At 62.3% G+C, this 57,090-nt stretch carries 50 protein-coding genes (1 of these 50 cut by a window edge); 37 read left to right on the plus strand and 13 right to left on the minus strand.

The window, feature by feature from the left end:
- The first annotated feature begins 63 nt into the window (after positions 1–63).
- The 4 genes from SGN16_RS11895 (at position 64) to SGN16_RS11910 (ending at position 5,959) form a co-directional block, all read left to right on the plus strand.
- On the plus strand, positions 64–1,485 hold the full coding sequence (locus SGN16_RS11895) for an aldehyde dehydrogenase family protein (protein ID WP_335944127.1): 1,422 nt from the start codon (positions 64–66) through the stop codon (positions 1,483–1,485).
- Between the two features lie 11 nt (positions 1,486–1,496).
- On the plus strand, positions 1,497–2,846 hold the full coding sequence (locus SGN16_RS11900; RefSeq protein ID WP_335944128.1) for an aminotransferase class III-fold pyridoxal phosphate-dependent enzyme: 1,350 nt from the start codon (positions 1,497–1,499) through the stop codon (positions 2,844–2,846).
- An 81-nt stretch (positions 2,847–2,927) separates the two neighbouring features.
- Positions 2,928–4,253 carry a hypothetical protein gene (locus SGN16_RS11905; protein ID WP_335944129.1) on the plus strand — a complete coding sequence of 442 codons (1,326 nt, stop codon included), beginning with the start codon at positions 2,928–2,930 and terminating at the stop codon, positions 4,251–4,253.
- Positions 4,254–4,390: 137 nt separating this feature from the next.
- Positions 4,391–5,959 carry a serine protease gene (locus SGN16_RS11910; RefSeq protein ID WP_335944130.1) on the plus strand — a complete coding sequence of 523 codons (1,569 nt, stop codon included), beginning with the start codon at positions 4,391–4,393 and terminating at the stop codon, positions 5,957–5,959.
- Positions 5,960–6,169: 210 nt separating this feature from the next.
- Here SGN16_RS11910 and SGN16_RS11915 read toward each other — a convergent pair whose 3' ends face one another.
- Positions 6,170–6,922, minus strand: coding sequence for an IclR family transcriptional regulator (locus SGN16_RS11915; RefSeq protein WP_210644228.1), 753 nt, complete (start codon positions 6,920–6,922; stop codon positions 6,170–6,172).
- Between the two features lie 274 nt (positions 6,923–7,196).
- Here SGN16_RS11915 and SGN16_RS11920 point away from each other — a divergent pair, with 274 nt between their 5' ends.
- The 10 genes from SGN16_RS11920 to SGN16_RS11965 all read left to right on the plus strand — a co-directional run bounded on the left by SGN16_RS11920 (position 7,197) and on the right by SGN16_RS11965 (position 17,467).
- On the plus strand, positions 7,197–8,738 hold the full coding sequence (locus SGN16_RS11920) for an acetolactate synthase large subunit (protein WP_210644231.1): 1,542 nt from the start codon (positions 7,197–7,199) through the stop codon (positions 8,736–8,738).
- Positions 8,739–8,748: 10 nt separating this feature from the next.
- A complete protein-coding gene (locus tag SGN16_RS11925) occupies positions 8,749–10,239 on the plus strand; it encodes an aldehyde dehydrogenase family protein (RefSeq protein ID WP_335944131.1) in 1,491 nt (496 codons plus the stop codon).
- A 26-nt stretch (positions 10,240–10,265) separates the two neighbouring features.
- The gene (locus SGN16_RS11930; RefSeq protein ID WP_210644235.1) at positions 10,266–11,060 is read left to right on the plus strand and encodes an SDR family oxidoreductase; all 795 of its coding nucleotides are present in this window, start codon (positions 10,266–10,268) and stop codon (positions 11,058–11,060) included.
- Between the two features lie 12 nt (positions 11,061–11,072).
- Positions 11,073–12,113: a YCF48-related protein gene (locus SGN16_RS11935; protein WP_135845952.1), complete on the plus strand. Its 1,041-nt coding sequence runs from the start codon at positions 11,073–11,075 to the stop codon at positions 12,111–12,113.
- An 11-nt stretch (positions 12,114–12,124) separates the two neighbouring features.
- Positions 12,125–12,574, plus strand: a complete 450-nt coding sequence (locus SGN16_RS11940) for a VOC family protein (RefSeq protein WP_135845951.1) — start codon at positions 12,125–12,127, stop codon at positions 12,572–12,574.
- Positions 12,575–12,587: 13 nt separating this feature from the next.
- The gene (locus tag SGN16_RS11945) at positions 12,588–13,190 is read left to right on the plus strand and encodes an amino acid synthesis family protein (protein WP_335944132.1); all 603 of its coding nucleotides are present in this window, start codon (positions 12,588–12,590) and stop codon (positions 13,188–13,190) included.
- A 27-nt stretch (positions 13,191–13,217) separates the two neighbouring features.
- Positions 13,218–14,081: an alpha/beta hydrolase gene (locus SGN16_RS11950; protein WP_335944133.1), complete on the plus strand. Its 864-nt coding sequence runs from the start codon at positions 13,218–13,220 to the stop codon at positions 14,079–14,081.
- Between the two features lie 2 nt (positions 14,082–14,083).
- A complete protein-coding gene (locus tag SGN16_RS11955) occupies positions 14,084–15,691 on the plus strand; it encodes a bifunctional 3-(3-hydroxy-phenyl)propionate/3-hydroxycinnamic acid hydroxylase (protein ID WP_210644237.1) in 1,608 nt (535 codons plus the stop codon).
- Positions 15,688–16,452 (plus strand): 2-keto-4-pentenoate hydratase, encoded by a 765-nt coding sequence (locus tag SGN16_RS11960; protein ID WP_335944134.1) that lies wholly within the window; start codon positions 15,688–15,690, stop codon positions 16,450–16,452. The genes SGN16_RS11955 and SGN16_RS11960 overlap by 4 nt, the downstream gene beginning before the upstream one ends.
- 76 nt (positions 16,453–16,528) lie before the next feature.
- Positions 16,529–17,467 (plus strand): helix-turn-helix domain-containing protein, encoded by a 939-nt coding sequence (locus SGN16_RS11965; protein ID WP_335944135.1) that lies wholly within the window; start codon positions 16,529–16,531, stop codon positions 17,465–17,467.
- Positions 17,468–17,482: 15 nt separating this feature from the next.
- Here SGN16_RS11965 and SGN16_RS11970 read toward each other — a convergent pair whose 3' ends face one another.
- Complete coding sequence (locus tag SGN16_RS11970) at positions 17,483–17,683, minus strand: hypothetical protein (RefSeq protein ID WP_335944136.1); 201 nt, start codon at positions 17,681–17,683, stop codon at positions 17,483–17,485.
- On the opposite strand from SGN16_RS11970, the gene SGN16_RS11975 reads away from it, so the two are divergent.
- The 15 genes from SGN16_RS11975 (at position 17,682) to SGN16_RS12045 (ending at position 33,354) form a co-directional block, all read left to right on the plus strand.
- Entirely contained in the window at positions 17,682–18,350 is a 669-nt protein-coding gene (locus SGN16_RS11975) for a GntR family transcriptional regulator (RefSeq protein ID WP_210644244.1), read from the plus strand. The two genes, SGN16_RS11970 and SGN16_RS11975, sit on opposite strands and share 2 nt — an antisense overlap.
- Before the next feature lie 77 nt (positions 18,351–18,427).
- The gene (locus tag SGN16_RS11980; protein WP_335944137.1) at positions 18,428–19,234 is read left to right on the plus strand and encodes an ABC transporter substrate-binding protein; all 807 of its coding nucleotides are present in this window, start codon (positions 18,428–18,430) and stop codon (positions 19,232–19,234) included.
- A gap of 12 nt (positions 19,235–19,246) precedes the next feature.
- Positions 19,247–20,023 (plus strand): amino acid ABC transporter permease, encoded by a 777-nt coding sequence (locus SGN16_RS11985; protein ID WP_335944138.1) that lies wholly within the window; start codon positions 19,247–19,249, stop codon positions 20,021–20,023.
- Between the two features lie 2 nt (positions 20,024–20,025).
- Positions 20,026–20,805, plus strand: coding sequence for an amino acid ABC transporter ATP-binding protein (locus SGN16_RS11990; protein WP_210644250.1), 780 nt, complete (start codon positions 20,026–20,028; stop codon positions 20,803–20,805).
- A gap of 63 nt (positions 20,806–20,868) precedes the next feature.
- Entirely contained in the window at positions 20,869–22,479 is a 1,611-nt protein-coding gene (locus SGN16_RS11995) for a gamma-glutamyltransferase family protein (protein WP_335944139.1), read from the plus strand.
- 302 nt (positions 22,480–22,781) lie between these two features.
- Positions 22,782–24,209, plus strand: a complete 1,428-nt coding sequence (locus SGN16_RS12000) for an LLM class flavin-dependent oxidoreductase (protein ID WP_210644254.1) — start codon at positions 22,782–22,784, stop codon at positions 24,207–24,209.
- The gene (locus SGN16_RS12005) at positions 24,206–25,177 is read left to right on the plus strand and encodes an AMP-binding protein (protein WP_335944140.1); all 972 of its coding nucleotides are present in this window, start codon (positions 24,206–24,208) and stop codon (positions 25,175–25,177) included. The genes SGN16_RS12000 and SGN16_RS12005 overlap by 4 nt, the downstream gene beginning before the upstream one ends.
- Positions 25,174–25,944, plus strand: a complete 771-nt coding sequence (locus SGN16_RS12010; protein WP_210644257.1) for an ABC transporter ATP-binding protein — start codon at positions 25,174–25,176, stop codon at positions 25,942–25,944. The genes SGN16_RS12005 and SGN16_RS12010 overlap by 4 nt, the downstream gene beginning before the upstream one ends.
- The gene (locus SGN16_RS12015; RefSeq protein ID WP_210644259.1) at positions 25,941–26,822 is read left to right on the plus strand and encodes a branched-chain amino acid ABC transporter permease; all 882 of its coding nucleotides are present in this window, start codon (positions 25,941–25,943) and stop codon (positions 26,820–26,822) included. The genes SGN16_RS12010 and SGN16_RS12015 overlap by 4 nt, the downstream gene beginning before the upstream one ends.
- A gap of 4 nt (positions 26,823–26,826) precedes the next feature.
- The gene (locus SGN16_RS12020; RefSeq protein WP_335944141.1) at positions 26,827–27,891 is read left to right on the plus strand and encodes a branched-chain amino acid ABC transporter permease; all 1,065 of its coding nucleotides are present in this window, start codon (positions 26,827–26,829) and stop codon (positions 27,889–27,891) included.
- 78 nt (positions 27,892–27,969) lie between these two features.
- Positions 27,970–29,310: an ABC transporter substrate-binding protein gene (locus SGN16_RS12025; RefSeq protein WP_335944142.1), complete on the plus strand. Its 1,341-nt coding sequence runs from the start codon at positions 27,970–27,972 to the stop codon at positions 29,308–29,310.
- 64 nt (positions 29,311–29,374) lie between these two features.
- On the plus strand, positions 29,375–30,709 hold the full coding sequence (locus SGN16_RS12030; protein ID WP_335944143.1) for an ABC transporter substrate-binding protein: 1,335 nt from the start codon (positions 29,375–29,377) through the stop codon (positions 30,707–30,709).
- 62 nt (positions 30,710–30,771) lie between these two features.
- Positions 30,772–31,548 (plus strand): ABC transporter ATP-binding protein, encoded by a 777-nt coding sequence (locus tag SGN16_RS12035; RefSeq protein WP_335944144.1) that lies wholly within the window; start codon positions 30,772–30,774, stop codon positions 31,546–31,548.
- 170 nt (positions 31,549–31,718) lie between these two features.
- On the plus strand, positions 31,719–32,951 hold the full coding sequence (locus SGN16_RS12040; protein ID WP_210644270.1) for an SfnB family sulfur acquisition oxidoreductase: 1,233 nt from the start codon (positions 31,719–31,721) through the stop codon (positions 32,949–32,951).
- A gap of 10 nt (positions 32,952–32,961) precedes the next feature.
- Positions 32,962–33,354 carry a hypothetical protein gene (locus SGN16_RS12045; RefSeq protein ID WP_335944145.1) on the plus strand — a complete coding sequence of 131 codons (393 nt, stop codon included), beginning with the start codon at positions 32,962–32,964 and terminating at the stop codon, positions 33,352–33,354.
- A 117-nt stretch (positions 33,355–33,471) separates the two neighbouring features.
- Here the strand turns inward: SGN16_RS12045 and SGN16_RS12050 are convergent, their stop codons facing one another.
- The 5 genes from SGN16_RS12050 to msuE form a co-directional block, all read right to left on the minus strand.
- Positions 33,472–34,320 carry an amidohydrolase family protein gene (locus SGN16_RS12050; RefSeq protein ID WP_335944146.1) on the minus strand — a complete coding sequence of 283 codons (849 nt, stop codon included), beginning with the start codon at positions 34,318–34,320 and terminating at the stop codon, positions 33,472–33,474.
- Positions 34,317–35,447, minus strand: coding sequence for an FMNH2-dependent alkanesulfonate monooxygenase (ssuD, locus tag SGN16_RS12055; RefSeq protein WP_210644275.1), 1,131 nt, complete (start codon positions 35,445–35,447; stop codon positions 34,317–34,319). The genes SGN16_RS12050 and ssuD overlap by 4 nt, the downstream gene beginning before the upstream one ends.
- A 117-nt stretch (positions 35,448–35,564) precedes the next feature.
- Positions 35,565–36,665, minus strand: coding sequence for a sigma-54 dependent transcriptional regulator (locus tag SGN16_RS12060; RefSeq protein ID WP_210644277.1), 1,101 nt, complete (start codon positions 36,663–36,665; stop codon positions 35,565–35,567).
- 8 nt (positions 36,666–36,673) lie between these two features.
- On the minus strand, positions 36,674–37,825 hold the full coding sequence (locus SGN16_RS12065; RefSeq protein ID WP_335944147.1) for an acyl-CoA dehydrogenase family protein: 1,152 nt from the start codon (positions 37,823–37,825) through the stop codon (positions 36,674–36,676).
- A gap of 95 nt (positions 37,826–37,920) precedes the next feature.
- Positions 37,921–38,484, minus strand: coding sequence for an FMN reductase (msuE, locus tag SGN16_RS12070; protein WP_210644281.1), 564 nt, complete (start codon positions 38,482–38,484; stop codon positions 37,921–37,923).
- Positions 38,485–38,897: 413 nt separating this feature from the next.
- Here msuE and SGN16_RS12075 point away from each other — a divergent pair, with 413 nt between their 5' ends.
- A complete protein-coding gene (locus SGN16_RS12075) occupies positions 38,898–40,640 on the plus strand; it encodes an OPT family oligopeptide transporter (RefSeq protein ID WP_335944148.1) in 1,743 nt (580 codons plus the stop codon).
- 136 nt (positions 40,641–40,776) lie between these two features.
- The gene (locus SGN16_RS12080; RefSeq protein WP_335944149.1) at positions 40,777–43,713 is read left to right on the plus strand and encodes an EAL domain-containing protein; all 2,937 of its coding nucleotides are present in this window, start codon (positions 40,777–40,779) and stop codon (positions 43,711–43,713) included.
- An 8-nt stretch (positions 43,714–43,721) separates the two neighbouring features.
- Here SGN16_RS12080 and SGN16_RS12085 read toward each other — a convergent pair whose 3' ends face one another.
- The 4 genes from SGN16_RS12085 to SGN16_RS12100 form a co-directional block, all read right to left on the minus strand.
- Positions 43,722–44,834 (minus strand): alkene reductase, encoded by a 1,113-nt coding sequence (locus tag SGN16_RS12085; RefSeq protein WP_210644287.1) that lies wholly within the window; start codon positions 44,832–44,834, stop codon positions 43,722–43,724.
- A 137-nt stretch (positions 44,835–44,971) separates the two neighbouring features.
- A complete protein-coding gene (locus SGN16_RS12090) occupies positions 44,972–47,209 on the minus strand; it encodes a molybdopterin cofactor-binding domain-containing protein (RefSeq protein WP_335944150.1) in 2,238 nt (745 codons plus the stop codon).
- On the minus strand, positions 47,206–47,679 hold the full coding sequence (locus SGN16_RS12095) for a (2Fe-2S)-binding protein (protein ID WP_335944151.1): 474 nt from the start codon (positions 47,677–47,679) through the stop codon (positions 47,206–47,208). Before SGN16_RS12095 ends, SGN16_RS12090 begins: the two co-directional genes overlap by 4 nt.
- Entirely contained in the window at positions 47,676–48,941 is a 1,266-nt protein-coding gene (locus SGN16_RS12100; protein WP_335944152.1) for a c-type cytochrome, read from the minus strand. The genes SGN16_RS12095 and SGN16_RS12100 overlap by 4 nt, the downstream gene beginning before the upstream one ends.
- A gap of 222 nt (positions 48,942–49,163) precedes the next feature.
- On the opposite strand from SGN16_RS12100, the gene SGN16_RS12105 reads away from it, so the two are divergent.
- Positions 49,164–50,378 (plus strand): MFS transporter, encoded by a 1,215-nt coding sequence (locus SGN16_RS12105; RefSeq protein ID WP_335944153.1) that lies wholly within the window; start codon positions 49,164–49,166, stop codon positions 50,376–50,378.
- A 75-nt stretch (positions 50,379–50,453) separates the two neighbouring features.
- Positions 50,454–51,353 (plus strand): LysR family transcriptional regulator, encoded by a 900-nt coding sequence (locus SGN16_RS12110; protein ID WP_335944154.1) that lies wholly within the window; start codon positions 50,454–50,456, stop codon positions 51,351–51,353.
- A gap of 76 nt (positions 51,354–51,429) precedes the next feature.
- Here the strand turns inward: SGN16_RS12110 and SGN16_RS12115 are convergent, their stop codons facing one another.
- Both SGN16_RS12115 and SGN16_RS12120 read right to left on the minus strand, forming a co-directional pair.
- On the minus strand, positions 51,430–52,056 hold the full coding sequence (locus tag SGN16_RS12115) for a LysE family translocator (protein WP_246883107.1): 627 nt from the start codon (positions 52,054–52,056) through the stop codon (positions 51,430–51,432).
- 30 nt (positions 52,057–52,086) lie between these two features.
- Positions 52,087–52,800 carry an autoinducer binding domain-containing protein gene (locus SGN16_RS12120; protein ID WP_210644297.1) on the minus strand — a complete coding sequence of 238 codons (714 nt, stop codon included), beginning with the start codon at positions 52,798–52,800 and terminating at the stop codon, positions 52,087–52,089.
- A gap of 265 nt (positions 52,801–53,065) precedes the next feature.
- Between SGN16_RS12120 and SGN16_RS12125 the strand changes: the two genes are divergently transcribed.
- The 4 genes in view from SGN16_RS12125 to SGN16_RS12140 are tightly spaced (each overlapping or abutting the next) and all read left to right on the plus strand, a layout consistent with a single transcriptional unit that may run on beyond the window.
- On the plus strand, positions 53,066–53,854 hold the full coding sequence (locus SGN16_RS12125) for an indole-3-glycerol phosphate synthase TrpC (protein WP_335944155.1): 789 nt from the start codon (positions 53,066–53,068) through the stop codon (positions 53,852–53,854).
- Positions 53,851–54,906 (plus strand): Gfo/Idh/MocA family oxidoreductase, encoded by a 1,056-nt coding sequence (locus SGN16_RS12130; RefSeq protein ID WP_335944156.1) that lies wholly within the window; start codon positions 53,851–53,853, stop codon positions 54,904–54,906. Before SGN16_RS12125 ends, SGN16_RS12130 begins: the two co-directional genes overlap by 4 nt.
- The gene (locus SGN16_RS12135) at positions 54,903–56,036 is read left to right on the plus strand and encodes a DegT/DnrJ/EryC1/StrS family aminotransferase (protein WP_210644304.1); all 1,134 of its coding nucleotides are present in this window, start codon (positions 54,903–54,905) and stop codon (positions 56,034–56,036) included. The genes SGN16_RS12130 and SGN16_RS12135 overlap by 4 nt, the downstream gene beginning before the upstream one ends.
- Positions 56,033–57,090, plus strand: the 5' portion of a protein-coding gene (locus SGN16_RS12140) for a DegT/DnrJ/EryC1/StrS family aminotransferase (RefSeq protein WP_335944157.1). It continues 58 nt past the right edge of the window; the window shows 1,058 of its 1,116 coding nt (coding positions 1–1,058); it begins with the start codon at positions 56,033–56,035; its stop codon lies off the right edge, out of view. The genes SGN16_RS12135 and SGN16_RS12140 overlap by 4 nt, the downstream gene beginning before the upstream one ends.

Here is a 57,090-nt window from a genome sequence, read left to right on the forward strand (position 1 = left end):
TCTCACGAAATACCGATCCACGCTGTTCGGGACGGCCCGTCAGCGCGCGAAAGGGAGGCTCTTATGCACGATTATCAAATGCTCATCAATGGGGTTCAGGTCAGGGGTGAAAACGGCCACTTTGATGTGCTCAACCCGGCGAACGGTAGCGCATTCGCTCAATGCCCCGCCGGCTCTCTGGCTCAGTTGGACCTTGCCGTCGCAGCGGCGCAGGCAGCCTTTGGCGAGTGGCGACACAGCACTCACGAGGATCGTCGCGAACGCCTGCTGAACATCGCTGCGGATATCGAGCAGCATGCCCAGGCGTTGGCCCGGCTCATCGTCCTGGAACAGGGCAAGCCATTGGCGCTGGCTGTCTTCGAGGTCATGGGCGCGGCGGCGTGGACGCGTTATGCCGCCGAGCAACAGATTCCCGTGGAACTGGTGGAGGACACCCCCACCCAACGCATCGAGTTGCATCGCAAACCTTTGGGCGTCGTGGCCTCGATCACGCCCTGGAATTGGCCGTTCATGATCGCCGTCTGGCACATCATGCCCGCGCTGCGTGCCGGTAACTGCGTGATCAGCAAACCGTCGAGCCTGACCCCCTTGAGTACCTTGCGCCTGGTGGAAATCATCGCCCGTCATGTTCCCCGGGGCGTGATCAATGTCGTGACCGGCGAGCAAGGTTTTGGCCGTGCGATCACTGCACACACCGGCATTCAGAAGATCGTCTTCACTGGCTCGACCGCCACGGGCCAAAGCGTGATGCGTGGCGCCGCTGGCAATCTCAAGCGCTTGACGCTGGAGCTGGGTGGCAATGATGCCGCCATCGTGCTGCCAGGCACGCCGATCGAGGCGGTGGTCGAAGACATTTTTCAGGCGGCCTTCCTGAACATGGGGCAGACCTGCGCCGCCCTCAAGCGCTTGTACATTCACCAATCCCAATATGAAGCCTTTGCCCAGGCACTGACGCGCATTGCTGCGCGTCAGGTCGTGGGCGACGGTTTGGAGCCCGAAGTCACTTTCGGTCCGGTGCAGAACCTTGAACAGCTGGAGCTGGTGGAGGCGCTGGTGGCTGACGCCCGGGCCCAGGGGGCTCGCGTTCTATGCGGTGGTGCGCGCCTGGACCGACCGGGCTTTTTCTATCCGCCGACCCTGGTCGCCGATGTGACGGACGGGCAGCGCCTGGTGGATGAGGAACAGTTCGGGCCGGTGCTGCCGCTGATTGCTTACCAGAATGTCGAGGATGTCCTGCGCCGCGCCAATGCCGGCGAGATGGGCTTGGGCGGGTCGGTCTGGGGCGCTGATGTCGAGCAGGCACAGGCCTTGGCCAGCCGTCTTGAAAGCGGCGTGGCCTGGGTCAACTGCCACGCACAAATCCAGCCGAATACGCCATTTGGCGGCAGCAAGATGTCCGGGTTCGGTGTCGAGTTCGGCCTTGAAGGGTTGCTGGAATTTACTGGCCAGCAACTGCTGTTTGTACGCAAGCGTGAAACTGAGTGAGGACTTGAACCATGTATGAGCAATACAAGACAGCGCAGAAGAAGTTCTGGCACCCGATGAGTTCTTCGGCGCCAGCGCAGCGCGCCAAGACGTTGGTCATCGCCCGGGGTGACGGTAATTACATCACCGATATCGAAGGTCATCGGATGCTCGATGGCGTCGGCGGTTTGTGGAACGTGAACGTGGGCCATAACCGTGCTTCGGTGAAGGCCGCCATCGCCGCGCAGCTGGATGAACTGGCCTATTACCAGACGTTCGACGGCATCGCCCATCCCCGGGTGTTCGACCTGGCTGAGCGTCTGACCTCAATGTTTGCCCAAGAAAACATGACCCGGGTGCTGTTCAGTTCCGGCGGTTCCGATGCGGTGGAGACCGCGCTGAAAATGGCGCGCCAGTACTGGGTTGCCAGTGGTGAGCCGGGGCGCATCCGCTTTTTGTCGTTGCGCAACGGTTATCACGGCGTGCACATGGGCGGTACCTCCGTGGGGGGCAACGGTGTCTACCACTACAACCACGGGCCACTGTTGGCGGGCTGTCATTTGCTCGATACGCCCTGGTTGTACCGCAATCCCTGGGATTGTCGGGATCCGGAAGAGCTGACCGCGCACTGCATTCGCCAGTTGGAAGAGCAGATCGCGCTACTGGGTGCCCAGACCATCGCTGCCCTGATCGCCGAGCCGGTGCAGGGCGCGGGTGGGGTGATCGTGCCGCCGAAGTATTACTGGAAGAGGTTGCGCGAAGTGTGCGATCGCCACGGCATTCTGCTGATTGCCGATGAAGTCGTGACCGGCTTCGGTCGTACGGGTTGCATGCTGGGCAGCCGTGGCTGGGGTGTCGCGCCAGACGTGCTGTGCCTGGCCAAGGGCATTACTGCCGGGTATATCCCGATGGGCGCCACCGTCTTCAACCAGCGCATCGTCGATGCGATCGAAAATGGCCCGGGCTTCAGCAGTGTGATCATGCACGGCTACACCTACAGCGGGCATCCGACCGCTTGTGCGGCGGCCCTGGCGGTGCTGGACATTGTCGAGGCCGAGGATCTGCCGGGTAACGCGGGGACAGTCGGAGCCCAGTTGCTGGAGCAACTGCAGCCGCTGACCGAGCGCTATGCGGTGGTGGGCGAGGTACGCGGCAAGGGCTTGATGATCGCCGTGGACCTGGTGGCGGACAAGGTCACGCGCGAGCCGCTTGACCCGGCCAACGGCCTGGCCTCGCGCATCGCCGAGCAAGCGCGCCGGGCCGGTGTATTGGTGCGCCCGATCGGCAACAAAATCGTGATGTCGCCACCACTGACCCTCACCAGCGACGAGGCCGCCCTGATGGTCGGCGCGTTGGACAGCGCGCTCGCCGATTGCCGCTAGCCTGTTAGCCGGCGCAGTGTCCTGCGCCGGCTCCTGAATATAAAGACAGCCTTCAAAAGTGCACCACAAGGAGCTCCAGCCATGCGGTCTCTATCGCGTATGGATTTTTTCGGCAGTGGCCTTGCCTGTACGCTGGCGCTTTGTGCCACGAGTCAGGTTCAGGCCTATGAGTTGTATGCCGACGAAGATACTCACTTCAACGCCGACATGCTGGCGGTGTTCGGCCATTTCAACAGCCGCAAGAACTACGACGGCACGCCCGGCGGTTCAACCTGGCGCGAAGGTTTCATCAAGTATGGTGTCAGCGGCGACCAGGGCCTGATCGGCCATGGCACTGCCTATGGTGCGTTCAACCTGATCAGTTCCGCCACTTGGGGCGATGGCGATCCGGCCGGTAATTCCCTTGGGTCCGAGCGTACCACCAAGATCGAAGACGCTTACCTGGGTTGGCGCTCCGCCGATCTGTTCCCTGTGCTGGGGCAGGACGGTGTCGACATCTCCGGTGGCCGCCAGGTGGTCAAGCTGGGCCGGGGATTCTTGATCAACGATGACGGGCCGAACCTGGGCAAAGGGCCGGCCGATGGCCGCTTGAATCGTGGAGGCGCCTATTACCTGGCGGCTCGACACGCGTTCGATCAAACCGCCGTACTGCGTCTGGGTGGGCAGGACGGCCTGCATGGCAGCGTGGCGTGGCTCAAGTCCGACAACCGCGCCCAGGCCGAAACCGAACTCGCCGCCGGGACGCTGGATTACACCGCCAAGGCCGGTACGTTGGGCCTGACGTGGGTGCATGGCCTCGACGTGAATGAGCGGTGGGCCAGCGATTTCCAGAAGCAGCGCGAGGGCATGGACGTCTACAGCATTCGCGGTGAAGGCGATGCGGGTATCGAGAATGCCAGCCTGGCATTCGAATACGCCTGGCAGGACAAGAACGCCGGCCCACAGAACGCCTGGTACACCGAGGCCGGCTACACCTTTGCCGATATCGCCTGGGCGCCCAAGCTGACGTACCGCTACACCCGCTATTCCCAGAAGTGGGACTCGCTGTTCACCGGGCAGAGCACGGGTTATGGCACCTGGTTCCAGGGTGAAGTCGCGGGCAACTACGCCGGGCCATTCAACAGCAATACGGGGATCCACCATGTGGGCTTGAAGGCCACGCCATTGGAAAACCTGACCCTTGGTGCGTTGTACTTCGATTACAACACCGTGCGTAAAGACAACGCCCTGAACCTGGATGCCCGTGAGCTGGATGTGTATGCCGAGTGGGCTGTCAACGAGCATTTGATCATCACCCCGCTGATAGGCCTCTACAAGCCGGATCGGGATGCAACGACGGGGGGGAATCAAGTGACGGGCAATGGCACCAACGTGTACAGCCAGGTGACGATGGCCGTTCCGTTCTGAAGCGGGGGGCTGGTTCTCTGGCCAGCCCCGACCATCCGTCTGCAACCTGCTCAAACCTGTCAGCTCTGACAGTAGGCAGCGAGTACGTTTCATCTCATAAATCGCTCCATCGTCCCTTACGCGATTGGAGTACCCGCATGCCGACCCAACCGGAAAAAACGCCCGTGTCGCTGGCCATGCGCTCGGCTGTATGTGGATTGATGCTGGCCTCTGTTGGGTTGGTATTGGGTGCTGGGGCGGCGGTCGCTAGCATGCAGCCACTGCCTCCCACCCCGATTACACCGGGTCAAATCATCGGGGAGAGTCAGCTCGAGAAGGCTCGGTGCGTACAGGCGTCGGATCCGGCAAAGTACCAGCGCTCGCGCGCGGTGGGCAGGATCTATACAGGGCACAGCTATGGGACTGCGTGGCGGGTAGGCCCCGGAAACCTTGTGCTCACCAACCTGCATGTTGTCGGTGAGAACCCGGATCTGACTCGGATGGTCGTGGCGTTCGATTACGAGGAGTCCAGCTGTGACTCGGATGCCATGCGGCCTGCTATTCGGGTACCGGTCGAGCGAGTCGTGGCCTCCCATGCATGGGAGGATTTTGCGCTACTTGCTTTGGATCAGGATGTGGTCGACAGCGGCGCTCTGGATTCCTTCGGCTATCTGGGCTTGGATACGCGTATCTCGAAGGTTGGCGACCCGGTTTACGTTGTGGGGCATCCCAAGGCTGGGCCGAAGCGGATCTCGCGCCTTCACGATGACGGGCGTCCCTGCTGGGTGACTGAAGTGCAAAACAACGACCTCAGCGATTTCGCAAAATACAATTGCGATACTGAGTCGGGTTCTTCCGGATCGCCAGTGATCGACGCGGGGACCAATACGGTAATTGCCCTGAATTTTGGCTTCAGTTCAGGATATAACGCTGGCGCGCAGATGAGTAGCATTTGGCCCCGTATCGCGCGGTATTTCGATGGCAGGTTGCCCGAGGGCAGTACCCCAGTGGAACAGCCGACGGTGCCGGTGGCCAAGCCTGGTGCAGTTGCAGTACAGGTGCCGGTACGAGTGACGCAGGTGGACGGGCAGGCTCCGGTGGAAGGGGCGGCCGGTGAACAGCTGTATTACCAGCCCCCCACACATACCACGGTCACCGACGTCTCCTGCCAGAGTGGAACCACCAAGTGGATTGCCGAGGACGGTAATGCCGCGTCATGCACCCTGCCAAGCGCAGCAGACTGGACCACGGCACAGTCGGTGACGCTCCGCGTGGATGACACCGCCCCCGACGGCCAAATCACCGACGGCCGGGTACGGTTACTGTCCGATACAGGGCAAGCCCGCGGAGGAAACAATATCTCCTTGAACGTGATGTCGCGGGGCCCAGGCGAGGTTCAGTCGCTACAGGTGCAGGCGGGGAACCTTCAGGTAGCTCCGGTGGGCAGCCGGTTCCCGAATCCATTGACCGCGCGGGCGAAAGACCCGCTGGACGCGGCTGTTGTGGGCGCGGATGTCACCTTCGCGGTCGCTGATGATGGTGGGACAGGGACGCGGTTCGACGGGGACGATCAGACTCCGATCGTGCAGACGAACGCCGAGGGTGATGCAACGTCGCCGACGCTGGTGGCCGGTTCCAGAACGGGTGTATTGCAGGTCACTGCCATGTCTAGCGATAGGACGGCCACGTTCTTTTTGAAGGTGGGTGTCGCAAGAGAGCGACAGTGATGGCCAACAGTGGTGACACAGTGTCTGAACCAGACGACTGGCAACAAACATAGTTTGGTGGAGGTCACCGTGACCTCCATCGGCAAGGCGACGACGTTCATCTTGATTATGGGCAAGATGTGAGCGCATTTTGGGGGCTGCGCAACCCAGCGGGGATAAATCCCCTTGCCACGGTGTTAGCGTTTCTCTTGAGTGAGCAGCCTCGGGTTTCTAGCCGGCAGCGGGCGGATTGTGCATTCGTTCAGCGATTCGCCGGGTGGTGTCCATCACCATTTCAATCACGGTTTCCTGGCGCAGCAGCTTGAAGTTGTGGGTGCTGCCGACGGCCGAAAGGCTGCCCACCACTTCGTCGAGCTCTGGGTTGACGATCGGCGCCGCAATACCGGTGAGCCCCAGGTTGAGTTCGTCGTGGGTCAGGCAATAACCATCCTTGCGGATCTTTTTCGCTGCCTTGGAAAAGCTTGCCCAGTCGTAGGCATTGTCCGGGTCGTTGGCCATGTGCTCTTCGAACAGGCGTTGCAGGCGCCGTCCCTTTTGAAAGGCGATCAGTACCTTGGATTGCGCGCCGCGAAAAAACGGCAGCGGCTGGCCGCGCCCAAATGCGAACTGGTAGGTGTCATTGGGTTCGGCGATGTAGGTGTTGATGATGTGCCCGTCATAGAAAACGCTGGCGAACACTGCCAGGCCAGTGGCTTCGGACAGTTCGTGCATCAACTCGCGGCCCGCCACGAGGATCGGATCGTACTGGCGCATCATCCAGTCGAGTTCGATGATGCGCGGTCCCAGGCCATAGCTGCCGGCATCCACCCGCACCAGCAGGCCGGCATCACACAAGTCCTTGACATAGCGGTACACGGTCGCCCGTGACAGGCCCATGCGCTCGGCGATGGTATCGGGGTCGATCTTCAGCGTTGCCGGGCCGAAGAGGTCCAGCACACTCAGCATTTTGCTCAGACTGCTCATTTCGCTCCTAAAGGGGGGAATGGCGCGTAGGTGGTCGTTGGGTGAGCACTATAGGTAGCCGCGGCGGTGAAGAAAAGCCCGCGGGCTCGCTCAGGAGCGCGTTGTCACGGTAACCCAATGCCTGAGAAATACAAGCTGAATTGGAGCGAATTGATCGCTTAAAAAATGCATTAATCTCAAAATATGATTTTAATGCAAGAAAACAGCTTGTTTTGTCCGTTCTTCTGTGTGATAAATCTCAGCCACTGCAAACGCTCGATCAAGAGGGCTGGAAATGAATGGTGCGCAACTGATAGTGAAGGCGGCGGTGGCAAGCGGTATCGAATACTGCTTCGCCAATCCCGGAACGACTGAAATTCCCCTGGTGGCAGCCATGGCCAGTGCGCCAGCCCTCAAGCCGGTGTTGTCCTTGTTCGAGGGGGTATGCACCGGTGCTGCGGACGGCTATGGCCGGATTGCCGGCAAGCCGGCCATGACCCTGACCCACCTGGGGCCGGGCTTTGCCAACGGCATTGCCAACCTGCACAACGCGCGGCGCGCCAACACCCCGATCGTCAACGTCATCGGCGATCACGCGTCATGGCACGTCAATTACGATCCGCCGCTGGCCAGTGATATCCAGGCGCTGGCCGGGAGTGTTTCCGGTTGGGTGCGCACGTCGCGCACCGCGTCAGGCGTAGGGGAAGATTTCCAGGAAGCCGTGCGCGCGGCCTGGCAAGCCAAGGGGCAGATTTCCAGCCTGATCCTGCCAATGGACCTGCAAGCCCATGAAGTACAGCGTGAGCGCGCCTTCACCACGTTGCAGGCTCCGGTTCGGCGTTTTGCCGGTGACCGGATCGAGGCGGTCGCCCAGGCACTGCGTGATGGCCGGCGCCTGGTTTTTATCGTTGGCGACCAAGGTTTGTCCGTGGCCGGGCTCGAAGCGGCGGGGCGCCTGGCCCAGTTGCCGGGTGTGCGCCTGTTCGCCGAAACCTTTCCGCGCCTGAGCTATCGCGGCGGTGGCCTGCCTGACCTGGATCGCCTGCCTTACTTCCCCGAAGTGGCCATTGAGATCCTTGATCAATACGACGCGGTGGTTTGTGCCGGCGTGCCGGAACCGATCAGTTATTTCGGCTATGAAGGCATCGCTTCTCGCCTGGCGGAACGTGAACGCCTGCTCTGCCTGGCGGAAGTCGGCGACGACGTTGCCGGAGCGCTCACTGCGCTTGCCGATGCGCTTGAGGCGCCGGCTTATGTGTCAACGCCAATCGGTATCGAGCTGCCATCAGGCGATGCCACGTTGACGCCCCAGTCCGTGGGACAAGTGCTGGCCGCATCGCTGCCGGACGACTGCATCGTTTCGGTGGAAGGCGGGACATGCGGCTATCCATTCTTCACCGCCTCGGCCCACGCCGCGCGGCATCGGGTCTTGACCAATACCGGCGGGGCCATCGGCCAGGGGATTCCGGTGGGCTTTGGCGCTGCCCTGGCCGAGCGTGGCAACGCGGTGTTCTGCCTGCAATCGGACGGCAGTGCCCAGTACACCATCCAGACCCTGTGGAGCATCGCCCGCGAGCAACTGCCGGTGGTGATCCTGATTGCGGCCAACCATCGCTACGCGATTTTGCAGAACGAGCTGCGCCGCTTTGGCATGACCGAGCTGGGCCCCGAGGCCTTGAGCCTGACGGTACTGGACCGTCCACGCATTGATTGGAAAGCCTTGGCCAAGGGCTATGGCTTGCCGGCCAGCACCGTGCACACCAATGGTGAGCTGCACCGCGCCCTGGCCAACGCCAGGGCCGACGGCGGTCCTTGTCTGATCGAAATGGCGCTGTGAAGGAGCGGATATGAACCAGATTCAATTGTTACCTGCTGTCGAGAAGTTCCTGTCGCAACCGGGCCGCCTGTTTATCGGCGGCACCTGGCAGGACGCCGCCAATGGTCGCCGGTTTGCCGTGGAAAACCCAGCCACTGAACAGACCCTGGCTGAAGTCGCCGAAGGCGGCGAACGCGACGTGGATGCCGCCGTCGCTGCCGCCCGCGCGGCCTTCACGGGGCCCTGGGCGCAGCAGTCACCGGCCCAGCGTGGGTTGTTGCTGTTTCGCCTGGCGGAACTGCTCGACCAGCATCGCGAAGAGCTGGCGCAACTGATCACCCTGGAAAACGGCAAGCCGATCGCCAACGCCCGCGGGGAAGCGGCCAGTGCGGCCAATATCATTCGCTACTTTGCCGGCTGGCCGACCAAGATCGAAGGCAGCACGCTGCCGGTGTCGCCCTCCAGTGGCGCACCGATGCTCAACTACACCTTGCGTGAGCCGGTGGGCGTTTGCGCGTTGATCGTGCCGTGGAACTTCCCGCTGACCATGTGCGTGTGGAAGCTCGGCCCGGTGTTGGCGACCGGCTGTGTCGCGGTGCTCAAGCCCGCTGAACAGACCCCCCTGGTTGCCATTCGCCTGGTGCAATTGATCGAGGCCGCCGGTTTCCCGGCCGGGGTGGTCAACCTGCTCACCGGCCTTGGCGTGCATACCGGCGCACCGCTGGCCCAGCACCCGGACGTGGACAAGATCGCCTTCACCGGCTCGACCCAGGTGGGCCGACTGATCGCCCAGGCCGCCACCGGCAACATGAAGAAGGTTTCGCTGGAGCTGGGTGGCAAGTCCCCCAACATCATCCTGCCGGACGCCGATATCGTCCGGGCCGCCAAAGGCGCCGCCGACGGCATTTTCTACAACCAGGGGCAAGTCTGCACCGCTGGATCGCGTCTGTACGTGCACGCCAGCGTCCTCGACCAGGTGCTGGAAGAGCTCCAGCGCCACGCGGCCGCCCATGTATTGGGGCCTGGCCTGGATCCGGCCAGCAGCATGGGCCCGCTGGTCTCGGCGCGGCAATTGGGCACGGTCCGTGGCTACCTGCAACGGGGCCAGGAAGAAGGCGCGCAACTGATCTGCGGCGGTGACCGCCCGGCCCACCTGGAGCGTGGCCACTTCATCCGGCCTAGCGTGTTTCTCGACCGCGCCGAGCGTGCCTGTGTCGCCCGGGAAGAAATCTTCGGGCCGGTGCTGACCGTGATGAGTTGGACCGAGATCGATGAGTTGGTGCTGCGTGCCAACGACTCACCCTATGGCCTGGCCGCCGGCCTCTGGACCCGTGACTTGCGTTCCGCCCATCGCGTGGCTGCGCAGTTGAAGGCCGGTTCGGTGTGGATCAACTGCTGGAACGTCGTCGACCCAGCCTCGCCATTTGGCGGCTACAAGCAATCCGGCTGGGGCCGGGAAATGGGCAAGAACGTGATCGATGCCTACACCGAAACCAAAAGTGTCTTCGTCGATCTCGCCTGAGCCGAACAATCACAAGAGGAACTGCTATGGATCTGGAATTGCAAGGCCGCGTGGCGATCGTCACCGGCGGTGGTATGGGTATCGGCAAGGAAGTCGCGCGTTTCCTGTCCCAGGAAGGTTGCAAGGTGGTGATCTGTGCGCGGCGCATGGAGTTTCTCCAGCAGGCCGCCGAGGAAATCACCGCACAGACCGGCAACGAAGTGCTGCCGTTGTTCTGTGACACCAACCAGATGTCGGCGGTGTCCGACATGGTCGAGGCGGCCCACAAGCACTTTGGCCGCATCGACATCCTGGTCAACGGCGCCGCGGCACCGTCCGGTGTGGTGCGCAACGACATCGAACACGCCGGTGACGACGAATTGCTCTCGGACCTGAACACCAAGGTGATCGGCTATTTCCGTTGCGCCAAGGCGGTGACCCCGCACATGAAGGCCGGCGGTTTCGGTCGCATCATCAACATCGGTGGCCTGACCGGGCGTGGCAGCAAGGTGCTCTCGGGCATGCGCAACCTGGCCATCGCCCACATGACCAAGACCCTCTCCGATCAATTGGGCCCATCGGGCATCACCGTCAATCTGATTCACCCCGGTGTAGTGGACACCCCGCACATCCAGGAGCTGTACGAGCGCGAAGGCGTCAAGCAGGGCAAGACACCTGAGCAGGTAGAGCAGGGCTACATCGACGCGACGCCGATCCGGCGCACGTTGGCGCCCATCGAAATGGGCTGGCTGATCGGTTTCCTGGCTTCCCCCAAGGCGGGCGCCGTGACTGGGGAATCCATTGGCATCGATGGCGGCTTGACCCGTGGCATCTTCATTTGAGGAGCAGCAGTGATGAGTAACGGAACCCTTTTGGTCGCCACTGTGGGACAGGCGGTGATCCGTAGCGCCGACGATGGCCATACCTGGCATCGCCTGGGGCTGGGACAAGATCTTGAGTTTGATGCAATCACCCGATCCCTGAGCGTTCATCCCGGCGCGCCTGAAGTGATCTATGCCGGTACCGACGTCGGCCTGTGCGTCAGTCATGACACCGGCGGCCATTGGCAGCGGGTGGATTCGCCGTTCAACGGCCAGACCGTATGGAAGGTTGCCGTCGATCCACAGGATGCGCGGCGTATTTTCGTCGGCACCGGCGCGCCTTCACGTGCCGTGCTGTGGCGTACCCTCGACGCCGGCCTGAGCTGGGAGCGCGCGCCGGTGGATATCCCCGAATTCTGTGAAGGGGTCAGTCGTCCGCGCTTGCTGGCCTTCGCCTACGACCCGACGGATCGCAACCAGCTCTGGTTCGGCCTGGAAGAGGGCGGGTTGTTTCACAGCCGTGATGGTGGTGATTCCTGGACCCGCGTCGACGATCGGCTGCTGTGGGACTTCAACTCGGATGTCCACAACATCCTGGTCCTGCCCAACCATGGTCAGAAGGTCATCGTGGTGGTGTGCGTCAACGCCGTTTACCGCAGCCTGGACGAAGGGCAAACCTGGACGGGCATCATCGCCCGGGAAACGTTCGGCCTGTACTACGTGCGCGCCATGAACGCACCGCTGGGCAGTGAAAGCACCCTCTACCTGAGTATTTCCGACGGGACTCCTGGCACGACCAGCAAGGTGCTCATCTCTCGGGATGCCGCCCTCAGTTGGGAAGTGTTGCCACTGCCGCAACAACCCAATTCCTGCATCTGGGCGATTGCCTTCAACCCTGCCGACCCTCGCCAGATCGTCGCCGGGACCAAGTACGGACATCTGTTCACCTCCGAAAACGGCGGTGACGGCTGGCAGAAACAGTGGCGTGAGTTCAGTGAAATCGCCGATGTGCTCTGGACGCCCGCCGTGGCACAGATCAAGTCCGGGCATCAATCCATCGTCAAGAAAAACTGAGGTATCGCACGATGAAAGTCGAGGTCGTTCGAACTCACCTGTCGCTGTTCGTGAGCGATCCTGAAGCGTCGGCACGTTGGTACGCCGATGTTCTGGGCATGCACGAAAGCGCCAGGGGTGATAGCTGGGTCATGATGGCGTTTGGTGCCAAGCATCACGACATTGCCTTGATCCGCGCAGAACCGGGGGCCCATCAGGGCGGCTTGGGCCTGCAGCACTACGGGCTGGAAATCGCGGGTGACATGACCACGCTGCGCCAGCTCTACGGCATGTTGCTCGCCAAGGGAATCGAGGTGGTGAAGATCACCGATCACGAAATCGGCAACGGCGTGTACTTCAACGACCCCGACGGCAATCGCATGGAATTCTTTCTCGAGACCGAACACGACGATGAGCGAGGCAAGGCCCGTTTCAAGGCCGCCGGAGCACCCAGCCGCAATTTTGATCTCGACCCACTTTAAAGAGACCTGTCTTATGAAAACCGCAAATTTCGCCAGTTACCACATCCGCAAATGGTATAGCTTCGTCGAGGAAACCCTGGCCAACGAAAGTGGCCAGTTGGCCGATGGCGAACCATTGTTCAAATACGCCATTGCCGCAGTGATCGCCAATCCCTATGCCGGGCGCTACAGCGAAAGTCTGGCCGAACTGATCGAGCCATCCCCTTTGTTGGGCCAGGAATTTGGCCGTCGCATACAGGAACTGGCGGGGCAGCGTGAGGTTGTCAGTTATGGCAAGGCGTGCCTGGTGGGCAGCCTGGGCGAGTACGAGCATGGCAACGCATTGCTGACCAATCCGGCGGCGGATCCGATCCGCGTCGCATTGGGCGGTGGCAAGTCCTGGGTCCCTTCCACGGGCAAGCGTGGCGGGCCTGGCGCGACCATCGATGTGCCGCTGGCTCACAAGGACGCGCTGTATGTCCGCTCGCACTACGACAGCATCTCGCTGTCGTTCGGTGATGGACCCTCGGCGGACGAGTTGATCATCATCTGGGCCTTCGCCACGCGCGGGCGTTTGCATGCACGCCTGGGCGGTCTCCAGGCCGCAGACATCAAGGGCAATGATGGCCTGCATTGAGGTGGGTTGATCGTGGAGAGCAAACGAATGTCTGCAAACAGCCACTTCTTCACTAATCGCTCGCAGATGCGCCTGCACTATCTGTCGTGGGGCAACCCGTCGGGCATCGCGGTGGTGTTGCTGCACGGGCTGCGCTCCTACGCCCAGACCTGGGATGGCCTGGCCAATGCGCTGGGCGAGCGCTACTGCTGCTATGCCCTTGACCAGCGCGGTCGTGGCTACAGCGACTGGGCGGATCCCTCCAGTTACCGGACCGAGGTCTATGTCAGCGACCTTGAAGACCTGGTGGCGCATTTGGGACTGCAGCGTTTTGTCCTGGTGGGGCATTCCCTCGGCGGCACCAATGCCTTGGAGTATGCGCGGCTCAATCCGGGGCGACTGCAAGCCTTGGTGATCGAGGACATCGGTCCCGGCTCTTCGGTCAGTGGTGATGGCGCCGAACGCATTCGGCGCGAGATGAGCCAGACGCCGCTGGTGTTTCCTGACTGGGAGAGTGCCGCTCAATTCTGGCGCCAGGCCCGACCAGGCCTGTCGCTGGAGGGGTTGGCTTCCAGATTGATGCACTCCATGAAAGAAACGCTGTCCGGAATCGAATGGCGTCACGATCAGCAAGGCATTGCCCAGGCGCGCCTGAGTATTACCCCGACTGACCTTTGGCCTGCGGTACGGGCACTGGATTGTCCGACGCTGTTCATCCGTGGCGCGCGTTCCGATTTCCTGCCCTTGGCGACCCTTGAGGCGATCAAGCAAGCCAATCCATGGGTACGGGCAGAGGAAATCGCCGACGCCAGTCATTACGTCCATGATGACCAGAGCGAGATGTTCAACCTTGTCGTCATGGATTATTTGCACGACCAACGCCTACAACCACAACAACAAAGCGGTGAATAGCGATGAAGCAGGAGAAAACCCAGGTTGTTATCGTGGGTGGCGGCCCGAACGGGATCACGGCTGCTCATTACATGGGGCTGTACGGAATCGACTGCGTCGTCCTTGAGCTGGCTGACGGCGTCCTGCCGTATCCCCGCGCGGTGGGCATGGATGACGAGGCGCTGCGGGTGTTGCAAGGCATCGGCATCGCCGAGTTGGCCGCGCGCGACATGATCTGCAATGTGCCGTTGCGTTACTACAATGCGCGCGGCGTCTGTTTTGCCGAGGTCAAGCCGAGCACGGCTAACTATGGCTGGCCGATGCGCAACATCTTCATGCAACAGTTGCTTGAAACGACGTTGCGCGAGCAACTGGGCAAACACACCAGCGTCCAGTTGCGCCAGGGCCATGAAATGCTCGACCTAGAGCAGGATGCCGAGGGCGTGACCTTGCAGGTGCGCGATGCCGGGGGCGAGCTCTATCAATTGCAGGCGCAGTACGTGATCGGTGCCGATGGCGGACGTTCCAGCGTGCGCAAGAAACTCGGTATCGAACTGCTGGGGCTGACCCATCCGCGCAAATGGGTGGTGATCGACACGGCCAACGACACCCTGGATGCACCTTATACGGCCCTGCATGCCGACCCTCAGCGCCCCTTCGTCTGCATCTACCTGCCGTATCAGCAACGGCGCTGGGAGTTCATGCTCCTGGAGGGCGAAGACGAGACCAGGATGTGCGAGGAGGCGACGATCCGGGACTTGATCCGTGGGCATATCGGCGATGCGGTCGATCAACTGGAAATCATCCGGATCCGCGCCTACACCCATAACTCCCGGGTCGCGGCGCGCTTTGTCCAGGGCCGGGTGGCACTGGTGGGGGATGCGGCGCATATTTCCCCGCCCTGGGCCGGGCAGGGGCTCAATTCGGGCCTGCGGGATGTCGCCAACGTCGCCTGGAAGCTTGCCGCGATTCTCCAAGGGCGCGCGTCGCCGGCAATTCTTGCCAGCTACGATCAGGAGCGCCGTGGGCATGCGACCGATCTCATCGCGTTGGCCGACAACATGGGCGCCGTCCTGGGGCTGACCAATCCGTTGATGGCCGGTGTCCGGGACTGGTTGTTCCAGGCCGTCAACAGCGTCGACAACCTGCGTTCGCACTTGTTGGAATTCAAGTTCAAACCCAAGGCGACCATTACCAAAGGCCTGGTTTATCACGAGCGCGCCGAGCTGCATGAGGATGATCTGGTCGGGCAGTTGTTCATCCAGCCGTCTATCGAAGATGCCCAGGGCCAGCGCCGGCGCCTGGACGAGGTGTTGGGGCATTCCTATGCGGTGCTGGGGTATCGGGTCAATCCGAGCGAACAGCTCAGCGAGCAGACCGCCGCCTGGTGGGCGCGCTGGGACACGCGCTTCATCCAGATCAATCGTTCGCGCAGTGGCGTGGGGCGTAACCAGCCCTTGTCTGCCGGTGGCGCCATTTGCGTCGAGGACGTCGATAACCGTCTGGGCGAGTGGTTTGCCAAGGTGCGAGATTGCATCGTGGTGGTACGGCCGGATCGGTTTGTCGCGGCGATCACCACACCCGAGCGGCTCGAAGGCGTATTGCGCAAACTGGCGGAGCAACTCTCATGAGGCGCGAAGATGATCTGCTGATCCGGCTTCACGATGCCGCGCAGGCCGTACACGCCCTGCCTTCGTTGGAGCCTCATGCCTTCGACCTATCGGCGGGCTACACCTTGCAGCGCGAGGCATTGCGCCGACGCCAGGTCGCGGGTGAGCAGTTGACCGGATGGAAGGTGGCTTTCGCTGGCCGCGCTGCCCAGGACCGTTTTGGTATTGATGAACCGGTATTGGGCGGGCTGACCGATGCCATGACTGTGGAGCCCGGCAGTACGCTGGCGCTTGCCCGGCTGATCCAGCCCAAGCTGGAAATCGAGTTGGCGTTTGTCCTGGGGCGTACGCTGGTGCCTGGTTTTTACAGCGACGAAGATATTCTGGCCGCCGTGTCAGAGGTCACGCCGGCGTTCGAAATTGCCGATTGTCGCTGGGACGGTTGGCGTTTCGGCGTCGGGGCGTTTCTGGCCGACAATGCCGCCGCGGGGCTTTATTGCCTTGGCTCGCGAATCAGGTTTCATCCTGAGCAATTGGCCCACGTGACCTATCGCCTGGAATGCGACGGGGTGCCCTGCGGCGAAGGCAATGCCCAGGCGCGCGAGGACACACCCCAGGCAAACCTGTGCTGGCTGGTGCGACGCTTGCTGGCCGACGGGCAGTGCGTTGAGGCGGGCCACGTCGTGCTGTCCGGAGCGTTGTTGCCACCCATGGCTATCCAGGCGGGCGAGTACCGGTTGCACATGCTTGGCATGGAACTGGCTTTGGTTTTCCAGGCGTGAACCACGGCCATCGTCAGGGAGGATCGAGCAAATCATGAGCCGACAATAAGAACCGGACCACCGAGGAACGATGACCATGCTCGCCGAAGTCCGTACCTTCAATGATCCCCAGCAACACGCCGGCTCCATCCTGGGCTGGCAACAAGTCTATGACCAACTCGGTCGCGGATGCCTTTCCAGCGAGCTGCGACAGATTTGCGCTGATCGCTTCCAGATTTTCCAGGAAGTGCTGGATAAACGTGTAGTGCAACGCGGCTGCGCACCAAAAGGGCGCTTGTGCATTGCCATGTCGCTGGGCAGTGCGCCGGTGGTCCAAGGGCATCAGGTCGGCGCCCACAGCGTGGTGTTGCTGCGCGATGGCGAGGACTTTGTCTTGCATGCCCCGGAAGGTACGCACTTTTTCGCGGTCAACGTTGACACTGTTCGTTTCGCTAAACTGGCGGCCTACGAACTGTCGAACGAACAGCTCAAGCGTTTGAAAAGCGAGTCCCAGATCAGCGTGGATGAAGCGGTGCTGCTCAGGGTCCAGCAAAGGATTCATCCGTTGTTCCGTCACCTTTTGGAACAAGCGGATGCCATCACGCCAGCCTCGGAAAAAATGTTGGAAGAGGTGCTGCTCAACGCCTTCCTCGATCTGTTCAGTCACGCCTCGGACGAGGTTCGTGGCCGTCGCGGTAACGTCGCCGTCAGTGCCTACCTGGTCAAGCGCTGCCAGGAATTGGTCGTCGACAGTGGTGATACATCGCTGAGCATTCTTGATCTGTGCGAGCAATTACGGGTGAGCCGCAGGACCCTGCAAAACAGTTTCCAGGCGGTCACCGGAATGCGTCCGGTCGAGTACCTGCGTAACCTGAGGCTCAATGCCGTACGACGGCGCTTGATCACGACCTGTGCAAGCACGCTGAATGTCGGTGAGATCGCCGTCGCCATGGGGTTCTTCCACCTAAGCCACTTCGCGACGCATTACCGAGCACTGTTTGGTGAGTCACCTTCGGACACGCCCAGGGCTGGATGATTGAGTGTTACCTGGCTACCGCTGTGCACAGTAATGGCCGCAGCCTGAGCCATTTGGTAGCACGTCTACCCAAGTAACGCCGGGGCCTTGCATGCCCCACAGCAAGACCCTTTCCCTAAAATCAATCACTTGCACACCAATCCATGCAGTTGGCACGCAACCTGCTTTTTTGAATTTATGGATAATTGGATACAAAAATTCAAAAGGTGCAGCCATGCAGTTCGCTCCGAGTTACGTTGAACGCCCGCCGATGACGGCCGAGGAGGAGGCATACAACTTCCTGCTGGATGCCATTTGCGGCGGTCGATTCCGCAAGGGTGACCGGTTGATCGCCGAAGACATCGCCAGCGAAATCGGCATGAGTCGCATGCCCGTGCGCGAGGCGTTTCGTCGATTGGATGCCCAGGGTTTGGTGACCCTTCGGCCCAATCGCGGGGCCATTGTCAGTGGCCTGGATATCGAAGAGCTGCATGAAGTCTTCGAGATGCGTAGCGTCCTTGAAGGCTTGGCGATCCGTGTCGCGGTAGCCAGGATCGGCGAGCGTCAATTGGCTGCCTTGGAGCGGCTGCTGGACGAGATGGACGATTACCGCGAGGAAAGTGCCGAGTGGGTCAGCCGGCATCGCGCCTTTCATGAATACCTGTGCAGCCTCAGCGGTCGACCCCGCTTGCTGAAACAGATCAGTGCCCTCTATTCACTGATCGAGGCGCCCATGCGCCTGTGGCTGCAACACGTGGACAAACCCCTCAGTGCACGCCAGGAGCACATGCTGATCCTCGACGCGATTCGTGCTGGCGACGCCGAGAAGGCCGAGGCGGTGGTGCGTGCGCACATCGAAGGCACCGTTCCTGAATTGATCGAGTTCCTGCAATCGAAAAAATAACCAGAGCAGGACACTAGATCCTGCCGTGTTTTGACTTTGAGTACTGCCCGTTACTAACTGAACTGGAGTGTCTGGTCATGCATAAGCCTCGCGTGTTGGTTGCCGCCTTATCCTTGGGATTCTGTGCTCAGTGGGCGGTTGCCGCGCCTGTTGTTCCGGAGCGCTTGCTCAAGGTCGATAAACTTGTCTACTGCTCGGGCATGGATTCGCCACCCTTGGTGTCTTTCGATGAAGCGCAGAAACCCCGTGGCCTGACCGTCGACCTGGGCTTGGAAATCGCCAAGCGCCTGGGTGGCAAGAAGGTCGAGTGGCGGGTCATTCCCTTTTCCGGACTGCTCCCGGCCTTGCTGGCCAAGCAGTGCGACATGATCGTCGACCAGTTGTTTGACAAGCCCGAGCGCCGCGAGGTGATCGACATCGTCAACTACATGTATTCCAGCCAGGCGGTGGTGGTGCCCAAGGGCAATCCAAAGGGCCTCAAGACGCTGTCGGACCTGTCCGGGCACAAGGTCGCGGTGCTCAACGGTTCCACCATCAAGACCCTGCTCGACGCCGAGAACGAAACCCTGGCCAAGACCGGCAAGCCTGCAATGAAACTGGTGGTCTACAACACCGACACCGATGCTTTCCAAGCCTTGCGCATCAGTCAGGTGGACGCCTACGGCACCACCGTGGAAACCGCCGGGTATTACGCTGCCATGGCCCCCGACCTGTTTGAAGAAGGGGTCCCAGCCTTCAGCCGGATTCTCACTGGCCTGGGCATTCGCAAGGATGATCCGCAACTGACCACTGCGGTCCAGCAAGTGATCAGCGACATGCGCAGTGATGGCAGCTACAGCCAACTGCTCGGTAAATGGCATGTCGCCAGTGACACACTCGATTGAGGTGAACCATCGATGAATTTCAATTGGGATGTGTTCTGGCTGTACCTGCTACAACCCAGTGGGGTCTACCTCACCGGGCTCTGGCTAACCTGCCTGATCAGCGTGCTGGCGATGCTGCTGGGCTGTGTGCTGGGGCTGGCCGCGGCGTTGCTGCGATTGTCGCGTAACCCGTTGCTGAACCTGCCGGTGCGCTTTTACGTATGGCTGATGCGGGGCACGCCGCTACTGGTGCAAATCGTTTTTCTCTACACCGCACTGGCTGCCGGCGGGATTTTCCGCTTCGAAGACATTGACCTGTTCGGCCTGGTGATCCCCGGCAATATCCAGGCGGCGATCATTGCTTTGGGCCTCAACGAGGGCGCTTATATGGCCGAGATCATTCGGGCCGGCATCGGCGCGGTCGACAAGGGCCAATACGAAGCCGGGCGTTCCCTGGGCATGACCTTCGCCAAGCTGATGCGCCGTGTCGTCCTGCCCCAGGCGTTCCGGGTCATCGTCCCGCCGCTGGGCAACGAATTCAACGTGATGCTCAAGAACACCACGTTGGTCAGCGTGATCGGCGTACAGGAGCTGCTGCTCAGCACCCAAATGGTCACGTCGGCAACGTTCCGGGTGTTCGAGCTGTACCTGGTGGTGGCGATCTACTTCCTGTTGCTGACCACGTTGTGGGGCTTTTTCCAGCGCTGGCTGGAGGCCCGTTTCGGTCAATCGGACCGGCCCTCGTCACCACCGCCAGCGTCGACGCGGATGTTCGGTCGCAGCACCCTGAACCTGCTGAGGGCTCGTTAACCATGGCGCACAAAAGCGAAGAGCTGATCATCGAGGCCCTGGATGTGCACAAGTCTTTTGGCGAGCTGCAGATCCTTAAGGGTATATCCCTGCAAGTACGGCGTGGCGAAGTGGTGGTGCTGATTGGCGCTTCCGGCTCGGGCAAGACCACCTTTATCCGCTGCATCAATCTGCTGGAAGACATCCAGGGCGGGCGCATCCGCGTCAATGGCCGGGCCATGGGGTATCGCGAGCGGGCTGACGGTAGCCTGGTGCGCGATTCGGAGCGCAACATCGCCCGCCAGCGCCGGGACATCGGCATGGTGTTTCAGCGCTTCAACCTGTTCCCCCACATGACGGCCCTGGAAAACATCATCGAGGCGCCGATCCAGGTGCTCGGCATACCTCGCGCCGCAGCGCTGGAACAGGCTCGCAAGCTGTTGGAGCGGGTCGGCCTGGCGGACAAGGCCAATCACTACCCCTCGATGCTCTCCGGCGGGCAACAACAGCGGGTGGCGATTGCCCGCGCCCTGGCGATGAAACCCCAGGCCATGCTGTTCGACGAGCCCACCAGCGCTCTCGATCCGGAAACCGTTGGCGAGGTGCTGCAAGTGATGAAAGCGTTGGCAGAGGAGGGCATGACCATGGTCGTGGTCACCCATGAAATGGGTTTTGCCCGCGAAGTGGCAGACCGTGTGGTGGTGCTGGACCAGGGTGAGCTCATCGAGCAAGGCCCGCCGGAGCAGATCTTCAGCCACCCCACGCACCCTCGAACCCGGGCTTTTCTCAGCCGCGTGTTATGACCTTTGCCAGGGTGTTCGCCCTAAGTCCTGCCAATGAATCCTTGTGTTGAAGAGCCTTTTGCCATGCTGAAATTTTCTGCTCACGAGTACCCTTATCCGTCACAACGCCAAAGCGTTTTTGCCCGCCGGGGCATGGTCGCCGCTTCCCAGCCCCTGGCGGCCCAGGCAGGCATCGAGATCATGCAAAAGGGCGGCAACGCCATTGATGCCGCCATCGCCACGGCGGCGGCGCTGACGGTGGTCGAACCCACTGGCTGCGGTATCGGTGGCGATGCTTTTGCCTTGGTCTGGTGCAAAGGCCAACTGCACGGCCTCAACGGCAATGGCCATGCACCGGCTGCCTTGAGTATCGAGGCGGTCAAGACGGCCGGCCATGAGCAGATGCCGCTCTATGGCTGGACGCCGGTGACGGTCCCGGGTTGTCCATCGGCCTGGGCCGAGTTGTCGCAGCGTTTCGGCAAGCTGCCCTTTGCCGTGTTGCTGCAGCCGGCGATCAGCCTGGCGCGGGACGGTTTCGCGCTGTCGCCGGTGGTTGCCCATCAATGGCAGATCGCGCTGAACGAGTTCACGCCCCATCGTGATCAGGTCCTGAATGCCTGGTTCGAGACCTTTCTGATTGACGGGCGCGCGCCACGGGCTGGGGAGATTTTTCGCAACCCGGCCCAGGCCCGCACCCTGGAAGAACTGGCCGCCACCCGCTGCGAAAGCCTGTATCGCGGCGCCCTGGCCGAGCGCCTGGATGCCCACTCCCGGGCCAGCGGTGGCTACCTTCGCGCCACGGACCTGCAGGATTACCGCGCCCAATGGGTGGCGCCGATCCACATCAACTACCGAGGCGTCGATGTCTGGGAAATCCCACCGAGCGGGCAGGGCCTGGTGGCCTTGATGGCGCTGAAAATACTGGAAGGCTTCAACTTCGATCATCGCGACAGCCAGCAAACCTGGCATCGCCAACTGGAGGCCATGAAGTTGGCCTACAGCGACGGCCTGCACTACATCACCGACCCCTCGCACATGCGCGTGGCGGTGGCTGACCTGTTGAGCGACGAGTACAGTGCCCGCCGTCGCGCCCAGATCAGCGAACAAGCGCGGGCGCCCAAGCCCGGTGATCCCCACGCCAGCGGCACGGTGTACCTGGCGACGGCGGACGGGGAAGGCAACATGGTCTCGTTCATCCAGAGCAACTACCATGGCTTTGGCTCCGGCGTGGTGCTGCCCGACAGCGGTATTGCCCTGCAGAATCGCGGGCAGGAGTTCAGCCTCGATTCGAGTCACGCCAATTGCCTGGCCCCGGGCAAGAAGACCTTCCATACCATCATCCCTGGCTTCCTCACCCAGAATGGCCAGGCCCTCGGCCCTTTCGGCGTGATGGGCGGCTATATGCAGCCTCAAGGCCATGTGCAGATGGTGATGAACCTGGTGGACTTCGGCCTGAACCCGCAAGCGGCCCTGGATGCTCCGCGCTGGCAATGGCTGGGCGAAATGAAAGTCGGCATCGAGCATGGCGCCTCCCGCGACCTGGCCAATGCCCTGGCGCGGCGAGGTCATGAGGTGCAGATCGCCAGCGACCTGACCGATTACGGGCGGGGTCAAATCATTCTGCGCGACCCGGTCAGCGGCGTGCTGTGTGGCGGTACCGAGCCCAGGGCGGATTCGCATATTGCAGTGTGGTAGGCGCCTCTGGGTTGCGATTCCAGTGCCCGGAGAACCGATGACCGGGCCTTCGAGCCGGGTGTGATTGGCCTGACAGACTTGGTCGGCGAGAAAAATCGAATGAGCGGCCGTGGTTCCGCTCGACGCACACTGTCTGACGCTGGACAGTTGATCAACAGGGGTGTCTCTGTACAGGCATGGTCACTGCCTGGATGATTATCTAACTAGCTGTAAATAAACGAATTATTTCTTGGCACGAATCGTGTGATAGAGCAGTGAGAGGCACCGGGAAGTGGTGCTGAATCTATCGAGCGGGAGTTACCATGCCACGGGAAATTCGTTTGAATGCCTTCGAGATGAACTGCGTCGGTCATCAGTCGCCTGGTCTCTGGAGGCATCCCAAAGATCGCGCCTGGCAGTACAAGGACCTGGACTACTGGACCGACCTGGCCAAGCTGCTGGAGCGCGGCAAGTTCGACGGCATCTTCATTGCCGATGTGATCGGTATCTACGACGTGCTCGGCGGCAACGGCGATGCCGCCATCCGTCAGGCCACCCAGGTGCCAGTCAACGACCCATTGGCGTTGATCACGCCGATGGCGCTGGTGACCGAACACCTGGGCTTCGGCCTCACCGCTTCGCTGACCTTTGAACATCCATATCCTTTCGCCCGTCGCCTGTCGACCTTGGACCACCTGACCAAGGGGCGCATCGGCTGGAACATCGTCACTTCCTACCTCGACAGCGGAGCACGCAATCTCGGGCAAAAAGCCCTGAGTGACCACGATGCGCGCTACGACTACGCCGATGAATACCTGGAGGTGCTCTACAAGTTGTTCGAAGGCAGCTGGGAGGAGGGCGCGGTGGTGCGCGACCGTGAGCGCGGGATTTTCAGCGACCCGAGCAAGGTCCATGAGATCCGTCATCAGGGCAAGCACTTCCAGGTACCGGGCATCCACCTCTGCGAACCCTCGCCGCAACGCACGCCGGTGCTCTATCAAGCGGGGGCATCGAGTCGTGGCAAGGATTTCGCCGCCGGGCATGCCGAATGCGTGTTTGTCGCTGCACCGTCCAAGGTGATTCTGAAGAAGACCGTGGCTGATATCCGCCGCCGCGCCGCCGAGGCGGGGCGTGATCCGCGCAAGGTGCTGATTTTCAATCTGCAGACGGTGATCGTCGACGAGACCGACGCCAAGGCGCAGGCCAAGTGGCGAGAGCTGAAATCCTACAGCAGCTATGAGGGCGCGCTGGCGCTGATTTCCGGCTGGACCGGCATCGACTTCGGCCAGTACCGGCCCGACCAGGTGCTCAAGCACATCCATACCAACGCCATTCAGTCGGCCGTGGAGACCTTCTCCACCGCCGACCCGGACAAGCAGTGGACGGTACAGGAACTGGCCGACTGGGTCGGCATCGGCGGCTTCGGCCCGTTGATTGTCGGCAGTGCGCAAACCGTGGCCGATGAATTGCAGGGCTGGGTGGAGGAAACCGACGTGGACGGTTTCAACCTGGCCTATGCCCTGGCCCATGAAACCTTTCGCGATGTGGTCGAACTGCTGGTGCCCGAGTTGCAGAAGCGCGGTGCGTACAAGACCGAGTATCGCCCAGGCACCCTGCGCGACAAGTTGTTCGGCGACGGCCCACGGCTACCCGCCAACCATCCCGGCGCGGGCTATAGGGACCTGAGCCGCCAGGCCGAGCGTGCCAACCTTGCCGAGCCGGCCTTGGCTGGCGGGGGAGTAGCCGTATGAGCGTCTACGAACTCAATGCTTCACCGCCCGAGCTGGTGGCCGACGACGCCCTGGGGGCATTGCAGCGCTGGGCCAGGGAGCGCCCGACGCAGATCGCCCTGCGCCATCGGCGCCTCGGCCTCTGGAAGGCCTGGCGTTGGATCGATGTGCAGCGCGAGGTCGAGCGTGTTTGCGATGGTTTGCGCCAGCAGGGCTTTGTCCCTGGCACGCGACTGGCGCTCAGTGGTGCCTTCGAGCCGAGCCTGCTGATTCTGGCGCTGGCCGCCCGCCAGCTTGGCGGACACAGCGTGGTGATCGGCCGCGACAGCCGTGGCGAGGACCTGCAGCGCCAGTTGCGCCTGGCCCGCCCGGCGTTCGCCTTCGTCCAGCGTCGCGAAAGTGTCTCGCACTGGCTGCACAGCGGCCTCGACGAGCAGTGGCCGCTGCGCCTGTACTCGGCCCAGGCCAATGCCACGAGCAGCGGCCTGTGGCAGGTGCAGTCGCTGTCGGAACTGTTTGTCGGTGGGGCACCGACGACGCAGCGTCAGGGTTGGACGCAGGTCGCCGGAGATGAGGTGGTGTGGGTCGATGAAGGCACCGAATGGCGCGACGGCCTGGCCCACTTGTTCAGTCGCTGGCTGCAGCGTGGCGAAGCCCTGGCGTTTCCGGAAACCCGCGAGTCGGCCAGCCGTGATCGGCGCGAGATCGCCCCGACCGCCTTGCTGCTGTCGGCTGCGCGAGTCGAATCGCTGGCGGCGGAAATCGAAGCTCGCCTGCCACTTCCAGGCAGTTGGCGACGCCGCCTGTGCGAGTGGACCCTGGATGATCCGCGGCGTGGCCTGCGACGCTGGCTCAAGGCGCGGGTGCGGCACCTGCTGGGCTTTGAGCGGCTGCGCCGGATCGAGGTGCCGAGCGTTCCCGCAGACGCGGTGCTGCATGGCCCGGCGCGTCAATCGTGGTTGCAAGAGTACCTGGAGCGAGCGGCATGAGTGCGCTGCTGGAGGTGCGCAACGTGTCGCTGTCGTTCAGGGGCGTGAAAGCGATTTCCGATCTCTCGTTCAGCGTAAAGCTTGGCGAGATCTGCGCGCTGATCGGGCCGAACGGCGCGGGCAAGAGTTCGCTGCTGAACATCCTCAACGGCGTCTACCGGGCCGATGCCGGCCAGTTGTTCTTCGCCGCCGAGCCGTTGCGCCGCCCGCATCCGCTGAAGGCGGCGCGGCTCGGTATCGGCCGGACATTCCAGAACAACGCGCTGTTCAAGAAAATGAGCGTGGTGGACAACCTGCTCACCGGCCTGTCGCGCTTCCAGCGGACGTTTTTTCTCGAACAGGCTTTAGGCCTGCCGCGCGCGCGGCGTGAGGCACGCGCTTTCGCCGAGCGTGCCGAGCGGGTGCTGGAATTCCTCGAATTGCAAGCCTGGCGCGACGTCGCTGTGGGCAGCCTGGCCTACGGCTTGCAGAAGCGCGTGGAGCTGGGCCGGGCGTTGATCGCGCAGCCGACCCTGCTGTTGCTCGACGAACCGATGGCCGGCATGAACGCCGAGGAGAAACAGGAGATGAGCCGTTTCATCGCCGATATCAATCGCGACCTCGGCACCACAGTGATTCTCATCGAACACGACATCCAGGTGGTCATGGGCCTGTCCAGCCATGTGGTGGTGCTGGACTATGGACGCAAGGTCGGCGATGGCACGCCGGCCGAAGTCCAGGCCAATCCCGAGGTGATCGCCGCTTACCTGGGGACGCCGCACTCATGAACTTCTTCCTGGAAACCCTGATCGGCGGGCTGTTGGCTGGCACCATGTATTCATTGGTGGCCATCGGCTTCGTGCTGATCTACAAGGCCAGCGGCGTGTTCAACTTCGCTCAGGGCGCCATGTTGCTGTTCGCCGCGCTGACCTTCGTCAGCCTGCACGAACAGGGCGTCCCCTTCGCCCTGGCATTGGCCCTGACAGTGCTGGTGATGATCGTTGGCGCACTGCTGATCGAGCGCCTGGTGCTGCGGCCGTTGGTCAATCGCTCGCAGATTACTCTGTTCATGGCCACCCTCGGCCTGTCATTCGTCATCGAAGGCTTGGCCCAAGGACTGATGGGCGCTCAGGTGCGTGCGTTGGACCTGGGTATCGAGGACGTCCCGTTGTTCATCGGTGAGATCATGATCAGTCAGTTCGACCTGATCGCTGCCGGGGTGTCTGCGCTGCTGGTGGCGGTGCTGGCCTTGCTGTTCAACAAGACCCGTATCGGTGTTGCCCTGCGCGCGGTGGCCGACGATACCCGTGCGGCGCTGTCACTGGGTATCAACCTTAACCGTATCTGGCAGATCGTCTGGGCTGTGGCCGGGGTGGTCGGGCTGGTTGCCGGGCTGCTCTGGGGCGCGCGCCAGGGCGTGCAGTTCTCGCTTTCGCTGGTTGTGCTCAAGGCGTTGCCGGTGTTGATCATCGGCGGTTTCACCTCGATTGGCGGGGCCATCGTTGGCGGGCTGATCGTCGGTGCTGCGGAGAATCTCGCCGAGGCCTATATCGGTCCGCTGATCGGCGGTGGCATTACGCCCTGGTTCGCTTATTTCCTCGCCCTGATTTTCCTCTACATCCGTCCGGCCGGCCTGTTCGGCGACCGGACCATCGAACGGGTATGACGCCATGACCGCTATTGTTCCGCGCCTGAGTGCCAGCTTCGACGAAGCGCCGCTGACCCTGGTGCGTCGGCGCTGGTCGCCGGGCCTGCTGTTGCTATTGCTGGTGGCCTTCGTCGGGCTGCCCTGGTTGGGCAACGACTATTGGCTCAACGCCATCCTGATTCCTTTCCTGGTGCTGTCGCTCGCCGGCCTCGGTCTGAACCTGCTGACCGGCTACGCCGGGCAGACATCGGTAGGCGCCGCCGGCTTCATGGCGGTGGGCGCCTTTGCCACCTACGGCCTGCTGCTGCGCGTGCCGGGATTGTCGTTACCGCTGGCACTGCTCGGTGGCGGCCTGATCGCCGGGCTGGTGGGACTACTGTTTGGCATCCCCAGTTCGCGGATCAAGGGCTTCTACCTGATGGTCACTACGCTCGCCGCGCAGTTCTTCCTGGAGTGGGTGTTCGCCAAGTTTCCCTGGTTCTACAACTACGCCTCGTCCGGCACCATCAGCGCACCGCGCCTGGAACTGTTCGGCCACAACCTGACCACCCCACTGGGTCGCTACCTGTTGACCCTGGCCTGCGTAGTGCTGTTGACCTGGGTGGCGGTCAACCTGGTGCGCAGCCAGGTCGGCCGCAACTGGATGGCGATCCGCGACATGGATACCGCTGCCGCGGTGATCGGCATTCCTGTGGAGCGCTACAAGCGCCTGGCCTTCGCCGTCAGTTCCTTTTACCTGGGAATCGCCGGGGCACTCTGGGCCTTCGCCTACCTGGGTACGGCCAGTGCCGGCAGTTTCGATATCAACCGTTCGTTCCAGATTCTGTTCATCATCATTATCGGTGGCATGGGCAGTATCGCCGGCAGCTTCATCGGCGCCGCTTTCATCAGCCTCACGCCGATCCTGCTCAGTCATGCCGGGCAATGGTTGTTCAACGGCAATGTCGACGCCGGGCAACTGCAGAACCTGCAGAAGGTGCTTTTCGGCGGCCTGATCATCTGGTTCCTGATCAAGGAGCCGGAGGGGCTGGTACGCCTGCTCGGCGACCTGCGCGAACGTTTCCGGGTCTGGCCGCTGCGGTTCTGAGCGCCGACCCACGACTCGACTGACCTTGACCCGACCCAGGGAAAGGAGGTTTCCAACACTCCACAAGAAGTACAGACCATGCATAAAACCTTGCATCGCTTCCTGCTCGCCAGTCTTTTCGTATTCGGGGCCCAGGCCCTGCTGCCGGCCACCACCCAGGCCGCCGGCCACCAGCAGTTCATTCCTATGGCCACTTACCGGGTTGGCGCCTACGCTTCCAGCGGCATCCCCTGGTGGGCTGGGGAAATCGACTATTTCCGTTATATCAACGAGGTGGAGGGCGGCATCAACGGCGTCAAGCTGGTCTGGCAGGAATGCGAGACCGAGTGGAACGTCGACCGCATCGTCGAGTGCTATGAACGCTACAAGGGCGGGCTCGACGGCGCGCCAACAGCGTTCTTCTTCACCCATAGCACGCCGGGTTCCTATGCGCTGATGGAGAAAGGCGCGGCGGATCGGATCCCGCTGATCGACGGCGCCGGCGGGCGTACCGAATCCACCGATGGCAGCGTGTTTCCCTATGCCTTTCCATTGTTGCTCAATTACTACGGCCAGGCCTCGGTAGGCATCAACTACATCGCCGAGCGCGAGGGCGGTTTCGACAAGCTCAAGGGCAAGAAGATCGTCACGGTCTACCACGATTCTGCCTACGGCCGGGAAACCCAGGCGCCGATGACCTTGCTGGCGCAGAAGTACGGTTTCGAGAACATCCAGATTCCGGTAGCCGATCCTGGCAATGAGCAGTCCGCGCAATGGCGTCAGGTGCGCCAGATCAAACCGGACTGGGTATTCCTGCGCACCTGGGGTGTTTCCACCCCGGTGGGGATCAAGACCGCCGCAAGATTCGGCATCCCGGTAGATCACCTCATTGGCGATGTCTGGGCCGGTTCCGAGGCCGATGTGATTCCGGCCGGTACGGCCGCCAAGGGTTACCAGGCGCTTGCGCCGTTTCCGGGTGGCGACGGTTTCGAGATCCACAAGCGCTTGCGCCAGTCGATCCTCGACACCGGCAAGAGCGACCTCAAGGACCACAGCTACTTCGGCAAGGTCTACTACAACATCGGCCTGATCAATGCGGCCATCGCCGTCGAGGCGCTGCGCACGGCCCAGGCCAAGTTCGGCAACCGTCCGCTCAACGGCGAAGAAGCGCGCTGGGGCTTCGAACACCTGGACATCGATGCCGCGCGGCTCAAGGCCAGTGGTTTCGAAGGCCTGCTGCCGCCGCTGAAACTGTCCTGCTCCGACCATGAGGGGGGTGGTGCGGCGCGCGTGCAGCAATGGGATGGCGAGAAATGGGTGCTGCTGACCGACTGGGTCCAGGCCGACCGCGCCACTTTGCGTCCATTGATCGAAGCCAAATCCGCCGCCTACGCCAAGGAAAAGGGCATCACCCCACGTGACTGCGCCAGCGAACAGTGAACCGCCGTCGATAACTTTCACCTGGCCGCTTTTGCGTGCCGGGTGAGCGAGCAGAGAAAAAACCATGCATGCAACCCTGAAACGTAGCGTCGCCGCCATTGGCCTGGCCCTTGGCTTCTGCACGGTGCTGACAACGGCTGCCCAGGCAGCCAATGAACAGTTCTTTCCACTGGCCACCTACCGGGTCGGTGCCTATGCCTCCAGCGGCATCCCGGTCTGGGCCGGAATGATCGACTACCTGCGCTACATCAACGAAGTGGAAGGCGGGATCAACGGCGTCAAGCTGGTCTGGCAGGAGTGCGAGACCGAATGGACGGCTGAGAAGGGCATCGAATGCTACGAACGCTTCAAGAACGGCCTCAATGGCGCACCAGTGGCGGTCTACCAGCCCAACGGCGCACCGGCTGCCTATGCCCTGGCGGAGAAGGCCGAAGCCGACCGGATTCCATTGATCACCCTAGGCTATGGCCGTACCGAGGCCACCGACGGCAGGGTGTTTCCCTACAATTTTCCGGTCATGCTGACCTTCTACAGCGAGGCCTCGGCGTTCATCAATTACGTGGCCGAGCGCGAGGGTGGGTTGGACAAGCTCAAGGGCAAGAAGATTGCCACGGTCTACCACGACTCGGCCTACGGCCGGGAAACCCAGGGACCGCTGGCGTTGCTGGCGCAGAAGTACGGCTTTGAGAATATCCAGATTCCGGTGGCTGACCCGGGTAACGAGCAGGCCGGGCAGTGGCGCCAGGTGCGCCAAATCAAGCCGGATTGGGTGTTCCTGCGTACCTGGGGCGTGTCCACGCCGGTGGCGATCAAGACCGCGGCACGTTTCGGCTACCCGGTGGAGCGCATCGTCGGCGACATCTGGGCCAGTTCCAACGAAGACGTGTTGCCGGCTGGCGAGGCAGGCAAGGGCTACCTGGCACTGACGCCCTATCCGGGCGGCGCGGACTTCGACATCCACCAGCGCATCCGTCAGTACATCCTCGATACCGGCAAGAGCGACCTCAAGGATCCGAAGAGCTTCGGTAGCGTGTACTACAACTCCGGCCTGGTGAATGCCGCCATTGCCGTCGAAGCGATCCGCACCGGGCAGAAGCACTTCGGCAACCGCCCGCTCAATGGTGAGGAGGGTCGCTGGGGCCTGGAGCACCTCGACCTCAATGATGCGCGCCTCAAGGAAATCGGCTTCCTGGGGTTGATGCAGCCGCTGAAGCTGTCATGCAGCGACCACGAGGGCGGCGGTGCCGCGAAGGTCCAACAGTGGGATGGCCAGCAATGGAAGCTGATCACCGATTGGGTCCAGGCCGACCGCGCCACATTACGCCCACTGATCGACGCCAAGGCGGGCGAGTATGCGAAAGAGAAGGGCGTGACCGCCCGCGATTGTGCAACGCAGTAGTCGCTCCTATCACTCAGCCAATCGAAGACAACCGGGCGCAGGGCGCCCAAGGGATAGAAACAATGGCCATTGCGACCCTTCCTGTCACTGAGAGCCACGAGTTGCTGGCGGTGGAAGACATCGAAGTGATCTACGACGGCGCGATTCTCGCCGTGGCCGGGGTATCCCTGCGGGTTGGGCAGGGCGATATCGTCGCGCTGCTCGGCGCCAACGGGGCAGGCAAGAGCACCACCCTCAAGGCCATCTCCGGGCTGGTTCAGGCCGACCGGGCGCAAGTCAGCCGTGGACACATCCGCTTCCTGGGGCGGGATACCGCCGGTGTTGCGGCCAATGTGTTGGCACACCAGGGTATCGTCCATGTGCTGGAGGGCCGGCATGTGTTTGCTCACCTGACCGTCGAGGAGAACCTGCGCAGCGGCGGTTTCCTGCGCAAACCGACGCGACGGGAGCTGGAGCAGGATCTGGAGCGTATCTATGCCTGGTTCCCGCGTTTGAAGACCAAACGCAAGACTCAGGCCGGGCTGACCTCGGGCGGCGAGCAGCAGATGCTTGCCATCGGCCGGGCGCTGATGACCAAGCCTCGACTGGTGCTGCTCGACGAGCCCTCGATGGGCCTGGCGCCGATCCTCGTCGAGGAGATTTTCGCCATCGTCGCGCAGCTCAATGCCCAGGAGGGCGTGAGCTTTCTGGTGGCTGAGCAGAACATTAACGTCGCCCTGCGCCACGCCAGCTACGCCTACATCCTGGAGAACGGTCGAGTGGTGGGTGAGGGCGACGCCACGGAGCTGGCGGCGCGGGAAGACATCCAGCATTTCTATCTAGGCGGCAAGGCCGGTTGATGGATGGACAACGCAACTGTTGGCCGGGCAACAGTCCTTCCACAGTTTGCCGCTCCCGGGGTTTTCACGGGGATTTTTGTTTTTATTCAACTTATTGAATTTAAAGAGTTTTACAGGTTGGTACGGGCTGTGCTTTAGCCCTGGGGAACCCGTTATGCATGGAGTAGCACATGACCCACTCACTGTCTTCCAATCTGCCCGAGCAGGCCCGCCCGGTGCCTCGGAGCCCAGCCCATATCATCCGTAGCGACGCCGAAGCCATCGAAGTGGCGCAGCGCCTGGCCGAGGATTTCGCCCGCGAGGCGGCCTTGCGCGACCGTGAACGACGGCTGCCCTGGGAGGAAATCGAACGCTTTTCCGCGAGTGGCCTGTGGGCGATCCGCGTACCGAAGGCATACGGTGGCGCCGAGGTGTCCTATGCCACCCTCAGCGAAGTGATCGCGATCATTTCCGCTGCCGATCCATCCCTCGGCCAGTTACCGCAGAACCATTTCGGCGTGCTCAGCAACCTCAGCCTGACCGGCAGTGAGGAGCAAAAACGCCGCTATTACGCCAAAGTGCTGCAGGGTCACCGCTTCGGCAATGCCTTCTCCGAGGCGCGCAGCCAGTACGTCACCACCTTCCAGACGCAGATCCGTTTCGACGGCGACACAGCTGTGCTCGACGGCGAAAAGGCCTACTGCACCGGTGCGCTGTTCGCCCACATCGTGCCGGTCGCCGGGGTGGACGAAGCGGGCCGCGTCCATATCGCCCTCGTTCCACGCGATGCCGCAGGCCTGACGGTGATCGACAGTTGGGACGGTTTCGGCCAGCGCATCACCGCCAGCGGCCAGGTGCGCATCGAAGGCGTGCGGGTGCCGGCGAGCGATGTGGTGCCGGCCTGGAAGGCCTATGACCAACCCACGTCCGACGGTCCGATCTCGCAGATCATCCAGGCGGCAGTCGACACCGGCATCGCCCGGGGCGCTTTCGCCGAGACGTTGCGCGTAGCGCGCCAGTCGCGGCCCTGGGTTGACAGCGGGCTGCAACACGGTTGGCAGGACCCACTCGGCCAAGCGCTGATCGGCGAGCTGGCCTGGCGCCTGCAAGCGGCCGAAGCGATTTTGCGGCGCGCGGCGCAGGCGGTTGACCGTGCCGTCGCCGAACCCAACGAGGAACGTGTTGCTGAAGCCTCGGTGATCGTCGGCCAGGCCAAGGTGTTGTCCACTGAGATTTCCCTGGAGGCCTCCAGCCGTCTGTTGGAGTTGGGCGGCACCCGCAGCGTCTCGGCCAGCCAGGGGTTGGACCGGTTCTGGCGCAATGCGCGGACCCACACCCTGCACGATCCGGTGCGCTGGAAATACCACCTGGTCGGCAACCAGCTTCTTAACGGCATCAAGCCGCAACGTCATTCCTGGAACTGAGGTATCGCGCATGTCCAACTTACATTCCCACGGCCGTAGCGACCTGGCCCATGCCCGTCATACCGAGGCGGCGCTGATTGATTATCTGCGTGGACAGAGTGCCCGCCATGAAGCCCTGGTAATCGCCGCGGTCGGTGAGCTGCGTATCCGTATCGACGCTGCTGACGCCTTGCTGGAGTACGCCGACGAGTCCCAATCGGCCGCCATTGCTTTTCGCTTGGCCGCCGCTGAGGCGGCGCGCTTGAGCGGTCATGTGTATTTCGAGCTCGCCGGGCGCAGCCTGCCACGGCCCTCGCCTGACAACGCCGAACCGGCATTGCTGACCCAGCGTCGGTTGCTTGGTGATCATTACCTCAACGGTGCTGCGTTGGTCGACGGCCAAGGAGATGGGCTGGGTAGGTGAATGGATCCGGGAAGTGCAGGAGCGCTCCCCGGGTTGTTCGCTCAAGAATCCTGGCGTTTCCTGCGGCTGGGTTTGAACCGCAGGAAATGCTGCACGGGAAACAGAATCGACGCCAGCTCAGGCCAGCCCTAATACCCTGCTCGCGTTACCGTGGAAGAACTTCTCCAGCACCTCGTCCTTGAGCCCCAGTTGCAGGGCATCCTCAATGCTCTGACGAATCGGTCGGAACGTGTAGGAAGAGCCGAACAGCAATTGCTCGCAGAGGTAGCCGTTGGCGGCCTGCACGTAACCCTCGCTGCCCGGTTGGAACAGGTACATGTCTGGCACCAGGTGAATGTTTTCAAAGCGGAACGCAACACCGAGGGCCTGCTGCACGTTGGGCCAGTAGCCGTGGTAGACGACGATCGTCAGGTCCGGGAACGCTCGAGCCACGGCGGCCAGGCGCGTCGGGTCGTTGTAGCTCGGGTCCGGTGTGGTTGGCCCGCTCATCAGGAATAGCGGGATACCGCGCTTTTGCAGGTGTTCGTAGATCGGCCAGTACAGTGCGTCGTCGGGGTGCCGGGCCGGCTCGGCGAAACCCGGCTCCAGATCGATGCCGGCCAGGCCCAGTTGGTCGATCGCCCGGTCGATTTCCGCCAGGGCGCCTTCGATGCCTTGCAGTACCGGTTCTACCGAGCCGATGCCGATCAACTCGTTGTGGCCGTGAACGATTTCGTGGATGCGTTCGTTCGGCAAGTGCTGCCCTGGGGTGTGACGGCCGACTACCACGGCTTTGTCCAGTCCGGCCTCTCGCACCTCGGCGAGAAAACCCTGCGGGGTCAGCGAACGCTCGAAGTGATCGTCCGGGCCGCGGGTGCCGACACGTCGGTTGAGCCAACGCGCCACGGCGTGTTCGGGCGAGCCTGGCACGCCGCCGAAGAAGGGGTGCAGGTAGGCCGGGCGGCAACGCAGGTCGATGACTTTCATGCGACTTTCTCCTTGCCCGCGCGAACGTCGAAGGCGCCGCCGGTGAAGGCACCTTCGACGGTGACCTTGCCCTTGCCCGGCAACAGCGGGAACACCAGTTCGGCGAAGCGGTAGGCCTCTTCCAGGTGTGGGTAGCCCGAGAGTACGAAGCTGTCGACACCCAGGTCGGCGTATTCGAGCAAACGAGCGGCGACGGTTTGCGGATCGCCGACCAGTGCGGTACCGGCACCGCCACGTACCAGGCCGACACCGGCCCATAGATTGGGAGCCACTTCCAGCTTGTTGCGGTCGCCGCCATGCAACGCAGCCATGCGCCGCTGGCCTTCGGAATCCATTTTGCCGTAGTTGGCCTGGGCCGCAGCGATGGTGGCATCGTCCAGGTGGCTGATCAGCTCGTCGGCAGCGGCCCAGGCGGCTTCGCTGGTTTCCCGCACGATCACATGCAGACGCACGCCGAAGCGCACGCTGCGGCCATGCCTGGCGGCACGGGCCCGCACATCGGCAATTTTCTCGGCCACGGCAGCCGGTGGTTCGCCCCAGGTCAGGTAGGCATCCACATGCTTGGCCGCCAATTCGTGGGCGGCCTCTGATGAACCGCCGAAGTACAGTGGCGGGTGAGGTTGTTGCACGGGTGCGAAGAAGTTCTGGGCGCCCCGCACTTTCAGGTGCTTGCCGTCGAAGTCGACGGTTTCGCCCTGGAGCAGGCGGCGCCAGATGGTCAGGAATTCATCGGAGGCGTTATAGCGTTCGTCGTGCGTGAGGAACACACCGTCGGCTTCCAGTTCGGTGGCGTCGCCGCCCGGTACGACGTTGAGCAGCAGGCGGCCACCACTGGCCTGATCCAGGCTGGCGGCCTGGCGCGCCGAGGCAGTGGGGTTGCCCAGGGAGGTGCGCAGGGCCACCAGCAGCTTGATGCGCTGGGTCACCGGAACCAGGCTGGCGGCGGTCACCCAGGGATCCAGACAACTGGCGCCGGTAGGGATCAGCAGGCCGTCATAGCCGAGCTGATCGGCGGCCACGGCGATTTGGCGCATGTAGGCATTGGTCGCCGGTCGGCCACTGCTGGAGTGTCCCAGATAACGAGTGTCGCCGGAGGTGGGAAGGAACCAGAAAATATCCAGGCTCATGGGGTTTGATCCTTATGCGGTTGGGAGTCTGGAAGGGCGCATGAGCCCTTCCGGTATCGCAACGCTTGGCGTATTGGGGCTTTGTCGGCCGGGCCGCATCACCTGGTTTTATTTTGATCAGATCGACAGTTGCAGCGCCCGATCCGGGCGTGTGTTGGTGTCCGGGCGGCGTCGATTGACCACCAACTCGCCAATGGCGATCAGTCGTGCTCGTGTGACGTTGCGACTCAGGCCGAGCAAGCTGGCGGTGCGCACCTGATTGCAGTGGCAGAAGCGGTAGGCGGCGCGCAGCAGGCTGTCTTCAACCTTCTCGTGGAGGCCGCCGGCCTGTTCTTCGAACAACCGGTGGAAGGTGCGCAGCAGTTGTTCGTCGGCGCTCTCGCCGGTGGCGGCCAGGGGTTCCTGGCGCTCGATGCGCAGGGCCGATAAGCGCAAGTCATCCTCCTGCACCAGGCCGTTGCGGCACACCAGCAGGGTGTGGTGGATAACGTTTTCCAGCTCGCGGATGTTGCCCGGCCAGCTGTAGCTCACCAGTTTGTGCTCGGCTTGCGGGGTCAGGCGCACTTCACCGTAACCCAGGCGGTTGCAGTAGGTTTTGATGAAGTGACGGGTCAGTGGCAGGATGTCGCCCGGCCGCTCTCGCAATGGATAGAGTTGCAGGCTGACCACGTCGAGGCGGTAATACAGATCCTCGCGGAAGTTTCCGGCACCAATGGCCTTATCCAGTTGTACGTTGGTCGCGGCGACCACGCGTACGTTGATCGGGATGCTCTTGCGCGAGCCCAGGCGCACCACCTCGCGCTCCTGCAGTACGCGCAGCAGCTTGACCTGGATGGCCATCGGCAGGTCGCCGATCTCGTCGAGGAACAGGGTGCCGCCGTTGGCTTCCTCGAACCAGCCGGCCTTGGCGGCGATGGCGCCGGTGAAGGCGCCCTTTTCGTGACCGAACAGCTCCGCCTCCACTAATGATTCGGAGAAGGCGCCGCAGTTGACAGCGACGAAGGGGCCGCTACGGCGACCGCTGAGATTGTGGATGTGGCGTGCGACCAGTTCCTTGCCCGTGCCGGTCTCGCCAATGATCAGGACGCTGGCCTCACTGGGGGCGACCTGTTGCACGTGGGCGAGAAGCGCCTGCGATCTAGGGTCTTCGAAGACCTGTGCGGTCGCCCGGATCGAGGTAGCCAGTGTCGGCGAAGGGGGGAGAGTCAGCAGTTGCATGGGCATCCCTATGAGTAAAAGGTGGGGGTAGGCCGCGTCTGGCTCAGTGCCCACTCACCCAGTTCATGGAGTTTGTAATCCACAGGGTCGTGCAGGCTCTGGGTCCGCAGGTTGCGCCAATGGCGGTCGAGGCGCAGGGACGCATGGGTGGCGCGCGCGCCGGTGACTTCGAACAGGCGGCTGCAGATATCCAGGCCGGTGCGTACAGAGGCCACCTTGGCGGTGGCGATGGACAGTGCCAGTTGCGCACGTTCCTCGGCGCCCAGGGCGTGTCCCTTGTGCCAGGCTTCGTCGAGTTGTTCGGCTGCGCGCTCCACTAGCAGGCGCACGCTTTCCAGGCCGACCCAGAACTCGCCGTAATGGCGCAGTACATAAGGGTCTTCGCTGACGTGTTGGGCCTTGGAACGGAACCACGGCCGCCCTTCCTTGAGGGTGTACTGACGAGCTTCCTCCAGGGCGCCTTCGGCGATGCCGAGGAAGATGTGGGAGAAATGCAATTGGGCGATCAGTGGGCGCAGGCAGGCGAAAGGCGTGCTCAGCGGGCCGGGGTCGAGGAGCAGCTCGTTCTCTTCCACCCGTACCCGTTCGAAGGTGGCGCTGCCACTGTCGGTCTGGCGCTGGCCCATATTGTCCCAGTCGCCGTGCAGGGTGATGCCGGTGCGGCCACTGGGAATGGCGGCGATCAATAGCTTGCCGCCGGCGCCTTCGTCGATGGCCGAGGCGATCAGCATTTGCGAGTCGCTGGCACCGGAGCAGAAGCTCTTCTTGCCGGAGAATTCGCGCCAGCTGTCGAAGGTCTTGACCACGGTGCGGGTGTCCAGCGGGTTCAACGCATTGCCCCAGAACCAGTTCTTGCGGGCGGTCTGTTCGAACCAGGGTTGCCATTGATCGGGGCGCGAGAACAGGCGCACGGTGGCCAGCATCAGGTGCTGAAAACCGAAGACATGGGCGATGGAGCTGTCCACCTTGGCGAACTCGCGAACCACGCCGAGCGTTTCGCTCCAACTGGCACCGAGGCCGCCGAACTGGGTCGGAATGCTCAAGGCCAGCAGACCACTCTGACGAATGGCGTCGCGTTGCTCCTTGGGGGTACCGCCGGCCTCATCACGCTCGATGGCGGTCTCGGCAAATTCCGCCGCCAGGCGGCGGGCGGTCTGCATTGGGGTGAGCACCGCGGGTTGTTGATGGATTCTCACGCGATGTCCCTCGCAAATTGGCCTTCCGGGCAGACGTTGTAGTGATTCATGCGGGCCTCTCAGGCGATCTTGCGCAGTGCGCGCGCCTGGTCGCTGAACAGCCGGCCGGCACGCTCGGCCGCCAGCTCGATACGGGTTTGCAGGGTCTGGCTGACGATGCGGTAGTCAGCGAAGTCGGACTCGCTGGCGTAGACGCCAATGGGCAGGGTGAGCGATTGGAAGAAGCTGAACAGCGGGCGCAGTTGGTGATCGAGCACCAGCGCATGGCGCTCGCTGCCACCGGTGGCGGCCAGCAACACCGGGGTGTTGACCAGGGCGTCCTGGCCGATCAGGTCGAACAAATGCTTGAACAGTCCCGGGTAGGTGCCGCGATAGACCGGGGCGGCCACCACCAGCAGGTCGGCGGACTCGATCAGGCGCAGTTCGTGCTCGACGGTTTCCGGCAACTCCTTGCGCCACAGCGCGCCGCCCAGCGGCCGGGCAATGTTGCCCAGTTCGATCAGGTGGGGATCAATGGCCAGATGCCTGCCGAGTTCGCCCAGGATGGCTTCGGTCAGTGCCAGTGTGCGCGAAGGGCGGGAGGTGCCGCCGGAGATAGCGACGACTTTCAAGGGAGTGCTCATCCTAGGTGTTCCTGTTGGACTGTCGATTGAGATGCAAAGGCTTGAGCAAGGGCCGTACCAACGGGCAAAGCCCAGTAATTCCGGGGCTTTGCGGGGTTGGAGGGTTTTCTGGCTGTTGCTCTGGTGGATGAATTGTTGAGTTGCTGTTGCCCGGGCAACAGTTGGCCTGCTGTTTCTGCAGCAACAGTTTTTCGAGGGGGACAAGTCGTGCCCTGGACACTGATGTACTGCGTCGGTAACCAGGCAGATATTCGGAAGGCGCCTGGAGTCGCATCAGGGTGGTGCCTGGATTCGAGCGTGCAACGTTCGCCAGGATTTCCCTCTGTCAGATGAACCTTGCGTCAATACAGCGCTCACTTGTTAGGTCGCCGCGTTGCGTGATCGCGCCGTCCCATTGCCGATAAGGAATTCGCATGCTTGATACCTCGCCATCGATCCCACTGGCCAATCCTGTCGAACGTGAGCTCAGCCTGCGCGCCGTCACAACGGGGATTGTGCTCGGTATCCTGCTGACGCCTTCCAATGTCTACGCTGGGTTGAAAATCGGTTGGTCGTTCAATATGTCGATCATTGCCTTGCTGGTCGGCTACGGCATCTGGCAAGGCCTGGCCAAGCGCTCAGCCGGGCTACTGCCCTGGACGCTGCACGAAAGCAACATCAACCAGACCGTGGCCTCTGCCGCCGCGTCGATCATTTCCGGTGGGTTGGTTGCGCCAATCCCGGCCTACACCTTGCTGACCGGCCAACAACTGGATGCCCTCCCGATGATCGCCTGGGTGTTCTCGGTGAGTTTCCTGGGGATCTGGATTGCCTGGTACTTGCGACCGTCGTTGCTCAATGACAAGGCGCTGAAGTTTCCCGAAGGCATGGCGACCTTGGAAACCCTGCTGCACATCTACAACCACGGTCGTGAAGCCGCGACGCGCTTGAAGGTGCTGCTTGGCACCGCTTTACTCTCCGGGTCGGTGAAGTGGGTCGATACCTTCCTGTGGGCTTTGCCGCGCTGGTCGCCGACGGCCCAGTTGGAGCGTCTGACGTTTACTGCAGATCCTTCGCTCCTGTTGGTGGGGTTCGGCGCGATCATCGGTATTCGCGTCGGCCTGACCCTGCTGCTCGGAGCTTTGCTGGCATGGGGCGCCCTGGCGCCGTGGTTGTTGGCGCAGGGCCTGGTGCCGTTGCCACCCGACAGCAGCGGCCCGCAGTTCGCGGCGCTGGTGGAGTGGCTGCTGTGGCCGGGCGTGAGTCTGATGGTGTGCTCGACCTTGGCCTCCCTGGCGATTCGCTTGTGGGCATTGCACCGGTCTACCAAGGCCGGCGGCGGGGCGATCTGGGCGATACCTAAGGCCGGCCCTGCCGCCGGTTTTTTACTGTCGATCGCATTGGTGGTGAGCCTGCAAGCGCTGTTGTTCGGCATCAATCTATGGATGGCCCTATTGACCATCCCCTTGGCGATTTGCCTGGCTGCGGTGGCTGCCCGGGTGGTCGGCGCCACGGGTATTCCACCCATCGGTGCCATCGGACAGTTGTCCCAGTTGAGCTTCGGGATCGTCGCGCCGGGGCAGGTGCCGATCAATTTGATGAGCGCCAACACCGCCGGCGGTTCGGCGGGGCAATGCACGGATTTGATGAATGACTTCAAGGTGGGCCGGGCGATTGGCGCCACGCCGCGCAAGCAGTTGATCGCCCAGACGCTGGGGATTTTCGTCGGCAGCATCGTTGGGGTCTTGGCCTACCTGGCACTGATCCCGGACCCGCAAGCCATGTTGCTCTCCGAGGAGTGGCCGGCTCCGGCGGTCGCCACTTGGAAAGCCGTGGCGCAAACCTTGACCCATGGCTTGGACTCGCTCTCTGCGAGCATCCGCTGGGCGATATTCATCGGCGGCCTGGTCGGCTTGCTGTTGGGAGTTCTCGACAGCGTGCTGCCCGGGCATCGCGCCCGCTACCTGCCAAGCACGGCGGCTTTGGGCCTGGCCTTTATCCTGCCAGCCTCGGTGTCGCTGATGATGGCCCTTGGCGCGCTGCTCACCTGGCTGGTGAGCTGGCGCTGGCCGAGCCTCACTGAACGCTTCGCCATCACGGCGGCAGCAGGGTTGATTGCCGGGGAGAGCATTACCGGGGTGGGGGCGTCGTTGTGGCAGATGGCTAGGAATCTGTGATGACGAGCGCTGTCGAAGGCATGCCCGACGAAAACTATTGAAAAAGACCTCTAGACGCTTTACATCGGGGGCTCTCTGGCATATTGCTGGCAATCGATAAGTAAAATAACGCCATTTTTTGGCTCAGGGAGCGCTGATGAGTGTTCGTCCATTGAGCGATTCCCCGCAGCAGTCGAACAATTACGTGGCCACCTCTCATCTGCAAGAAACCCCGGATCCTGTCGGCATGGCATACGCTGGCGAAGAAAATACGATTGAACAATTGCTGGAATCAGCACGCAACTGGGCCCATACCACCCAGTGGGTGGTGTATCGCGCCGGTGAACAAATGCACCTGGTCGGGCAGGGCGACCCACGCATGCAGTGGCCGTCAAGCGTTGCGAATGCGGAGTTCGAGGCGTTCTGCCGGACCCGGCGGTTGTACCGCTGGCCGACCGGTAGAGGCGAGAGTGTGCTGGGGTGGCTACTGGCGCCAGTGACCGCTGCCCAGGAGCCGGCGCTTGCCGAGTTTGCCCAGCGCTTGGGCATCCAGGTACAGACCAACACCCTTACCCGTGCCCAGGTCACTCAGCGTGTGCTGTATGAAATCACCTACCTGGCCAGTTCGACCCGTGACCGTTCCGTGTTCCTGGTGGGGGTCCACCAACTGCTCGCCAGCCTGATCGACGCCGAGAACTTCTATCTCGCGTTGTATGACCCGCGCACAGGCAAGATTGACTACCCGTACTACGTCGACATCATCGACGTCGATGCCGTGGAGTCGCAGCACTACGAATACCTTGACCCTGCGCACCTGTCATTGACCGGCCAGGTGTTGACCAGCGGCCAGCCGCTGCTGATCGACGCCGCCGGCATTTGCGCGGCCCAGGCCGAGGACCGTTTCTATTGTGTGGGTGATCGTCCCGAGTTCTGGATGGGCGCACCGTTGAAAAATGCCGCGGATGAAGTGTTTGGCATGCTTGCCATGCAGGTCTACGACGTTGCGCGTACCTACAGCGCCGAAGACCGCGCGTTGTTTCTGGTGGTGGCCCGTCACGTGGCCATGGCCCTGGACCGGATCCTGAACCGAGAGGGCATGGAAGAAACGGTGAGGCGGCGCACACTGGAGCTTTCGGCACTCAACGACGCATTGCGCCAGGAAGTGGCCGAGCGGGAGCGCGCCGAGCACCTGCAGAGTGCGTTGTTCCAGATTACCGAGCTGTCGAGCCAACCTGGCGACATGGCCGAGCTGTTTCAAACCTTGCATGGCATTGTCGGCGAACTGCTGTTTGCGCAGAACTTCTACATCGCGCTGTTCGACGATGCGATCGGTGAAGTGACCTTTCCGTATTACGTCGATGAACGGGACACGACCCAGCCGGCGGCACGACGCGGCTGCCGGGGCCTGACCGAATATGTTATCCGTCAGCGTTGTCCCTGCCTGATTGACCCACTCGATGCTGACCGGTTGGCTGCGCAAGGTGAACTGGAAGTGACCTACGAGTCGGTCCGATTCCATTCCTGGCTGGGCATTCCGTTGTTCGATGACGGCGTGGTGCGTGGTGTGCTGGCGGTGCAAAGCTATACCTCGCAGGTGCGCTATACCCTGCGCGACCAGGAGCTGCTGACGTTCGTGTCGCGACACATTGATACAGCGTTGTCGCGCCGCACCGCGGCCGAAGCGATCCATGCCGCCAACCTCAAGCTAGAAGCCCGGGTGCAGGACCGCACCCGCGAGCTCGATCATGCCAACGCCAAGTTGCAACACGAAAACGCCCATGATGCGCTGACCGGGCTACCGAATCGCACTTACCTGCAACAGCGCCTCAATCTGGCCTGGTCGCGGTTCGAGAACGAAGGTGGGCAACTGTCGGTGATGTTCATCGACCTTGACCGTTTCAAGATGGTCAATGACAGCTTTGGCCATCACTTTGGCGACCTGCTGTTGATGCAAGCTGCCCACCGTTTGCGCAGTTGCCTGCGTGAAACCGACATGTTGGCGCGCCTGGGAGGCGATGAGTTTGCGGTGTTGGCACCCGAGGCGCCGCTGGAGGTGGTGATCGAAATCGCCGATCGGATCCTGGCGGTGTTCGACCTGCCGTTTTTCATCAATGGCCACGAAGTTTTTTCCTCCTGCAGTATCGGTATTGTCAGTGCCGACAGTCAGTTCCATCTCGAGCCCGCCGACTTGCTGCGCGATGCCGATGCGGCGATGTACCGGGTCAAGAGTGCCGGGCGCGATAGCTACGCGGTGTTCAATCAGGAAGTGCGCCGTGAGGTTTCGGACCAGGTCGAGCGTGAAGGCGCCTTGCGCAATGCGCTCAAGCGTACCGACGAATTGCTGCCGTATTTCCAACCGATTGTCAGTGTCGAAAGCGGCGAGCTGGTGGCCCTTGAAGCCCTGATCCGCTGGCATCAGCCGGGCGGTCGGATCATCGCGCCGGGCCAGTTTTTGCCGGATGTCGAGGGGTTGCGTCTGATCGGGCGACTGGACCTGTACATGCTCACCAGCATCGCCATGATCCTTGCTCAGCCCCAGCATGCCAATTGGCCGCCGGTGCATGTCAATTGTTCCAGCTACAGCATGGCACGCCCGGACTTCGCCGAAGATGTACTTGCACTGTTGGCCCGGCATAACGTCGCGCCCTCGCGGATCTGCCTGGAACTGACCGAAGGCGCGCTGGTGGCCGAGCCAGCCATTGCCCGTTTGACCATGCAGCAATTGGCCGATAACGGCATGTCGGTGGTGCTCGATGACTTCGGTGCAGGGTTTTCCTCCCTGAGCTATGTGCATCAATACCGTTTCAGCGGCTTGAAGATCGACAAGTCGTTCATCTTCGAACTGACCAGCAGCCCCCGCAGTCGCGCCATCGTCCGGGCAATCGTGCGGATGGCCGAGTCTCTGGACCTCAGCGTCGTGGCCGAAGGTGTCGAGGATGAAGAGACGCTGCTCTTGCTGCGTGAAATGGGGGCAGGGCAGGCCCAAGGTTATTATTTTGCCAAGCCGATGGGGCTGGATGCCTTGTTGGCGACTTCGCTGCTCGATCGCCAGGCGCCTAAGGACAGCGCACCCGGCAGACCGAGCCTGGGATAAGGTTTCCCTTATGGGTGGGTGGGATAGTCGATGTATCCGCGCTGGTCACCGCCAAAGAAGGTGCTCGGGTCTGGGGTATTGAGCGCTAGCCCGTCGCGGATCCGTCGTGGCAAGTCAGGGTTGGCCAGGAACGGTCTGCCAAAGGCAATGATGTCCGCACGGTTGGCGGCCAGGGCTTGCTCAGCTGTTTGCGGGTCATAGCCGCCGGCGATCATCAGCACACCGTTCCATTGCGTACGCAGCTGATTGATGATCGCGTCCCAGCGCGGATCGAAGTTTTCGTCCTTGACGGTGCCTACCACGGCAGGCTCCACGAGATGCAGGTAGGCCAGGGGCCAGCGGTTCAACGAGCGGACGATATAGCCGAATGTGGCCTCGGGTGTCGCGTCACCCATGCCCATGAAGCGTCCCATGGGTGTCAGCCGTACGCCCACGCGTTCTGCCCCCACCTCATCGGCAACCGCTTCCACGACATCCAGCAAGAGCCGGGCGCGATTCGCCACGCTGCCGCCGTAATGGTCTTCACGCTGGTTACTGTTGCTATTGATGAACTGGTCGAGCAGATAACCGTTGCCGGCGTGAATCTCGACGCCGTCCATGCCGGCTCTCAAGGCGTTGCGCGCTGCGCGGCTGTAGTCGCTGATGATGTCGGCGATCTCAAATGCTTCCAGGGCGCGGGGTGTGGGTACATCCTCCCAAACGCCGTTGCCTTGGTCATCGACAATAAACGTCTTGCCTGGAACGGGCAGTGCGCTGGGGGCAACCGGCAGGGCGTTATCGGGTTGGAAGCTGGGGTGAGAAACCCGTCCAACATGCCACAGCTGCATGAAGATCCGCCCGCCGGCTTCATGCACGTGTGTGCTCACCTGACGCCAGGCATCAACCTGCTCGTCGCTGTAGATGCCTGGTGTCCAGGCGTAGCCCTGACCTTGGCGGGAAATCTGCGTGGCTTCGGTAATGATCAACGCGGCGCTGGCGCGTTGCCGATAATATTCAGCGTTCATGGCGGTTGGCAGGTCGCCCGGCTGCCCGGCGCGGGAGCGCGTCAGGGGCGCCATGGCCATGCGATGAGCAAGTGTGTAGGGGCCAACCTTAATGGGTTCAAGCAGGTGCTGAGTCATGGATGTTCCTCGTGACGATATGGCAGAGTGCAGCGGTTGGGCACTAACTTAATCCTCCCGGCGTCGAGTGATAATCCAGTCGAAGCTCTACGCTGCATTGCGTCAAACGCAACGCTTTGGGGCGGCGTGAGGCCGGGCTATCGCGCCTGCGCTGACCGGGTCAGGGGAAGGTTCAGCCAGCGCCGGCCCGTGGCATTCGCCACGGCATTGCCGAGGGCGGCGGCCATGGGGCCCTGGACGATCTCGGCGGCACCGAGAAAGGGTTGTCCCGGCTGATCGAGCAGATGCACATCGACTTGCCTGGGCAATTGTGTGAAGCGCAGGATCGGATAACCGCTCCAGTCATAGCTGCGTACGCCACCGGGGTCGTAACCGACTTTTTCAAACAGCGTCCAGCTGGCGGACTGCACGATGCCGCCCTCCACCTGGTTGCGCAGGCCATCGGGGTTGACGATTTGGCCCACGTCCACGGCTGTCACCACGTGATCGAGTTGCACCTCGCCTGTCAGCGGATGCACCTGTAGACGGACAGCCAGGGCGCAGTAACCCATGATGTTTTTGTAGCGGGCAAACGCGAACCCTATGCCTGAACCCGGTTCGTTGCCTTTGTGCGGCCAGCCGATAGCGTCCCGGACCCGCTCGATCACCGCACGTGCCCGTGGGTCTGTGAGATGGGCGAGGCGAAAGGCAACTGGGTCGGCGCCGGCCTGGACGGCCAGTTCATCGATGCAGGCTTCGATGGCAAAGATATTGATATGCGCCCCCAGCGACCGCATGGCTGAGGTGCGAAACGGCATTTGGGTCACGAAGTTCATGTCGATGCGGGTGGATGCCAGGCTGTACAGCGGCACTGCATTTCGATCGCCATCCCCTTCGGGCTGGGCGATCGGCACCGACGGCGCGGAAACGAACGGGCGAGCCAACAACCGGGCCGGAATCAGCCGGCCGGCGTTTACGATGCGTTCGTTGTGCGGCGTCGTCCACAGTTCATAGGTCCAGTCCTGCAACTTGCCCTGCGGATCGAGGCTGGCCTGGACCTCGGTGAGCATGGCGGAACTGTAGGGCTCCCAGAGATTTTCCTGCTCGCGCATCCATTGCACGCGCACAGGCGTGCCGGCGACGCGCATTGCGATCAATGCGGCATCCGCTGCGGCGTCGTCCGCACCATTGTGGCCATAACAACCGGAGCCCTCGACATGAATGCAGCGTACTCGTTCGACTGCCAGCCCCAGCATTTCGGCGATTCCCGCGCGAAGAGGATAGACCCCCTGGGTATGAGTCCAAACGGTGAGCAGGCCATCCTTGAACCAGGCCACGGCGCAGGACGGGCCGATGGAGCCGTGCATGAGGTACTGTTTGGTGACCCGGGCGCGGTAGCTCGCGCTGGCGCTGGTCGCAGGTGTGCCTTCATGGCTGATCGGGTAGCGGCGGGCGGGCAGGCGTGTCAGTAATCCGTGGATGTCCTGAGGGTCGGGGATCGGTTCTGCGCCGCTCCAGCGCGCCAGCTCATAGCCGCTGCGCATCGCCTTGATGGCCTGCCACTCATCTCGGGCGACTACCGCCAGGTAGTTGCCGTCGCGTACCACCTGTACGACGCCGGGCAGGCGTTTTATCGACTCGGCATCGAAGGCTTCAAGAGCGCAACCGGGACGTGGTGGGCGGATGACCCGCGCATGCAGCATGCCTGGCAGGCGCATGTCCTGGACAAAAGCGGCGCCGCCACTGACCTTGGCCGGGATATCCAGGCGTGGTAGCGAATGGCCGATCAGCTTGAAAGCAGACGGTGGCAGCGATGGCGATTGCGCCTTCGCGTAAAGGTGCAAGTCGACGCCCTTGACGGCCTCGGCATAGGACATTCGCTGGCCAGCCGGGCCCTGGATGACGCCTTCGTCAGTCACCAGCAATGCGGCTTCCACGCCCCAGCTGCGTGCCGCCGATTCCAGCAGCAATTGCCGCACCTGCGCTGCGGCGTTGAACAAGGCGGTGCCGCTGTCGAAGATGCTGTGGCTGCCGGCGGTATAGCCTTCGTTCGGGGTCAGGGCGGTGTCGGCGGTGAGCAGGGTGATCGCCCCAGGCGAGACGTGCAGGCGCTCGGCGGCAATCTGCAGGAGGGCTGTTTTTACCCCGGTCCCCAATTCGACTTTACCGGTGTAGACCGTGATGCCTTCGGCACTGACACGGATCCACGCATCGAGGTAGGGATTGGTGCGCAGGCTTCCTGGAAGATCGGGCGCCAGCACGACCGTGCCAAGGGTGTCGACCTCGCTATCAGCCAGCGCATGGCGCGCAGCCGGTACCAAGGTGAACGCCAGCACCAGCGCGCCCCCGCGCAGGAAAGCGCGGCGTCCTTGGTCGACTTCATCGCGAAGGGTCATGTGGCACTCCTGTCTGGCCTGGCAACGCGACTGATGGCGTCGATGATGCGCAAATGGGTTCCGCAACGGCACAAGTTGGTTGCCATGTGCTCGCGTAGGGTCTGTTCGTCCGGATGGGGATCGCGCTCGAGCAACGCCTGGGCGCGCATCAGCATGCCGGCGATGCAGTAACCGCACTGTGCGGCCTGGGTTTCGATAAAGGCCTGTTGCAACGGGCCAGGACGATCCGCCGTGCCCAGGCTTTCGACCGTACGGATGTGCTTGTTTTCCAGGCCCGTGCAGGGCGTCAGGCAGGAGAACACGGGCTGGTCATCGACCAGCACGGTGCAGGCTCCGCACTGGCCCAGGCCGCACCCGTATTTGGCGCCGTTGAGCCCCAGGTGATTGCGCAACGCGTACAGCAGCGGCATATCCGGCTCCAGCTCCAGCGAATGGAGCGAGCCGTTGACGTTGAGGGTCACTTGGGTCATTGCGCCTCCTGACGTAACTCATCAATAGTGGAAGAAAGATCCGCCCACGGCTGGCCAGGCTTGGCCTGCTCGCGCAGGAATCCGGCCAGGGCGGCGAGCTGTTGGTTGTCGAGGCTGGCAGCGAAAGGTGGCATGCTCGGTCCGGGGCGCCCCGGGGTGGCGGGCACACCTTCAAGCACGGTCTTGAGAAAGTTGCGCGCGCTCGCTGCATGCAACGCCGATGTGCGATCCAGAGCAGGGCGCCCATCGATCTCGCGCATGGGCGCGGCCGGGCCATGGCAGCCTGCACAGGCGCTCTGGAACAGTAGAGGGCCAGGCGTCTGCCCGATCGCCTCGCTGGGAGGTTTGATCGAGGGCGTGACCGGGTTGGGCGCGGTGGCCTTGAGGCTCAGGAGATATTCGGCGATCGCGTCGGCATCGCTGGCCGGCATGTTGACCAGGCTGAGGCTGACCGGCCGCATCGGTCCCGCGGCAGTGCCATGGCCCTCGACCACCTCCGCCCGCAGGTAGCGCGCCAGTTGCTCGCTGCTCCAGGGGAATGTCCGGCTGGCCATACCCAGCAGAGAAGGGGCCTCCCATCCATCTACATGCCCTCCAGCAAGATGCTGGTTGGATTTTTCCGCGCCCAACGGATTGAGCGGCGAATGGCAGCCACCACAATGGCCTGGGCCTTCGACCAGGTAACGTCCACGATTCCAGGTTGCAGATTGTTGGGCCACGGGCGTCAAGGGTTGCTGATGCAGAAACAGCAGGTTCCAGAACGACACCAATGGCCGGATGTTCATCGGGAAATTCATCCGGTTTTGCGCCGCTGGTGCGTGTACAGCGGGGCCACTCATCAAGTAGGCGTAGACGTCCGCGATGTCCTCGTCGGTCATGCGCCGGTAGTACGCGTAAGGGAAAGCGGGATACAGCAAATGCCCATCCCGGGAAACGCCCTCGCGCATCGCTCGCTGGAACGCTGGCAATGACCACTGGCCAATCCCGGTCTCGATATCCGGCGTGATGTTGGTGCTATAGAGCGTGCCGAACGGTGTGACCAGCGCCAACCCTCCGGCCAGGTATTGACCGCCGGGACGGGTATGGCAGACCGCGCAGTCACCGGCTTCGGCTACCCGCGCCCCGCGTTGCACCTGGCTGGAATTCAATGGTGATGGTGCGTTGGCGGGAGCGATCGCCGGGCGCCACATCAACAACGCGGCACCTATTCCACCCACCAAGGCGAGTACGACAACGCCCACCCACAGCGGCTTGGTTTTCATGATTCGCCCCTTCATTCGCCGGTTCTCCATAGCCAGTGCCCAAGCGTAGCGAAGGGGTATGGGTTGCGGTATTGCCAACACGCGCAATGACGTTTTGCGTCATCGGCAACGCTGGGGTCGTTGCGCCATACGCATCGCTCCATTGCCCCATCGACGGATTCTCCTGGGCGAGCGTCGCGCCTAGCCTTGGCGACACTCTCTCCAATCGAATGAGGTTTCACCATGGCCACCGGCAACTTTGCGACTACGGCAAATACAGCACAGGCAGGCGAGCGACCGGCTCCAATCTCTAGCACCCTGGTCGCCTTGCTGGCTTTCTGTTGTGGGGCCGTCGTCGCCAACCTTTACTACGCCCAGCCGATCGTCGAGCTGATCGCCCCGCAAATCGGCCTGTCCAGCGCCAACGCCAGCCTGATCGTTTCGCTGACCCAATTAGGCTATGCCGTGGGCCTGCTGCTGTTGGTGCCTTTGGCTGACTTGATGGAAAATCGTCGCCTGGTGGTGGGTTTCACGCTCGTCGCCAGCCTGTGCCTGGTAGCGGCAGGCTTCACCGACTCGCCTTCGTTGTTCCTGTTGTTCTCATTGCTGATAGGCCTCACCTCCGTGGCCGTGCAGATTCTCGTACCGCTGGCGGCGCACATGGCACCCGAAGCAAGCCGGGGCCGTGTCGTTGGCAATATCATGAGCGGCTTGCTGCTGGGGATTCTGCTCTCACGCCCACTGTCGAGCCTGCTGGCACAGGCGGTCGGTTGGCGTGGTGTGTTCTTCAGCGCCGCGGCCCTGATGGCGTTGATTGCCTTGGTCATGGCCGTTGCCCTGCCACGGCGCATGCCGACACATCAGTCCTCTTACGGCGAGTTGATCCGCTCGGTATTTGCCCTTGCGCGACGCCACCCAAGCCTGCGAGAGCGTTCCTTGTATCAAGGGTTGCTGTTCGCCAGCTTCAGCCTGTTCTGGACCATCGTGCCCATTGAGCTGATTCGCCAACACGGTTTCAGCCAGGCGCAGGTCGCGATGTTTGCCTTGGTAGGGGCCGTTGGTGCGATCGCGGCCCCGATTGCCGGTCGATTGGCGGACGCAGGGCATGGCCAGCGTGGCACCCTCGCTGCGTTGATACTGGCTCCTGTTGCGTTGTGGTTGGGGGCCCTGCCAGGCAGTGGATATCTCTGGCTGGTGGTGTGCGCCGTGCTGCTGGATTTTGCCGTGCAGCTCAACATGGTTCTCGGCCAACGTGAGGTGTACGCCATCGATCCCCATAGCCGGGCGCGCCTGAATGCCGTGTACATGACCAGTATCTTTGTCGGCGGGGCTCTGGGTTCGTTGATCGCCAGCCCCTTGTATGAACAGGTTGGGTGGAACCTGTCGGCGACTGCGATCGCCTGTGTTCCAGGCTTGGCGTTGGTGCTGTTCCTAAGTCGTCGCTATCGCAAGGGTTGAGCACAGTCATACAAGACAGCTCGCCCGTGCTCAGGCATAGTCGTCGAGGTGATTTTTCGCTCTCGGAATCGGCTTATGGACAAGTTGCTGGCGCTGAAGATGTTTGTTGAAACCGTGCGTTGTGGCGGCTATTCATCGGCGGCGCGCAAGCTGGGCATTTCCACGTCTTCGGTGACCCGGCAGGTGGCGGCGTTGGAAGGGGAGCTGGGCGCCAGCCTGCTCAATCGCACCACGCGCAACACCAGCGTCACGGTCGCCGGGCAAGCCTATTTCGAGAAGGCCCTGGCGATTATCGAGTCCATCGACGAAGCCGATGCCATTGTCGCCGACCGTGGCACCGAGCCCCAAGGGCATCTGCGTGTCAGTGTCCCGGTGGAGTTCGGCCGACGCATCATCGCCCCCCATCTGGGACGGTTGCTCGATCGTCATCCCGGCCTGGAAATCAGCCTGTCGTTGAGCGATCGGGTCAGTGACCTGATCAGCGAGCGAATAGATGTGTCGGTGCGTCTCGGTTCGTCGGTGGTCAGCGATGACATCGTCAGCAAAAGGATCGGCCATTTCCAGCGTTGGGTCGTGGCCAGCCCCGAGTACCTGGCACGGACCGGCCTGCCACGCCATCCCAATGACCTGCTCAAACACCAGTGCCTGCGTTTTGATTATGGCGCAGCGCACCATGCCTGGACTTTCCAAGGTGACGAAGCTGTCTTGAGCCTGAATGTGCAGGGGCGCTTGCAGAGCAATAATGCCGACATCCTGCGCGAGGCGGCGCTGGCCGGTGGCGGCGTGGCGCTGCTGGCCGACTGGCTGGTGCGCGACGATGTCGGCCAGGGCCGTCTTAGCCGCATCCTGGAACACTACGAAGTCAATCCCGGGGCCGCCAGCTCTTGCATCAACGCGCTGTATCTGCCCAACCACCGCGGCTCCAGTCGCATCAATGTGTTTATTGAGTTCCTCGAGGAAATCCTCGTCGCCTGAGCGCTCTTGAAGAAAAGCCGCGACCGCTGAAGGCCGGTCGCGGCTTTTCCGATGGCATCGACCAAACCTTTGAGCGTTATTTCTGGCTGAGGGCTGCGATGGAAAGTCCTGACACGATGAAGGTCAGGCCCGCGCCGAGGTTGAGCCCGTTGGCGAGGCGCGGGCGTTGGCAAATGTATTGCGACAGGCGCGTGGCGAAGATGCCCATCAGTGAGAACCCCACGGCCGTCAACAGGGCGAACCAGAACCCGTAGACCAGCATCTGCACCGTGACTGAGCCGAGCGCGGGGTTGATGAATTGAGGGATGAACGCCAGCACGAACAACCCTGGCTTGGGATTGAGCGCCGCTGAAAGGAAGCCAGTCAACAGGATGCTGCGCAGGGGCTGTCGCGCGGCGGGCGCGAAGGTAATCAGGCTTTTGGCGCGCAGCACCTTGATCCCGAGCCAGAGCAGGTAGGCGGCCCCTACCAACTTGACGACCCAGAAGGCGACCGTCGAGGTCTGGATCAGCAGCGTCAGCCCCAGCGAAGCGGTGGTGACGTGAAACAGGATGCCCAGGCCAGACGACAGGCCCGACACGAGAGCGGCCAGGCGACCCTGGCTGAGGCCGCGGCCTATCGCCAGAAGATTGTCAGGGCCTGGAGACAGGACCAGCAATATGCAGGCGGTGGTGTAAGTGAACCAGATATCCATCGGAAACACGGTGACGCTCCCTGTGAGGTAGGTGTGGGGTCAACTGATGATGCCCAGGACAGCCGCCCTGACCACCGCTGCGGTCTTGTTGGTGGCGCCGAGTTTGCTCACGGCGTTTTTCACATGGAATTTGACGGTGTCGAAGGAAATCGCCAGGATCTGCGCGATTTCTTCCTGTGTCTTGCCATCGGCCGTCCAGCGCAGCACCTCGATCTCTCGTGCCGTCAGCCGGTAGTTCTGGGCCTGATGTGAAGGGGCGATCAGCAGCCTTTCCATCACTGGTGCGATGGTCTCGGCGAGCCAGCGCATCTTGAGTTCCTTGGCATTGAGCTCGGTGACATTCAGCGTAGAGCCACTGCGGGCGAGGGTCAGCATGCTCTGGTGACGCGAGGCGTTGGTGCGCGAGCAGGCCCAGCCGTACCTCAGGCCTGCGGCCCGAGCTTCTTCCCAGAACTGCGGCATCTTGCGCAGGAGTTCTCCCTGCCACAAAAAGGGCGTGGTGCAGGCGCGCGCGCGCTGTACCGAAGGGTCGACGAGCAGAAACTCGGCTTCGCTGTATCGGCGCTGCCAGGTGCTCGAGAAATTGCAACGCATCTGCATGACGGGATTAGAAAAGGGCAGGGCTGTACAGACACCGAACGAAAACCATTCGAAATCAAGCTCCCAGGCAAGGCGTTGAACGCCGTTCACCAAGGCCTGCTCGTCTTTGACCGAGCTTGTCCATGCCAGCAGGCTTGCGAGCCAAGTACGCATCGAATCTCCCTTTCCGAATGCTGTTCCCGAGGTTCGTTATACCCCAGCGAAATCAGCTTGGAAAGTCTCCAGGGACAGTGCCACCTCGGGCTGGCGAAGCCCACCTGCGATGGCATTCTGCTGTCTGCCTACCCCATTGGGTAGGTGGTTTTAACCCTTCACTGTCATTAGGTTTGCTCCTCGCCGGCGGACAGGGGAGATGCTCACTGTTGCTCCAGAGCCTTGTTACCGGCGCTGTCCCAAACTCATTGACGGTGGTCGATCCATGCTCGAAGAGATTGTCAGATACAAAGTCCAGGAAACGGCTCAGCGTAAGCAGGCGCACAGTATCGATGCCCTGCTCAAGCGAATTCGTGACGCGCGAGCGCCCCGTCCCTTTGCCGGCACCCTGGCGGGCGAGGGGATCGCCCTCATTGCCGAAGCCAAATACCGCTCGCCGTCGAAGGGCGTGTTGCGTGCCGACTATGATCCGCTGCAGTTGGCGATGGCATACCAGGCTGGAGGAGCCAGTGCCCTTTCGGTCATCGCCGACAGTCGCTTTTTCGGTAATGCGCCGTATGTCGTTGGCATGCTGGCCAACCACCCTAAAATTACATTGCCGGTGATGTACAAGGACTTCATCGTCGATGAGTACCAAGTCTACGAGGCCCGGGCACTGGGGGCCGACGCGGTGTTAATGATCGTCCGCTGCCTGCCGCCTGGCAGCCTTGCGCGGCTGCATGCCTTGGCGAACCAGTTGGGGTTGGATGTACTGGTGGAGACGTTCGACGAGGCGGACATCGACCAGGCGCTGTCGGTCGACGCGTCGATCGTCGGTATCAACAATCGCGACCTCGACACTTTCAATGTCAACTTCGACCGCTCCGCCCAATTGTTTGAGCTCCTGCCTGCGTCGGTCATTGCCGTGGCGGAAAGTGGTGTTGCCGGTCCGAAGGACATGCGGTTGGTGGAGCGCATCGGTTTTGGCGCCGCGCTGGTGGGGGAACGCCTGCTGACGGCTGCCGACCCTTGCCTGGAGGCTCGTCGCTTGCTGGGCACGGATGAGTCGGTATGACAATGCTGCACTCAATAATCCTTGGCTTTGGTCACTGTGGAAGAAACCTGCATCTGGCCAGCCTGCGCTCATTGCATCGCCAGGGCTGCCTGCCCGACGTCGACGCCACCATCACGGTCGTGGATCCCGAACTTGGCAGTGGGTTGGTCGATGGCCTGGTGATGCAGCGCTGCCTGCCCGAGGCGTCGGCCCTACAGGGCAAGGTAGGTGTCGTGCATATCTGTACGCCACCGGCCCTGCACTTGCGTCATGTGCGCGAGGCGCTTATGGCCGGTTTCCGCTACATCATCATTGAGAAACCCATGGTGATGAACCTGGCCGAGGCCGAAGCGTTGCGCTCCATGGAACAACAATATGGCGCGCAGATCCTGGTGGTTTCAGTGTGGGGCCACAGCCAGTTGGTTCCACGGCTCACCCGATGGCTGGAAGCCAGTGGGCAGCCGCTTCGCAGCGTGCACGTCATCCATGACAAACCTCGTTTTTCGCGCTCTTTCACCCGCCATGGCGAACACCTGTTCGACATTGAAATGCCGCACCAAGTCAGCCTGGCCTTGCTGTTCGCAGGTGCTCCGGCGTCCGGGTTTCATGCGCACACCGAAGATCTGCGCGTCGAAGGCAAGCTGCGTCAGGCCATGAAGGCCGGCAGCATCGGCTGGCACGATGAGCAAGGCATCGAGGTGCTGCTCGAATCGGATCTTGCCAGCCCGATCCGCCAACGCAGTGTGCGCCTGCAACTGGAGAGTGGCGAATGCTGCGAAGGATTTTTCCCTGTCGGTGCCGACGATAGCTATGCACAGCTCAGATGCGACACCGAGCACAGTAGCAGTACCGCTCACCAAATCTTCGCTGACGAACCCCTGACAACGTGTGTGGGCGAGTACTACCGCTATTTCAGGAGCCATCTGCAAGGTCACGGCGGCGATATGCCTCGCAGCGGCACAGTGGCGTTCAACCAGCAGGTTGTCGAGTTGCTGGAGCAGGCTCGCGGCGTTGCCTCTGCGAGCGCATTGGCGTCGATCAATATGCATATGGCCAAGGAGGCCGTTCGATGAGTGTTCCGTTTTTCCAGATCACCGAAGGATTCACCCGCGCCTTGCCGCTGCTGGAGGAGGGACTGGCAGAGTTTCATCGACAGTCTGGTTGGGTCAATGACCAACAGGTACGGGCTTTTGAGCAGGCCATCGCAACCTATACCGGCGCGCCCCATGCTATCGCCACCGGCAACGCTACCGATTCGCTGATCATCTGCCTGATGGCTTTGGGCATCGGCCCGGGTGATGAAGTCATCGTGCCTTGCTACAGCTTTTTTGCCTCGGTCTCCTGCATCTTGCAAGTGGGGGCGACGCCGGTGTTCGTCGATATCGAACCTGGCAGCTACGCAATCGACTGCTGCTTGATCGAGGCGTGCATCACCCCGCGTACCCGGGCCATCATGCCGGTCCATCTGTTCAGGCAAATGGCCGACATGGACGCCTTGATGGACATCGCCCGCCGACACGGGCTGAGGGTTGTCGAGGACAGCGCCGAAGGCATCGGAATGCGTTGGAATGACAGGCATGCCGGGCTGATTGGGGACCTTGGCGTACTGTCGTTCTTCCCCACCAAGACCCTGGGTGCGCTCGGCGATGCCGGGATGGTCCTGACTCGCGATGCGGATCTGGCCAGGCGTGTGCGACAGATCCTGGACAATGGCCGCGATGCCAGCGGGCTTGCGCAGTGCCTGGGCTACAACAGCCGAATGGACGACCTGCAGGCCCTGTGGCTGAGGGCACGATTGCCCGAGCTGGACCAGGAAATCGAACGGCGTGCCGCGCTTCGCGATGCCTACGACGTGCACCTGGGCTCCTTGGGTGAACACCTGCAGGTGCCGGTCACGTTGCCCCGGGCAGCGCGCCAGCGATGCGTTGACTATGTCTACCTGATCGAGGCTCAGAACCGTGACGGCCTGGCTGAGCATCTCGCTGCGCGAGGGATTGGCGTCGAGGCCTATTACCCGCTGCCGCTGCACCTGCAACCGGTGTGTGCCGGGCCAACCCATGCCGAGGGCCGCTTCCCGGTCGCCGAGCGGGCCGCCACAAGGGCGTTGGGGCTTCCTCTCTATGCCGATCTGACTGCGTCAGACGTTGCCCGCGTGTGCCAGGCGATCACCGAGTTCTATGCCACTGCCGGAGCCCTGTCATGATCAAGTACCAGGATTTCCAACGCCGTTATCCCAATGCCCAGACACAGATACTCGAGATTCTCGCTGCCCGGGTTCAACAAGGCGATTTCATTCTCAAACAGCAGGTCCTGGCTTTCGAGCAAGCCCTGGCAGCCAAGGTCGGCGCGCGCCACGCTGTCTGTGTCAGTTCTGCGACCTCCGGCCTGACTCTGTCGCTGATTGCCTCCGGTATCGGCCCGGGAGATGAGGTCATAACGCCGGCTTTCTGCTACGTATCGGCCGCCTCATCCATTGTGCAGGCGGGGGCAACGCCGATATTCGTGGACGTAGCCCCCAGCAGCGGCGTGCTCGAGGCCGAGGCCGTTGTCCGCGCCCTGACCCCTCGGACGCGGGCGGTATTGGTCGCCCACTTGTTCAGCGGTCTGGCTGACATCGATACGTTGCGTGAGGCACTGCCCGACGATGTCCTGATTCTCGAGGACAGTGCCACCGCATTCGGTGCGCGCCTGCGCGGCCGTCATGCCGGCACGCTCGGTGACATTGGTGTGTATTCATTTTTTCCGGCCAAACCCTTGGGCGGTATCGGCGACGGTGGCGCGGTGATTACCGACGACGACCAGGTAGCGGGAGCCGTCCGGATGCTGCGCAATCACGGGCAGGACGGTCGCCGGCGCTTTTATCACCAGCGCTTGGGATACAACAGCCGCATGGATGAGACCAATGCCGCCTGGCTACAGGCCCGGTTGCGGGAAAACGACTTGCATCTGGCCCGTAAGCAGGCGATTGCAAAGGCCTACGACGAAGCCATCGAAGCTTGCGATGGCGTGTTGCTCGGCCAGCATCGCGGCACCTCGGATTTCTCCCCTCACGCCTACGTCGTGCGCAGTGCAGAGCGTGAGAGGCTGGCCAAGCATCTCACCGCCCGCGGTATCCAGACCCGCGTGCATTTTCCTGTGCCGCTGCCCGAGCAGCCGGCGTTTGTCCAATGGTCCGCAGGGCCGGCGCATTACCCCAATGCGCGTCTGCTGGGCAAGCAATGCCTGGCATTGCCCCTGTGCTCCGGCATGAGTGACGG

This window comes from Pseudomonas sp. G166 (genome assembly GCF_037027455.2).
Taxonomy (GTDB): Bacteria; Pseudomonadota; Gammaproteobacteria; order Pseudomonadales; family Pseudomonadaceae; genus Aquipseudomonas.

Excerpts from the sequence above, each read along its gene's own strand:
- SGN16_RS11895 (WP_335944127.1), top strand. The coding sequence starts at position 64 with ATGCACGATTATCAAATGCTCATCAATGGGGTTCAGGTCAGGGGTGAA.
- SGN16_RS11900 (WP_335944128.1), top strand. The coding sequence starts at position 1,497 with ATGTATGAGCAATACAAGACAGCGCAGAAGAAGTTCTGGCACCCGATG.
- SGN16_RS11905 (WP_335944129.1), top strand. The coding sequence starts at position 2,928 with ATGCGGTCTCTATCGCGTATGGATTTTTTCGGCAGTGGCCTTGCCTGT.
- SGN16_RS11910 (WP_335944130.1), top strand. The coding sequence starts at position 4,391 with ATGCCGACCCAACCGGAAAAAACGCCCGTGTCGCTGGCCATGCGCTCG.
- SGN16_RS11915 (WP_210644228.1), bottom strand. The coding sequence starts at position 6,922 with ATGAGCAGTCTGAGCAAAATGCTGAGTGTGCTGGACCTCTTCGGCCCG.
- SGN16_RS11920 (WP_210644231.1), top strand. The coding sequence starts at position 7,197 with ATGAATGGTGCGCAACTGATAGTGAAGGCGGCGGTGGCAAGCGGTATC.
- SGN16_RS11925 (WP_335944131.1), top strand. The coding sequence starts at position 8,749 with ATGAACCAGATTCAATTGTTACCTGCTGTCGAGAAGTTCCTGTCGCAA.
- SGN16_RS11930 (WP_210644235.1), top strand. The coding sequence starts at position 10,266 with ATGGATCTGGAATTGCAAGGCCGCGTGGCGATCGTCACCGGCGGTGGT.
- SGN16_RS11935 (WP_135845952.1), top strand. The coding sequence starts at position 11,073 with ATGAGTAACGGAACCCTTTTGGTCGCCACTGTGGGACAGGCGGTGATC.
- SGN16_RS11940 (WP_135845951.1), top strand. The coding sequence starts at position 12,125 with ATGAAAGTCGAGGTCGTTCGAACTCACCTGTCGCTGTTCGTGAGCGAT.
- SGN16_RS11945 (WP_335944132.1), top strand. The coding sequence starts at position 12,588 with ATGAAAACCGCAAATTTCGCCAGTTACCACATCCGCAAATGGTATAGC.
- SGN16_RS11950 (WP_335944133.1), top strand. The coding sequence starts at position 13,218 with ATGTCTGCAAACAGCCACTTCTTCACTAATCGCTCGCAGATGCGCCTG.
- SGN16_RS11955 (WP_210644237.1), top strand. The coding sequence starts at position 14,084 with ATGAAGCAGGAGAAAACCCAGGTTGTTATCGTGGGTGGCGGCCCGAAC.
- SGN16_RS11960 (WP_335944134.1), top strand. The coding sequence starts at position 15,688 with ATGAGGCGCGAAGATGATCTGCTGATCCGGCTTCACGATGCCGCGCAG.
- SGN16_RS11965 (WP_335944135.1), top strand. The coding sequence starts at position 16,529 with ATGCTCGCCGAAGTCCGTACCTTCAATGATCCCCAGCAACACGCCGGC.
- SGN16_RS11975 (WP_210644244.1), top strand. The coding sequence starts at position 17,682 with ATGCAGTTCGCTCCGAGTTACGTTGAACGCCCGCCGATGACGGCCGAG.
- SGN16_RS11970 (WP_335944136.1), bottom strand. The coding sequence starts at position 17,683 with ATGGCTGCACCTTTTGAATTTTTGTATCCAATTATCCATAAATTCAAA.
- SGN16_RS11980 (WP_335944137.1), top strand. The coding sequence starts at position 18,428 with ATGCATAAGCCTCGCGTGTTGGTTGCCGCCTTATCCTTGGGATTCTGT.
- SGN16_RS11985 (WP_335944138.1), top strand. The coding sequence starts at position 19,247 with ATGAATTTCAATTGGGATGTGTTCTGGCTGTACCTGCTACAACCCAGT.
- SGN16_RS11990 (WP_210644250.1), top strand. The coding sequence starts at position 20,026 with ATGGCGCACAAAAGCGAAGAGCTGATCATCGAGGCCCTGGATGTGCAC.
- SGN16_RS11995 (WP_335944139.1), top strand. The coding sequence starts at position 20,869 with ATGCTGAAATTTTCTGCTCACGAGTACCCTTATCCGTCACAACGCCAA.
- SGN16_RS12000 (WP_210644254.1), top strand. The coding sequence starts at position 22,782 with ATGCCACGGGAAATTCGTTTGAATGCCTTCGAGATGAACTGCGTCGGT.
- SGN16_RS12005 (WP_335944140.1), top strand. The coding sequence starts at position 24,206 with ATGAGCGTCTACGAACTCAATGCTTCACCGCCCGAGCTGGTGGCCGAC.
- SGN16_RS12010 (WP_210644257.1), top strand. The coding sequence starts at position 25,174 with ATGAGTGCGCTGCTGGAGGTGCGCAACGTGTCGCTGTCGTTCAGGGGC.
- SGN16_RS12015 (WP_210644259.1), top strand. The coding sequence starts at position 25,941 with ATGAACTTCTTCCTGGAAACCCTGATCGGCGGGCTGTTGGCTGGCACC.
- SGN16_RS12020 (WP_335944141.1), top strand. The coding sequence starts at position 26,827 with ATGACCGCTATTGTTCCGCGCCTGAGTGCCAGCTTCGACGAAGCGCCG.
- SGN16_RS12025 (WP_335944142.1), top strand. The coding sequence starts at position 27,970 with ATGCATAAAACCTTGCATCGCTTCCTGCTCGCCAGTCTTTTCGTATTC.
- SGN16_RS12030 (WP_335944143.1), top strand. The coding sequence starts at position 29,375 with ATGCATGCAACCCTGAAACGTAGCGTCGCCGCCATTGGCCTGGCCCTT.
- SGN16_RS12035 (WP_335944144.1), top strand. The coding sequence starts at position 30,772 with ATGGCCATTGCGACCCTTCCTGTCACTGAGAGCCACGAGTTGCTGGCG.
- SGN16_RS12040 (WP_210644270.1), top strand. The coding sequence starts at position 31,719 with ATGACCCACTCACTGTCTTCCAATCTGCCCGAGCAGGCCCGCCCGGTG.
- SGN16_RS12045 (WP_335944145.1), top strand. The coding sequence starts at position 32,962 with ATGTCCAACTTACATTCCCACGGCCGTAGCGACCTGGCCCATGCCCGT.
- SGN16_RS12050 (WP_335944146.1), bottom strand. The coding sequence starts at position 34,320 with ATGAAAGTCATCGACCTGCGTTGCCGCCCGGCCTACCTGCACCCCTTC.
- ssuD (WP_210644275.1), bottom strand. The coding sequence starts at position 35,447 with ATGAGCCTGGATATTTTCTGGTTCCTTCCCACCTCCGGCGACACTCGT.
- SGN16_RS12060 (WP_210644277.1), bottom strand. The coding sequence starts at position 36,665 with ATGCAACTGCTGACTCTCCCCCCTTCGCCGACACTGGCTACCTCGATC.
- SGN16_RS12065 (WP_335944147.1), bottom strand. The coding sequence starts at position 37,825 with ATGCAGACCGCCCGCCGCCTGGCGGCGGAATTTGCCGAGACCGCCATC.
- msuE (WP_210644281.1), bottom strand. The coding sequence starts at position 38,484 with ATGAGCACTCCCTTGAAAGTCGTCGCTATCTCCGGCGGCACCTCCCGC.
- SGN16_RS12075 (WP_335944148.1), top strand. The coding sequence starts at position 38,898 with ATGCTTGATACCTCGCCATCGATCCCACTGGCCAATCCTGTCGAACGT.
- SGN16_RS12080 (WP_335944149.1), top strand. The coding sequence starts at position 40,777 with ATGAGTGTTCGTCCATTGAGCGATTCCCCGCAGCAGTCGAACAATTAC.
- SGN16_RS12085 (WP_210644287.1), bottom strand. The coding sequence starts at position 44,834 with ATGACTCAGCACCTGCTTGAACCCATTAAGGTTGGCCCCTACACACTT.
- SGN16_RS12090 (WP_335944150.1), bottom strand. The coding sequence starts at position 47,209 with ATGACCCTTCGCGATGAAGTCGACCAAGGACGCCGCGCTTTCCTGCGC.
- SGN16_RS12095 (WP_335944151.1), bottom strand. The coding sequence starts at position 47,679 with ATGACCCAAGTGACCCTCAACGTCAACGGCTCGCTCCATTCGCTGGAG.
- SGN16_RS12100 (WP_335944152.1), bottom strand. The coding sequence starts at position 48,941 with ATGAAAACCAAGCCGCTGTGGGTGGGCGTTGTCGTACTCGCCTTGGTG.
- SGN16_RS12105 (WP_335944153.1), top strand. The coding sequence starts at position 49,164 with ATGGCCACCGGCAACTTTGCGACTACGGCAAATACAGCACAGGCAGGC.
- SGN16_RS12110 (WP_335944154.1), top strand. The coding sequence starts at position 50,454 with ATGGACAAGTTGCTGGCGCTGAAGATGTTTGTTGAAACCGTGCGTTGT.
- SGN16_RS12120 (WP_210644297.1), bottom strand. The coding sequence starts at position 52,800 with ATGCGTACTTGGCTCGCAAGCCTGCTGGCATGGACAAGCTCGGTCAAA.
- SGN16_RS12125 (WP_335944155.1), top strand. The coding sequence starts at position 53,066 with ATGCTCGAAGAGATTGTCAGATACAAAGTCCAGGAAACGGCTCAGCGT.
- SGN16_RS12130 (WP_335944156.1), top strand. The coding sequence starts at position 53,851 with ATGACAATGCTGCACTCAATAATCCTTGGCTTTGGTCACTGTGGAAGA.
- SGN16_RS12135 (WP_210644304.1), top strand. The coding sequence starts at position 54,903 with ATGAGTGTTCCGTTTTTCCAGATCACCGAAGGATTCACCCGCGCCTTG.